Below are 57671 nucleotides of genomic sequence, written 5' to 3' on the forward strand. Positions count from 1 at the left end.
CTATCAAGCCAGCGACCGATGCAGCAGCGAATTCCCCTACACTACTTCCAAGAACACATTCTGGGATTATGCCATCCGCTATTAGTGACTGAGCCATAGCGAATTCGACCATAAATATGGCCGGATGCGAATACAGTAGTCGATCAAATGGTTCGTCCTTGCGGTTGCTCTTGTCAAACATTCGAGAAATCACAGATTCACCTATTTCCGCTTGTATCTGATCGTCGAGTACTTTCATCCAATAGCGGAAAGTTGAATTGTTCTCATACATGTCCTTGCCCATATGAAAGTATTGGGAACCTTGTCCGGAAAATAAAAATACTACACTTTTCCCCATAATCCACTATCCCTTTTCCATGTTTGATTTTTCCGCATACGGAACTGAACAAAATGCTCTTGGTGTTCCAAAGCAAAATAAATATTATTCGTGAGCAAATAGCCCAGCATACGACTGCCAGGCTCTTCGCCGTAGGAATGCCCTGAGTATATGCGAACCGATGGACGTACAATACGTTTAATTTTTTGAATACTTTCATACATCTGATGTGCAGATCCCCCAACTGTTTCACATGATCCACAGCCTTCGATAAATACCGTATCTCCACAGAACAAACTTTCAGTTAGTAAATAGCATGTGCCTCCTAGCGTATGACCGGGCGTCAGCAAACACATGATTTGCGTCCCCCCTAACTGAATATGGTCAAAGTCATTTAGAGCATTTAGATTTTTACTTGAGAACTTGTAAAATTCTATTTCAATGCGGGACATATAAACCTGAGCTCCATAATAATCAACCAATTCAGGTACCATATTGATATGGTCATTGTGGGAATGTGTTAACAAAATCATTGATGGAATAACGCCAAGCTCTTTACAAGCTGTTTTAATCATTTGAGCATCCCACGCCGGATCAACGATTGCCGTTTGCCTGGTCATTCGGTCAACAATAATGTAAATATAGTTTATAAGGTGTGGAGGTCCTGCTTTTAACGTCGTAATTTCGTACGTCTTATTCTCGCTTATGTCAAACATAACCTTAGCCTCTCATTTAGTGTATTTAGGAACTGCGTGAAATCGATACATAATTTTTTGGGATAGGTTATCGAACACACATACATTCCGAAGATAACGGATACTGTCTGATATTGAGGAAAATGGGTAAACAAACTTCGTACTATTCCAGCATCCACATCCACGGTTGTTGGTTTTTGAAGTTCATACAAAGAAAAACAGGTAGTCAGACCTGTTTTTAATACTTTAGATAAGGATTCCTTTGCAGTCCAGAACATAGTAAGCGTTGCTTCTGTGGAAAACGGTAAGTCCTCGATGAAACCCTTCTCCCAATCAGTCAATTGCGATAAGAACAAGTCTATTCTAGTTGGGTCGATTCGTTCGATATCGATTCCCATGGGTACCGCTTCAGGGAAGGCTAACGCTGCCCCGAGTTCGTCACAATGGGTGATGCTTACTTGCATATTTTGTTTATTTGGATGCACTACAATTGGGTGGTCCAATATTCCTCTATCGATCCAAATCTGATTTAAACGCCCCTCCCCAATCGCCCCGGAGAGCGAACATTTAGCAGCGTATCTTCCTGCTAAATAGCTTTGCTTCCTTCTATCGGCAAGACCCTGATTTAGATAATCCAGCTCGTATGGATGCAAAATATCTACCACTTGTAGACTTTGAGTATAATTTGAGGAATAACACAAGCTAAAGCGGAAATAGCGCTGCTCACCCCTCTCAGTATTGGACCATTCATGTTCGACCAGTACAGGCAGTCGGACCAATTCTCCCCCACCTCTATTCTTCTTGTTCAACTCGAAATATGTGCTTAAAATCGGACAATATTTCCTCTTTTTATTTTACGTATAGTACTTTTATAGAAACCAAAAATAAGCCATCAAGACACACCTTCCCCAGGTCGTCTGTAAGCTTATTACACACTACAACGTAGTAAATGACTATAAACGATTCATCCATTCAACGTGCCGAAACAACGATTGAATGAAACAGATAATTGTAACATTAAGGCAGATAGGTCAATATTGTCAATTTCTTTTGGAATTCATAGGTAATAATGATCATATAAAAAAATACATTGAAATGAACTTTTACACTTCCTTTTCTTTCCTCCTAAGTATATAATGATCCAGTGTTGGTTTACAATTATCATTTTTGTAAATTTATTTCAACATTTTTCGACATAGAATGATCTTTTTTTGAGAAGAATTATTTTTTTACAAAAAAACGTTATAACTTCATGTACAAATTTACATAGTCATGATTTAATTGGATAAAACATCTAATTAATGGATGAGTAAGGGTGTTGAGGTATGAAATGGTATGCACTCTCAGTACAAACAGGAGAAGAGAACAAAGCGAAGTTATTTTTACAAAACAAGTTTGACCAACATGTTTTACAATGTTTAGTGCCCAAACGTCTTGTTCCAGAGCGAAAAAATGGCGAGGTGTATCATGCAGTTAAATTGATATTCCCTGGATATTTATTTATTAGAACCCACATGACATTCAAACTCTATTATGAGATAAAAAAAACACCTAGAGTGTTAAGTCTTTTGAGTTATCTGAATCCTAAAGATCGGTGTTGTGATTGGAGCAAAAAGTCTATTTCGAACATGGGTGATTCCGTTGATGAAGATACTTTCTTCAAGAACGTGCCGGATGATGAAATGAGTCAGATTCTCAAGTTGTTGGATGACAAGGGTATGCTGAGTTACTCCCAAGTTGTCGTTCAAGAGTCTGAAGTATTTGTTCAGTCTGGGCCACTAACAGGGATGGAAAGCATGATCAAGAAAATTGATAAACGCAAAAAAAGAGCAAAGGTCTCCATCCATTTCTTGGATTCAGATAAAGTGATCGACGTCGGAATTGATGTGATTTCATCTCCGTCTATCACGGAACAATCACAAAATAATCGTTTAGGAGGAACAAGCATTGGCGGTTTTGAAAACAGCGGAAACTAAGCAATTAGGTCCAAAGAAAGCAGCTCTAAATTTTATATTCTTCACCATATTAATTGATTTTTTAGGTTATGGTATCATTGCTCCACTATATGCATTTTACGTATTGCAGTTCTCCACCTCAGCATTTATTATAGGTTTGCTAGCCACTTCATACGCTCTCATGCAGTTTATATTTTCACCCATTCTGGGGGCTTTATCAGATCGATTCGGCAGGCGTCCTATCCTCTTACTTTCACAGCTAGGTGCAGCTATCGGGTACATTCTCTTTGCAACATCAGATCAGCTCTGGTTATTATTTGTCTCCAGAATGATAGCCGGCTTAACAGCTGGGAACATTTCAACAGCCCAAGCTTATATCGCCGATGTCACCTCCATTGAGAATCGTTCTAAAGGATTTGCCATTTTTGGAGCCGCATCCGGGTTGGGTATTGTATTAGGTCCACTTATTGCTGTTGTCGCCGTAAAACATAGCCTTGCGTTACCCTCTTTGGTCGCAGCAGGATTCGCACTGTTGAATTTAATTTATGGACTGTTTGTTTTACCAGAATCACATGTAAAACGGACAGCACGCTCGTTAACCATCTTTAATCCAATCAAAACACTTGTAAAATATTTATCTATGCCACGTGTAAACATCATTACACTTGCCATATTTATGATGTACCTATGTTACCTTAGTATTCAGACCATTTTGGCACTATTTGCGGTCGACCGCTTCGGTTATGGGCCTTCACAAGTGGCATACATTTTAACTTATGTTGGCTTTCTATCAGTCGTCTTTCAAATTGGCTTACACAAAGTCATTAACAAATTCCCAGAATACAAGTTGGGGGTTTCAGCCTTTATAATCATCGTTATGGGATACTTAGGCACAAGCTTTTCTTATAATCTATGGATGTTGATTATATCACTGACCGTAACCTCTTTAGGTAATGCCATTGTACAAACCATTTTGTTGGGACGACTCTCTAGACTTGCTCCTGAAAGCGAGCAAGGTTCCATAATGGGGGCATCTCAATCTATGAATTCACTTGCTGCCATTATTGGTCCAATTCTCGGAGGGCTGCTGTACCAATATTTTGGTGCAGGAGCACCTTATCTGGGCGCAGTCGTCTTCGCACTTATTGCACTCAGCTGTTTCACGTTCTCATTTAATAAGGTTGGCCAGACAAGTACAAATCAAAAAATGATTTAAGGAGAGATCAAATGGATAAAACGAATAATCTTAGTACAGTTAAGGAACATGATCTTGTTATTACACATCTTACCGGAAATATCTCTGTAGACGATGTAAACCACTGGTATGACGATTTCATTTCTGTTTGCCAACCATTATTGGATAATGGACAAAAATTCAAACTACTGGTTAACAGACTACCTTATCAAGCGGAGCACTTTACTGTCCAAAAGACTTGGAGAGAAAAGTTCTTTAATGATTCTTTACTCAAACAATGTAATGCCATTGCTTTTGTGATTGAAAGCGGGGACGTTATGAGTCATTTAAAAGAGACTTATACTTCCGAGAAGGTTCAATTTTTCAATGATTATTCAGAAGCTCATCAATGGATCACTAACTTTACTGCATCTTAATATTAGAAACAAGGGAGATTGCCCAAGTCTCATCCCTAAGCTAAGGCCGTCGAGAAAGTATCGACGGCTTTTTTATACTCAAATCCCTCAGCAATTACGTACTAACACTCGCCGATACATGTCATAATCAACCACATTCGCAGGCGGATGATTCATGCTGATATCCTGCCGTGTAAATGCATTTTTCCCCATCGTCTCCCCCTTTCCTCTAGTAAAAATTAGCGCAGCTGAATTAACCATGGATTGTCAACATTAAATCAGACAACTTTTTTTAAGGGCTACTTGACGATACTGAGCAGGCGTCATGTACTCCAGTGATCCGTGAATTCGGTACTTGTTAAACCAGTTGACGTAGTCGTATAATTCCAATTTCGAAATTGCATCTGGTAGATAAATTCCCTTTTCTTTGGGTATTAGAGAAAAGAGTTCCTGACAGACCCTGAAATGCCTTAGATTGATATTGCCCAGTGCTTGCTCCACTTTCCCTTTCTGATTGCCAGCACCAATCCCTGTAAACTTCACGCCTATACCCAAAAAAGCGGGCTTTTCGTCATGCCGCCGATTAATCGAAATATTTAATCCGCAAGTTGCTAAATACTGCCGTCCCGCCTTCAGCATACAGCGTGATCCCGCGGTCACTCCATTTTGGAAAAATGACATTGGATAACACCAATGAACCATCATCAACGAAGACCTCGATACTGGTCTTGTCTACCAGAATCTTGAGATGAACCTTGTTCTTCTCGGGAGCAAATGCCGCCTGACTCTCCAAGTCTCGGCCACTCCTGTCAGGATTCCCGGTATAGGTCCGGTTCACATAGACATAGCCACCTTCTACATTGACGCCTGTATCCACATGTCGGCTCTGGTCGTTGGATTCACGAAGCCTTAAACCAATATTATTGATCTTGGTCCACGATATATCAGCCTCAAGCTGATATGAATCTCCCATCACATGAAGTGTATGAGATCCCTTGACTGTAATCGGTTTAAAGGCAGTCTCCGAGACCACTGCCTGTTCCAGAGACTCAATCGGCCTTGAGATCAGTCGATACTGACCCGTTTTTGATGTAATAAGTTTAATTTCCCGAACAATCGAATCCATGCCGTTGTAACCTTCCTGGAGTGTCGGCGTATTGTTGGCATAGCTCCAGTTATTCATCCAGGCGAATGCGTAGCGGTGATCGGTTTTGTCACTGCTAGCCCCATCTTCAAATGTAATTCCTCCATACCAGTCGAAACCATAGTCGAGCCATTGTGGTTTATGAAGGTCGGGGACAAATTCTCTGCCATTAAAGCTTCCGGTCCAGTAAGCGTAGGTGTTGGGTTGCCCTGATGATCTGCCGTTGCCGCTTACGCCAAGCACCCATTTATAGGTGTCGTTATCTGCCCGCATCACAAATAGATCAGGACATTCCACCAACCCTACGTTTTCCGTGAAGAAGCCGCCGGTATATCGCCAATTTTTCAGATTAACCGACTCATAGAACCCAATCTTCGTCCCTTCAGCCAGAGCCATAACCCATTTTTCGGATTGCTCATCCCAGATGATTTTAGGGTCTCTAAAATCCTTTTGTCCCGGATTCTTTATCACCGGTCGATCTCCATAAGGCTTAAATGTTTTCCCTTGATTGGTGCTGTACCATAAATATTGTTCCTGCTGTCCGCTGCTCGCAGAGGGCTGCGTCATAATCGCAACAATCGCTCCCTTGCCGAAGCCTGCTGTACCTGACTCATCTACAACCAATGAGCCAGACCATGGATCACCGTTCCGGTTCGTGTATTTGGGGATTGCCACTCCTTCATCCTTCCAATGAACCAGATCGACCGATGTGGCATGCCGCCATTCCGTACCATTGCCTGTGGGGTAATCACCATTATACAGATAATAATAGTGGTACTTTCCGTCCAGATATATCGGCCTTTGAGGATCATTCTTCCACTTGTCTGGCGTTGTAAAATGAAAGCTAGCTCGCAGGCTCGCGCCAGGAGAGGCTAATCCCGTATCCGCTGTAGGCCATGGGCTGTTGGTCAGGATCGGAATAACAGTGAAGGCAAGCGTGATCACACCACAGACAGCAGACCAAATGATTATTTTCCTTCTGATTTTGTTATTCATAACAGATACCTCGTTTGTAAAAAAAGAAAATGCCAATAGTTATCGACATTTTCTTTCTTTTAGATTCTCTGCGGAATTGGTTTATTCCACTGTCAATTGTCCTTGTGCCAGAATGCTGTCCTTCACTACGGATGTTTTGGATCCTTTGATATTCACCAGGAAACTTGGTGCGAAGGTAGAATGATGATCTTCAAACATTCCTCGGTTGGTCATATAACTAGTGATCACTACGTTGTTGCCTTGAACCTGCGGAATAGCAAAATGTGCGTAAGTCCAGGTAACATCCTTAGGGTCCAGATCTTGATGCAATACAAGTCCAGTACCATTCAATGGCTTATAAGGTCCGGTCAGAGAACCAGATACATATCCCAACATGTAGATATCTTCAGCATCAACACCATCCACAACCATTTTGGCTCCTCTTGTATCCGTGAACAAATACCATTTTCCATTCAATTTAAAGATATTTGCGCGTTCAATTTCATCTGTTACCGTATTGGATGCAATCAGCGGCTTCATCACTTGTTTTAAGGTATAGTCATCATTCAGTTCAATGATCCCCAAAGCGCCATTGGCTAAGGAAGCTAACTTTTTATTAGGGCTTTGCAGCAATTTCTCCCTCTCGGCCTGGAAGAACTTCTTGCTTCCTTCGTAGAAGGCTCTGTTATTGAATGCATCATCGCCCTGGTAGCCCGTCTCTGTTCCAGTATTGGCTTCGAAAACAAGGTATTTGTGACCCTTATCTTCAACGTAATGAGGATCTCTCAGCGTATGATTGTCGGAATAATCCCCACCGCTGAAAGCCTGCTCCACGGTTTGATACATTTTGCCGTCACCATCAAAGATCGACTTGAAATCTTCAACACCCTCCACTTTGAGCGTGTCCTCTGTAAGTTCGGAGACATTGATTTGAGCAGTCGTCAGGGTTTGCTTGCCATAAAATCCGTTGGCCGGGTCCCAGCCATGACGATTGGTATAGAAGAGACGAATATGGCCATCCGTAGTCAGCGTAGAAGAGCCGGACCATTCCTCTTCCTGGTGGTTCAGAATGGGGTCGTTCGGAACGTCCTTGTCGGTGTTTTTGAACACTCTCCCTGCATTTTTCCAGGCATCAATGGACGTGTCTCCTGCTTTTTTGTAGAACATATAGATGAATGTGTCTGATCCCCGATCCGGGTCACCCGCCAAACCAAAAACGATTTGATAACCATGATAGTCAGCTACAGTACCATCTGCATTTTGCAGTGGCCAGGTATCCCACACATCCATGTCGATGACATTACCCTTCTCATCATATCCTTTTGCGGAAGGTAGATTTTGGATAGTAGATGCGTCAAACTGAGGAACTTTGAATTGTTCTTTGATTTGTTCCGCAGGGATTTTCAGGGCGTCTGTGCGTGTAATATGGGAGAAACCATAACTCTCTTTGTAGTCTGAACTTTCTTTTGCAAAAGCCGAAACTCCCCCACTTGCCAATAGTGCTGTTGCAAACGTTACTGCTGTCGCTCTTCTCACAATCTTCTGGAAATTCATTAGATGTATCCCTCTCTCTTGTCATTTTTTCCGGAAAACAGAAAAAGACCTAAAAATCGTTAGGGTATGGTGGGTACACCGATCCCAACGGACTTTTAGGTCTTGCCTGCTTACCAGTAACAATCCCGACATATTCAACTGTCGATAACTATTCTATATGGTCGGATCAAAATTTGGCTATAGATCGAAACTCCCGATTCGGATCAAGGACCAGGGACTCAGTTTATCAAGCATCATAATCAATCTGAGGATGGATGAAGTCGATGATCTATCCGAATGATTTCCATGGCGATCACAACCAGTTGGCTTTCGGTAAAAGCATATCCATAATCCTCTTCAATCATTTCACCGATCTCGCGGGCCTGTGTATATGCTTCGGTAAAATTCATCTTTGCCATCGCTACAAGCTCCGGATTCAGTTCATTGCGAAGTCTGCCTGATTCATCCGTTTGCAGCATATTCTCAAGCTGGGTCAAAAGTCGCTCATAGTTCGCAGACCGTCGATCCAGTACACCGGCAACTTGTCCTACACCTTCCGCGATATCCCTGATCATGGCCGTCTTTTCCGGAGCCTTATGGCGCATGCCCGCATTCTTCCAGGCCGTATGGATATGCATGGCGATATAACCCACCTCATCTTCCGGGATGACCACCTGCAATTTCTCGTAGATCAAACGCTTGGCATGAAGCCCAAGCTGGAACTCTCTTGGATAGAGGATACGAATCTCCTCAAGCAGCGTATTCCGAATTTCGATTCCCTTGCCAATCCGCTCCAAGGCAAACGAGAGATGGTCTGCAAGAGCGATATGGATGTGCTCATGAAACGTAACACCAAGTGCTTTCTCGGCGAAAGTGATGATCTGCTGGGTGACTGCAATTTCTTCTTCGGGCAGGGTCCCCAGTATTTCCTGAAGGTGGTTGTACTGCTTCGGATCAGTCATCACAAACACTTTTTCAACAAGGCTTGAGTCTACAATATCATTTTTTCCTTTTTGGAAAACAACACCCGGCCCCATGACAATTTTCTCTTCTCCATGATCGTTAACCACAGCGGCGTTATTGTTAAGTATTTTTTTGATCTTCATGTTAGTCTCCTATGCCTGTTCGTTAAGTTTATCAGCTTCTGGTCGAACATCGCGATCCACACCGAGCAGCAAGGTAACGGCAAAAGCCGTGGCCAGAGCAAGCACAAAACCTATCAGATAATGAACAAGATTCATCAACCCGGGCTGTACGATAAAAGCGATCATCGGCAATCCGGTTAGCCCAAATGAACTGGCGATAACCTGATGAAAAGCGACATATGCCCCTCCGGTGGCTCCTCCGGCAGCGGCACCCAGAAAGGGGCGCCCAAGTTTAAGATTCACACCATAGGTGATTGGCTCGGTGATACCGAACAGTGCGGTGATCGAAGCAGGCAATGCTATTTTCCTTAATGCTTTGTCCCGGGTTCTGGCATACACCGCAAGACCGGCTCCTGCTTGCGCGATATTCGCCATGGACCAGATCGGAAGCAAGAAATTAAAGCCGATATCCGGATTGGAGATCAGTCCAACTTCGACAGCCTGAATCCCGTGATGAAGACCGGTGATCACAATGGAGCTATAGACCCCTCCAAGCAGAAGGCCAAAATACAAGCTCCCATAGTTGAAGACGTGTTCCAGAATACTTCCGAGCGAGCGGCCCAAACCAAGAGCAAGGGGTTCAATAACCAGTACTGCAAGAGTGCCCGCGATGCTAAAGCTTAAGAAGGGAACGAGAAGAACAGCTCCGGATGACGGTATCCATCGCCGTAGTCCTTTCTCAACTATCGTTAACATTAGCGTCGCAAGAACGGTTGGGATTATGGCTCCCTGATACCCGAATTGCGGTGACATGGGCAAAACTTGAGCAAAGACCGGATCTCCACCGATTTTGGTGAACGGAAGAATTCCCGGATGAGTCATGACAATCCCCACAGCGGCACCAAGCGCCGGGGTTCCCCCGAACCGCTTGGCCGTGTTGTATCCGAAGAGAACCGCCATCAGCTGGAACGCTGAGCCCGTCAGCAGTGACAGAATCCGGAACCACATTTGGCCTGGATCACCCCACCCGAATGCCCCCGCAAGTCCCAAGAGACCCAACAGCAGTCCAGCCCCGACGAAGAGCGGAATAATGGGTACAACGATATCAGAAAAAAATTGGAATGCGTCCATCAACCTGTGTAACAGAGATCGTGAATGAAGCCCCTTATCATTGGATGACCTGCTAGCGGTAGACACGGACGGCAGTGTACAGGAGTCAGTATGGTTTTCTTCGTGTAGCCCTGATGTGAGAGGTCCATTCGGGCCGTCTTCTTTGGATATGGACGAAGCAGTTGACTGAAGCATGCCATTCACCTGACGATTAACCTTTGAGACAAGAGCGGGACCAAGGATAATCTGCAATTGCCCAGCACGAATGTACACCCCTTGAATTTCCTGCATACCGTCAAGACGTTCTTGTTCCACCAGATCAGTGTTCTGCAATCGGAGTCGGAGTCGTGTCGTGCAATGGGTGCTTTCGATAATATTGTCCGTTCCACCAGACCATTCAATAAGTTGCATGGCTAATGCCCTAGCGGAACTACGCCCCGTTTTGACACTCCGGTCATCTTGCGGCATGAATGCTCCTCCCTGTTACTTAGCATTAAACGGACATCGAAGGACCGACGTCTATTATTGAAAGTTGATCTTCTTCAAAAATAACAATTCCGTCATTTATGGCAATATTACTATTGTGACCACTTCACTTTCCAAAATCAATGGTCAGTAAATACCACTACTCTGAGGACAATGACTCATCTTGGATCAATTATGAGGAACATCCGGTGGCTAGTGAGGAAAAGTGAAAACAAGGAGCTCGCATCAGACGGAGGTCACTGAGGAACTTATGCTTTTTGGGCAAGTTCAAGCAATAGACGAAAAAAATGCGTCACCTCATCCGAATTTTCCGGAAGGTGTCGCATTTTTTATGAGTTAACCTGATTAGCCCCGCCACTTCCGAAATGTTATTAGAGGAGCGGTATCATTTTCTATCCAGCTGGTAGATTACTTGAACAACACCGGAAGTAAACGTTCTTGTATGAACCGTTTTCAAATTTATTCTCTGTTTCACATCAATAAATAACGGCTTCCCTTCTCCCAAGATAACAGGGTGAATGGATAATCTGAATTCATCAACTAGCCCTAAATTAATAAAAGTAGTAATAAGATTTGCTCCACCATATAACCAAATATCTTTACCCGGCTTATTCTTTAATTTAATTACTTCTTCAGTAATATTGTCATTAATGTAGATCGCTTTATTATCAGTCTCTTTTTTAGTCTTGGAAAACACATATTTCTCTTTCGTGTGAACCGTATCCCAAAACTCTTTCTCAGCATCAGTATTTTCACTATCCGGTGTAAATTCTCCCCATAAATCATAGCTTTTTCTTCCGTACAAAATAGTATCAATTTGATTCAGAAACGTATTAAACTCCATATCAGGATCCATGATGCACCAATCAACTTCCCCATTCTTCCCTTCAATATAGCCATCTAAAGTAACCGCTAAATCTAAAATTATTCTTCGGTTCATAACTTACATCTCCTTTCGTTAATATACCCTCATTATAAATCCAAATCACGACAAATCCTGTCATAGTTAAGAATTGTTTTTTGTTAGCCTAAAGGGCCTTTGTGCTTTGGTTGGACGTTAGAAGGTCAAGCTCTCTTTTCGTTTCAGGATGAACCACTATGCTCTCCGTTAGGTTTAGAGTAGTATCTTTTACTCTTTTCCCCCATTTTCTTGAAAAAGAGCGCCAATCACATACCATTTCGATGACATACTTCTTAGGCATGGGTAACGCCTCTTTTGTATTGGGGTTAATAACCCAGTACTCCCAATGGTGCTTATTTTTATGCTGATGACGAAGCCATGCGTATTTCCATTTCAACTCGTCTTCTAAGGTTAACGGTATTCCAGAGTAAAACTTTTTAGCGTATGGAAAGAATTCAGCCGGTAAAAATTTCGACCAATCATGAATAATCCCCTGAATATAGAGGCCTTCTTTCCAACATTCAATCAGTACATTCAGTTTATGATTAAGGATATACAAGAAATAATTCCAGTAAGCTTTTAGCATGAATTAAACCTCCTCTCAAGATCAAACCTCATTCCTTTTGAAAAGAACCCATAATTCCGATGCTATTAGAATAGTACTGCTCTGAGAAAAAAAAAGAATCCCACCTCCAAGAACAATGTCTTGGGGACGAGATTCGTCGTGGTGCCACCCCAGTTTACTAATCTGTCATCAGATTAATCTTATCGAGTACGGCATGACAATCATGCTTATACTCTAGCTCTGTAACAGGAGCTCCTGTCACACCACCCCCTGAACAGCCTCAGGTTCCGATGTGATGCTCAGAGATTTGATTCAATAAGGTTCCCCTTACTCCTTTTCAGCTACCGGAGCTCTCTGTAAATGTACACCTTACCTACTCTTCTCATCACTGCATTTGCCCAATTTTACCAATCTGATATTGAGTTTGTAAAGACAGCCGACTAATTAGCCGGCTGTCTACTTGAGTTATCATTCAGAGTTCTATTGGGGACTCACGGCAATCTTATGCCTTTAATTTATTTGTAACGAAATCCCCATGAACGGGTCTTATATACGTAAGGTGGTGAACAAGTGGCCGATGTGGAACAAATCTACGAACAATATTTTCAGGAGGTATATTTATTTGCGTTGTCTTTAAGCAGAAATCAGCAGATTGCAGAAGAAATCACTCAAGAAACGTTTGTAAAAGCCGTGAAGAATATCGACCAGTTCAAAGGCAACTGTAAAATCAGCGTTTGGCTATGTCAAATCGCCAAAAATACTTATTTCACATACATGGACAAACAAAAACGTTTCGAACCGGGGCCCCCGCCTGACACCAGATCTGGCACCAGCCTCACGATGGAACAACAGCTGATCGACAAAACCGAAGCTTTGCGCATCCATAAGCTACTGCACAACCTTAAGGAGCCTTACAAGGAAGTGTTTACGCTGCGGGTTTTTGGCGAGCTGTCTTTTGACCATATCAGCCAGATCTTCGGAAGAACGGAAAGCTGGGCCAGAGTGACCTTTCACCGTGCAAGGAACATTATTCAAGACTTACTACTGGAGGAAAAGCCATGAACAAACTATCCTGCGAGGTCGTTCGGGATTTGCTACCGCTGTATTACGATGAGGTATGCAGCGCTAACACCAAAGAAGTCGTTGAAGCTCACCTGGCTACCTGTGAAGCGTGTAAAGCAGCCTTGCACAAGCTTCAACTGAGCAGCAGCCTGCCTTTTGAGCTGATAGCGAAAAATAAATTGGAGAGCACGGGTCTGGCCAACTTCAAGGCGTATTGGCGGCGCTCAAAAAAAGCCTCGTTTCTAAAAGGCCTGCTGCTCGCGACAGCCGTGAGCGGAGCCTTATATCTCGGCTATGTCGGATTATTCCAATGGAATATTAACGAGGTTCCGGCCAGTGTCATTGAAGTCACGCAAGTCAGCCGGCTCCGAGACGGCAAAATCGCGTATCATGTGAAGATGACCGACGGTTACCGGGTGAATCAGGTGAATTACACATTGGAGGATGACGGGAATTTCTATATGACACCGGTTCGGCCTGTGATCAAATCCAAAAAATTTGCTGAGATCAGTCTTGCCAATATCTATAACTTCGTGGATCTCAATCAATTAAATGCCAACCGGAAGAACCCTGAAATCACCATTAAGGCCATTTATTACGGGCCCAAGGACAATGCGACGCTGCTCTGGAAGGAAGGCATGGAGCTGCCATCTGCAAGCGAGGAGGTTGAAGCACAATATGCGAATTGGGATTAGAAGCTTGTATTACCCAGAAGACGGCGTCGGGTACCTGCCCCCGAATAACCGCAAACGCGATTCAGGTCATTTTTCTGTTCAAACCGACAGGTTTCCGGCTACATGCTGATACTTACAGATATAGCTGATATATTCTTTGCCACTTTGGTTAATTTCTTCATCAGTGGCTTGAAATGAGGCACCAAAGACCGCAAAATACGGTAACGCTACGGCGCCAACATGATTGATGCTGGCTTTGAATGGCGTGACTACCTCATCTACAGTAAAGGACACTGAACCATCCCGTTTGTAATTTTCCTTTTTATCACCAATGGACATGGCCAAGCCCAGCTTTTTCCCATGCAGTTTGTTACCTGCTGATCCGTACGCCCATCCGTAAGCAAAAACATCATCAAACCACTTTTTTAACAAAGGCGGATAGCTGTACCAATACAACGGAAACTGCAAGATGATATGATCATATGCTTCCAGCAACTTCTGCTCTCTGGACACATCGATGTTCCAATCCGGATACGCTTTATAAATCTCATGGATGGTAATACCGCTCGAGTGTTGCTCCAGTTCTTCTTTCCATCGCTGATTCACTCTCGAAACCTCCATATTTGGATGCGCCAAAATGACAAGTGTTTTCATGATTACCATTCCTTTCTCGGTTCAGCTATAGGCTTTTTTTCGAATATGGCCATTATCATATAAGCCTGTGCAAAAGAAAATACACACTCGAAAGTAAGATGGTTACTTCAAAGTGTGTATAGACTTCATCAGCCATGCTGTGAGAAAATGAATATTTATACCACATCATCAGGATGTAACTTGAACGAGGTGATATCTCATGAAACAATATAATCTGGGGATCGAAGCGACCCTCGAAATCATCGGCGGCAAATGGAAGGCGCTAATCATCTGTTTGCTAATGTCCGGCGTGAAAAGGACAGGCGAATTAGAGCGAAGTATTGACGGAATTTCTCAAAAGGTACTGATCCAGCAATTACGCGAGCTTGAAAGGGACGGCCTTGTCAGAAGACATGTCTACCAGCAAATGCCGCCCAAAGTCGAATACAGCCTTACGGAGTATGGCGTTACCGCCAATAAGATTGTCGATGTGATGTGTGCATGGGGAAGGGAAAATATAGCATTAAGGCAACAACAAGGAGAAGAAATTATATTATCAGAAAATAAAGAGCCTGCTTTTTGAGCGGGTACTCATAGACTGACATTTTGAGAAGAAGGAGCATTTCAATTTGAAGAACTATCTTGTATTCGGTGCCAGCAAAGGATTAGGAGATGCATTTGTCAGAGGTGTGCCTGAGCATGGCGATAAAGTCTGGGTAATATCTCGCACGAAACCTGATAACTTGAAGCTGAACGATGGCGTAGAACGAATATGGATACAGGCAGATTTGTCCGATCTCCATGCAGCCAAACTGATCAGCGATGCGCTTCAGAACGAAATACTGGATGTTCTCATTTACAATGTGGGCATTTGGGAAAAGGAGGGGTTCGAGGACCACTATACGTTCGATAACGATACCCCCGCCGACATCAGTAATCTGATTCATGTGAATATAACATCCGCTATTGTATGCATTCAGGCATTATTACCCCACCTCAGACAATCGACAGCTGGCAAAATCGTTCTGATCGGCTCGACTGCGGGTCTGAGCAATGCGAACAATACCCAGGTTTCCTTTGTGGCCTCCAAATTTGCCATTCGAGGGATTACAGAGGCCTTGAGAGAACATACAAGAAACGATGGAATTGCGGTTACGTGTATAAACCCGGGAGAGCTTGCAGCCGAAATTCCGTTTAAAGATGGCATTGACCGCGCTCTTTCCGAATATAATGGTACACGCATCCCTCTACAGGATATCGTTTCTATCGTAAAATGCATCGTCAATCTGTCCAAAGCAGCCTGTGTAAAAGAAATTAACATTCCGGCCATAACGGATTTGAACGCTTAATTGAAAACCCACCGGGATTATAAATAATTCTCATGCAGATCAGTAAAAATTATACGATCAAAATCGGCAAAAAGCCCGTACACTAGCGGGCTTTTTGCCTTTTTATTATAGAATATAAGGCTAAATTACTTCGAAGAATGAAAGGTTGGCAAGTATATACGACATCGGATCATTTGGAAGTTTCATTGTCCTGTTCACAGTCCATATCTGACAAGTCACTTTGAGGCTGTCATGTACTCCACCAGTGCTCGCAGGGAAAAATCGGAGGTTGAGCACAGCAGGATGCTTCCAGCTGACTGCGGCAGTGCTCCATCATCATAAGGGTTACGCAGCACCAGATTCAGCAGCGGCTTAACCGCAGCCAAGGCCTCAGCCAGCGCCAGCTGGCCTGTGAATAGATGGGCATTAAGGGTGCCCTGGATCACAACGTCTGCATCAGCAGCTTTCTGTACCATGGACACGATCTGCTCGGCATCGGGCTTCATTGCACAATACCGGACCTCCACAATCAAACCTTCATCCTTCAACAGCGATTCCAGCCTGATTTCGGCAGAACCACTATTATCGGCCTGGGTCAGCTGCTCCTGCTGCGGCAGTATCAGCAAATATTTCAGCGAATCCTTGAGTGGGAGCAGGCCCTGCGGGTCCCGGCTGACTTTCACGGTCATACGAGCCAGCTTCAGTGCCGTTTTCTCCCACTGCTCTCTGGGAATCGGCTGTGCCGCTGCTCGGTACTGCAGGAATTGGTCATACAGCTGCCGAATACGAAGAACCGACTCGTCGATTCGTGCCTCGCTGATGCGCCCATCCCTTACAGCGCCCAGAATACTCGCGATCACCCGATTCTGGAACTCCGGCGTATGGCACATCAGGATCATATCATTCCCCGCCTGAACGGCAAGCACACCTACCTCTTCCGGGCTGAAATGTTTGCGGATGGCCCCCATTTCAATATCATCGGTGCAGATTACCCCCGCAAAGCCCAGTTTTCCCCTTAGCAACTTCGAAGCAAAATAGGGGCTGAGTGATGCTGGAAGTCCCCCGGATTCTGGAATGTTGGGAAACACCAGATGCCCCATCATGATTGAATCCGCTCCAGCTTCAATCGCCTCAACAAAGGGAAGCAGCGGCCCCTCCATCAACTGTTCAAGCGTTAGTTCACATTCGGGCAGAACGATATGCGAGTCTCCGCTCACTTGCCCATGGCCGGGAAAATGCTTTGCCGTCACAGCAACACCCGCTTCATGCATTCCCTGAATATAAGCTCGGCCGAAACCGGCCACCAGCTGCGGGTCCTCTCCGAAGGATCGAACGCCGACGACCGGATTATCAATATTCGTGTTCACATCCAGCACAGGTGCCCAGTTCATCGGAATGCCAAGCGAATGCAGCTCACTGCCGATCACTCTACCTAGCAAACGGGCAGCTTCCGGGTCTTCACTTAATCCGACTGCCCGGTTCCCGGGGATATAGGGGAAGAAGGATTTGAACTTGGACAAGGTGCCTCCCTCTTCATCTACCGAAATATAATAGGGCAAAGGGCTGCCACTATCTTCGGCTATCCTCTGTACTTCTGCAAGCAATGCCAGCGTCTGCGGCTCACTCTCAATATTGTGTGGAAAGATGCCTATTCCGCCAAACGGGTGCTGCGACATTCTGCCGCGGAACTCCGGCTCGGCCCGAGTCGATGGCGTGCCAACTACGCACATCATCGCTATTTTGTCCTCCAGGCTCATTACCGTCCGATTGGCTGCTGGATGAATTACGTTCAGGCCCAATTCGTGATAAAGCGTTCGCTCCAGATAATCATGCAGATAGAACCTGGATTTCACAAAATGCTCTGCCATATCAGAGGACTGGTAACGCTCCAGCGCTGCCTTCATCCGAGGGAGGACACCATCACGCCCGCGGCGATTTCTCGTATAGTTGTTATGGAGTGAGCGCCACTCCGCATCGTCGCCGGGATACAGTTCCCAGCGGTAGGCATACTTATGGATCGCCCGCGAACGATCTGTCGCCACCTCAAAATCATGCATAATTGCAATCAGTTCCGCCTCTTCTTTATGCTCGCGCACTTCGTCCATCAGCTTCCAGATCACATCATAATAATCCTCCACCCTGTAATTGCCCAGACGATTGTGTCCGGTAACCGGATCAATGCCATGAAACCGTTCCAGAAAACGGTCGATGAAACTTGCGGCATCCGCCTTGCGGTTCCAGGCCAAATCCGCATGCAGCAGCATGGGGTACCAGGTGGTTTCGAAAATACCATACGGAACACCGAGACTGAAAGGCCCCGTCCAGTTGGTGGCAACCACGCAGTCCAGATCCAGCTTGTCGGCTGTCTCTGCCCATTGGAGTAGATTATCCGTCCGGTTCAAAAGCACCGGATAATTCTGATGCTCCGCCCAGTCAAAGCTGCGGACGGCTGGCGCTCCCATAATTTCAATGCCAAGCGACCTGAATTTGTTCGCATGCGAAGTGACCTCTGCTTCGATATTGCGACCGTTGTAGATCCAGATCATCGCTGCACTTCGTTGATCCAGCTTAGCCAGTTCATCTGGCGGGCACTTATCCAGCATGTCATGCCAGAAAATCGGCTGTTTCCCCCGCTCTGCCGTAAATGCGATCAGCCGGTTTAAAAAGGCAATAAATGCCCTTTCCCTTATGCCTCCAAACTCGACTTTGCAGCGTTCACATTCGCATAGGCTGTAGACCTCGTCACACCCGAGGTGGATATATCGCGAATCCGGGTGGGCGTCGATCATCTCCTCAAGTAAGGTGGTTATCAGCCCATAGGTCTCTGGATGTGATGGACAAATCTCCCCGGTAGACTGCTCTGTCTCGCGAAGATGCCGCCAACCTTCGTGGCGTAATACATATTCCAGATGTCCGAAGCTCTGCTGGAGTGGAATAATCTCTATAAAGTGCTCATGGGCGGTCCGCTTCAGTTCTTCCAGCTGTGAGAGGCTTAACGCATGCTTCGGGTGTGCGAATTCCGGATGCGTGCGGAATGGAAATTTATCCTCATATTCGACCAAAATCGCATTCGTCTTATAACGAGCGAATTCCGCCAAATACCCGATCAGCAGTTCCGGCTTCGAGAACGTCTGCCGCAGATCCAAATTCATTGCACGCACCGCTGTATCCGGCCAGTCTGTTATGGACAATGCCGGGATGTCTCCATCCGATCCACGCAGTTGTACCAGAGTCTGCAATCCGTAGAATAGACCCGCCGCATCCAGCGCGTAAACCTCTGCCCTTCGGGACGATACCTCCAACCGATATCCTTGTGCCCGCCCCGCAAGTCTGGCTGAATGTGTCTCGTCATTTCCGATGAATAAACTAACATCAGCGATGACCAGGCCCTTCTGTTGTACTCCCATAGCTTCAGGAGCTTCATGAACTGTTTGGACTTCTTGAGGTTTAGGAGCTTCTTGTGCTTCTTGTGCTTCGTGGGCTTCTTGAGCTGCATGGACCTCATCGACTATCTGCTGCATTTGCTTCCCTGGCAGACGTTCGATTACTAACAAATATCCTCTATCTATCCTGGAGCATGTATATTCCATCCCCGGAAATGCCCGTCGGCAATGAATTACCAATCTGGGTTCATCCTGCTCCATGAAAAGGCTCAGTCTTTCCTCGCCTTTCAGCCGCAAAGCGTCTCCCTCGGTCGCTGCAATCTGCTTCGGTTGTGGTATCAAGCTCTGCATCGCTCTCCCCCTATTCTCGGCTCTGTGGACTGATCCGACCATTCTTCCAACACTGTAAAACCCTCAACTTTCCCCCATCCAGATTGAAACTAACCACATCTGCAGGCGCTCCGACCTTAAGTCCAGCGGCCTGTTCAAGTCCAAGCAGCCGGGCTGGATGCACCGATGCACAATTCCAGACATCGGCAAGCCCAGACAGCCCCGCTTCCACGAGATAGCCCACCTGATCCGGCAGCATCATCGCCGAGCCAGCCAACAACTCCGGCTGGCCGGCAAGGTGCAGCCGACCTTCCGCCGTCAATACCACATCTCCGCCGATGTGAAGATGATAATAACCTGGCGGCATGCCGCTCAATGAGACTGCATCGCTGACCAGAATGGCGCGCCCCCCCTTCATCCGGAGAATCACGGCTAGTACGGACAGCGGAAGATGGTGACCATCCGCAATCATGCAGCCATACAACTCATCGGCCGCAAGCTGTTCCCACAGGTAGTTGGGATGGCGCGGAAGCGTCAGGTGCGTACCGTTACCAAGATGCGTGGACATGACAGCCCCTGCGGCGACCGCCTCCCGGATCTGCTCTGGCGTTGCTGCTGTATGTCCAATCGAGACCAAAATGCCGGATTCGCTGCAACGGTTTATAAATGCAGCCGCACCAGGCCACTCCGGGGAAAGCGTAATGATGCGAATCAACCCATCGGCAGCTTCCTGCCAACGACTGAGGGCCTCCCAATCAGGAGAAACAATATGCTGCTGCGGGTGTGCGCCGCGCGGGCCGTCCTCCCGCGAGAGGAACGGGCCTTCCAGATGAATGCCCGCAATTCCCTCGGCCGCATCCGGGTTCAGCCGAACGGCTTTCGCAATGGCGGAAGCCGCCTCAGCCAGCCGTACAGAACTGTTCGTAATTAACGTCGGACAATAGCTTGTAACACCTTGGCTTTGCAGCTTACGGGTTAGTTGCAATACCGTATCCGGACACAGCGGGGCTGTGTTCAGATCCAGCCCCCACCCGCCATTCACCTGTAAATCCACCAGTCCCGGTGCCAGCCAGGGCAGGCAATCTACGGAAAGAGCCCCTTCAAGCTCAGCAACCCCAGTGATACGTCCCTCTCCAACTGCCACCTCAATGGGCTTCCCGGTCCGATAGTGCCTCCCGATTATTGGCGCACTCACAGGCCGTAGGCTTCCCGGTCTGTGAACATCGTGATTCCAGGATGGGTACGCAGGATGGTAGCAGGACATGCCGTGCTGATCGGATCATGTAAAGCTGCTGCAAGTGCACGCCGCTTGGATGCTCCCGGCACAATTGCGAACAGCTCCCTTCCAGCCATTAACGTTGGCACAGTCAGGGTCAACGCCTCTGCAGGCACGTCATCCAGATGGGCAAAGCAACCATCATTCACTTGCTGGCAGCGGCAGGATTCGTCCAGCTCCACTGCTTTGACAACTCTTGGATCTTCAAAATCGGCAACTGGCGGATCATTGAAGGCAATATGCCCGTTTTCTCCGATCCCGAGGCAGACGATATCAATAGGAGCTTCACACAACAGGTTTCCATATCTTTGACTCTCCTGCTCCACATCTTGTAGCCCATCAAGCAGTTCCACCCGCCCAGGCTGCACGTGACTGAACAAACGTTCCGTTAAATATCGGCCAAAGCGCTGGGGAGCCGTATCCGCCAGACCGATATATTCATCCATATGAAAGGCGCAGACCCGTGACCAATCAATGCCTTGCTCCCGTATCAGACCTGCATACAATTCATTTTGCGAAGGCGCGGCAGCGAACACTATGCGAACCTGGCGCTCTGAATCCTGAAGCAGCTGTCTTAATCGGGCAGCTACCGCAGCGGCAGCCGCTGCCCCCATCTGATCCCGGTCGACATAAACCTGTACAGACATGCACTCAACGACGTGAGTTCCCATCGGTTTTATCAAGCCATTTCCGTTCATGCTTCGTTAACCTCCTTCAAGCTGTTTCTCTCCCGCTTTGTTCATTTGCCTGCATTTAGCATCAGCAGCGTTGCATGCGGCGAATCATGACCTGCTGCATAATAATAGCCGTTGTAACGGATTCTGCGTGGTTCAAAACCAACCTGCCTTCCCGGCCCAACTGCTTCCGAGCCAAGCGCTACACCTCCATCCACTCCGGTGATTCCGCTGATGTACCGTCCAGCAGCATAAGTGAATCTCCCCTCGACTCTCGCTCCAGCCAGTACTGCACCTGTATCGTAATCTCTAACTTTCAAGGTGACGGATGCCCCTGATCCGCCATAGACCAGATTCATGTCCGTTACAATCATGGGCTTCAGTATGGTGCTACCTGTGGTCGCCGAAACTTCATCAGTGAGTGGCCCAATATTACCACGCAAATCGCGGGCTGCAATACGGTAGTAATATGTCGTATCCGGCAGCAGTCCCTTGTCCTGGTAATTCAGGGTGCGGGCGAATCCAACGATATCCGCAGCGACAGGCGTGAACCCCTGCACTGTACTTCGGTAGATCACATAGCGTTCCACTTCCATGTTATCCGAAGCCATTCCATAATTCAGATGTACAGTCTGATAATCAGTGGCCTGAATAGACGGAACCCCTGGAAGGGCGGAAGGGGCCTCCTGGTCATCCGGCGCTGTCCACACTACACTACCTGGTCCCCAGTAAGAAGGAAGTGCCCGGTAGGAATCATAGTGATGGACAGCAATACCGCCGAAGCCGCTGCTCTGTCCGTAAGCTGCATACACTTTATCCAGTTCGGCTTCCATGTGGATGCGGCCTTCCTCCCAGAAAGTAATGCTCTCCGGGTCGCCGCTATTGGCAATATCCAGCGTTTCCACACCAATGACCACGGAGTGCGGCTTGCCGATCTGATCTGCGTATGCCAGTTCTCCAGCAGCTCCGGCAATAATGCCAGCTGAACCATCTGCTGTATCCCGGTAGTCCATAATGGAGATATAGTCGGAGATATCCTGAACATGCTCAGACAGCCATTTGCTGGAGCCATTCCACACGATATTAGCCCCTTGGTCCGATGTGTCATACCACTTGGGCACAGCAGGACCGAACGGAAGCCGAATACCTGCGGTATCCCGGCGACTAATCATCTTTTGCAGACCATCCAGGTATTCCTTCTGTAGAAAATGGCTTGGATCTTTGAAGTCGGGAGAGATATACGGCTCAATATCCACATTAATACCGTCAAATTTCTCCGTATCGCCTGCCGCAAGGTTGTAATTGATCACCTGCTCCATTTCCTGCACGGCATGATGGTGATATTTCTCGTAAGCGCCCATATAGGCCGGTGTAGTGCTGCCTGCAATTAACGCATGCACCTGCAGATTTTTGCTGTGCGCCCAACTCACGAAAGAACGCAACTCCATTTCCTGCGCTTCCAGTGCATCGTATCCGGCATAACCGCCCACTGCAAGATAAAGCGTCTGGACCGGTGTTTGGCCGAATGTCTGCGTATCCGTGATGAATGACTCCAGCACCTGGCGCGATTCAGGATTCAGCAGCAAGTTATAGCTCTCCGGCTCCCAGATCCACATGGCCCGCTCCTGTACAGGAAGAGGAACGGCAGTCTCATGCGTCCCGGTTCCAACCTGAGCATACACCGTCGGGCTATAACCATAACGCCCCGGGGCGCTGGCCGCTCTGGCCTCCAGACTGACCGTGCGATCGCCAAGTCCCGCCGTGTCCCAGGTGTATACATATGCAGGGCCCTGCTGAACAGCCTCTTCCCATGGCCCGCGGTTCACCCGAACCTCTACCCGCAGGATTGGAAGTGGCGAGCTGGTCTCGATCGACACCTCTACCTGGCCGCTAAGAGATACGCCCTCAGATGGTCCGGTAATGGTTACAACGGGGACAGCACCTGCCGGGTTATTAACGGTAAGGATGGCAGGCACCCCCCACACCCCGTAGCGGGTTGACGTATCCAATCCACGGACCACCAGCTCCACCGTCCCGTTATAGCCTGAGGTATCCAGCATATAAGACCAGGTGCCGCTGTCATCCCCATCTGGATCATTTAATACCACTTCGAATTGAGCCGTTCCGTCCACAAACAGTCGAATGTCATACAGGTCGGTATAACTGCCCCCAATTTCCACCAGCCCTCCATCCGACACGTAACCGCCCGCAGGCGCGTCCAGCGAGATTGAACCCGCTGCTTTTGCCTTGCCAGGTAAAGCTATTCCAATCGTCACCATACAGATCAACAGAAACAATCCCAGTCTGAATCCGGAGTACACACGCAGATGCTGCTTTTTCATAAGCGAAGCCTCCTTTTTCCATTCGTTAATGGTCTAGGATTTCCGTGCCGTACCTTACGTGCATTCGCTCATTTCGCGCTCAGCTGTACATTCTGAACACGGTCATACGCCTCCTTATAGGTGTTTAGCAGCTGATCTACCCCAAGATTGTTAATCTCCTCGACATACTTCTCCCAATCCGCCAGACTCCGGGAGCCGGTCACAAATTTGGCAAAGCTCTCGTCACGGTGCTTCTTGATCGCCTGCCCGGTAATGGATATGATTTCGTTCTCCCCCTCAGTAAAAGCAGGTCTTGGCTGCATTGCGGGAGGATCATACTTCACCGCTTCTTCATAGGCATGTTTCAGGTCATCCGAGAACAGCGACAAATGGGCGTTGAAATCAATCCAGGTATAGGTCCCACTGGTCTGAAGCCCTGTTTTCTTGCGCATTTCAATGACATCGTTATACTCCGGCTTGAACTTGATCGTATTGCCTTCCTTTACATAGGTCTCGCCCTCTACACCCCAGCTGCTGAGCGTACGACCTTCTTCGGAATAGAAAAAGTCCATGTACTTCATCACATCCTCAATATTCTTGGAGGTGGAAGCCACCGTCAATCCGCCTTCCATATAATGAAAATACGGATTCAGCTGTTTGCCGCCAGAGATGCCTGCCGGAGGGGCCAGGAATTGCATGTTGAATTCGGGATTCTCCTGCTGCATGGCATTGTTGAAGAAGTCAATTCGACTGATATAATCAATCGTTACGAATGATTTGCCGGTAGAGACCATATCCTGCCACTGCTTAGTTTGCAGTGATAAGAAGTCGGGTGGAACCAACCCTTCATCGTAAAAACGTTTCCACATTCCCACCATGGCCTTGTAGTTGTCTTCAGTCGGTCCATAGCGCCATTCCTTCTGGTCAAAATCATAGTAGGCACCCTCACCTGTTCCGTAGTTCACCGTCATATTGGCATTCATCTCATCCGGGATTTGGCCGTAGCGAATAGAGAGCGGATAGCTGTCCGGGTATTTCTCCTTCAGCGTCTTCAGCGCCGCATGCAATTCTTCATAAGTTGTTGGAACCTGGATGCCTTCCTTATCAAAAACATCCTTGCGGTACATCCAGATCATGCGGTTCGTCTCGCCAAAGCCCTGATTGGGAAACATATACATTTTGCCGTCGGCGGACAGGGCAGCCTTCGCCTCTTCGGGATATTCCTTCATCCATGCCTTCAGATTCGGCATACTGTCCATATACTCCATCAGATCAACCAGTGCGCCCTGCTGACCAAACTTGTTCGAATCCTTGCGATTGGGCATATACATCAGATCAGGCAGCGCTTTGGAGGCAATCGCCAGATTCAGGCTCTCATCCAGCTTGCCGGAAGGTGTCTGCACCTCCAGCGTGACGCCGGTCTTTTCCTTCAACCAGCCCCAAATGGGCCAGCTTTTGGAATAGGGGAACGTGGCATTATTGTCCAGCAGCGCCGTGAATGTCTTTTCTGCCCCGGCGGAGTTATCGCTTCCCCCGATGGAGTTCCCCTTGGTATTCGTTTGCGGGTCGGCACCACTGCCGCCACTACACCCTGCAACCATCGTTACTGCAATCAGCAGGGGAAGTATTACCGATTTCCATTTGCCCATAAGCTTCTCTCCCTTAATCTGAATTTGCGGTGCATTCCTTGTTTGCCTTTAAACTTTAGCCTTTGACCGCACCAACCATGGCTCCCTTGACGAAATACTTCTGTACAAACGGATAGATGACCAGAATCGGCAGCGTTGAAACCATGATGGTCGCATACTTGAGCGATTCCTCTACCACCAGGTTATCTCCTCCAATCGACGTTACGTCGCCTGAGCTTGCACTTCCGGCCAGTACCAGATTGCGCAGCAGTACCTGGAGTGGAAACAAATCCGGAGATCTTAGATAGAGCAGCGGAAAGATAAAGTTGTTCCACATCCCAACGGCATAGAAAAGGGCAATCGTGGCAAAGGAAGCCTTGGACAGCGGCACAATAATCCGTATGAAGATACCAATATCATTCAGGCCGTCCATGCGGCCCGATTCCTCCAGTTCTTTGGGAATGCCTGAGAAGAACGTGCGCATCAGAATCAGATTCCAGGTGCTGACTGCCCCCGGGAGAACCATGCCCCATATGGTATCCACCAGATTCAGGGAACGGACCACCAGGAAAGTCGGAATCATCCCGCCGCTGAAAAACATCGTAATGACAATCAGGATGGTGAAGGTATTGCGCAGCGCCATATCTTTTCTGGATAATGCGTAGGCTCCGGTCGAGGTGACCACCAGCGAGATCAGTGTGCCAAGCACGGTATAAATGATTGTATTTCGGTAAGCCGTCCAGATTTGCGGATCTCCCAGCACCAGTTTATACATGCTCAGGTTAAATCCCTTGGGCCAGAAGGAAATATTGTTTTGCATGACGTTCACGTTGCTGCTGAGGGAGACGGCCAGCATATGAAGGAACGGATAGAGTGTGACCACAACAACGAGCAGCAGAATCAGGGATGCCACAACGTTAAACCAGGAAAATCGGAGTGATTTCACGCCACACCTCTTTCTACCATAGACTGGTCTCACTTAATCGGCGGCTGAGCCAGTTGGCTGTATAGATGAAGATCAGACTGATGACTCCCATGAATAAATCAATGGATGCACCATAGCTGAAGTTCCCCTGTACCATGCCCACCCTGTAGACATATGTGCTGATAATATCTGCCGTATCGTAGATGGCCGGATTTTGCATCAGGAAGACCTTCTCGAAGCCGATCTCCAGCACTTTGCCGATATTCAGTATCAGCGTTATAACGATGGCGGGAGATATACCGGGCAGGGTGACATGCCAGATTTTGCGCAATCGGCTTGCTCCGTCCATATCCGCGGCTTCATACAATTGCGGGTCAATCGCCGTCAGCGCGGCCAGATAAATGATGGTCTCCCAGCCGATGTGCTGCCAGATTTCCGACAGGACATAGATGCCCCGGAACAGCCCTGGCTCATTCATAAAATTAATGGGTCCAATGCCGATCCCTGCCAGCAAATTGTTAATCAGCCCTCCGGTCGGGGACAGGAACATAATGACCATACTTGCCACAATGACATTCGAGATAAAATGCGGCAGATAACTGACCGTCTGCACAAAACGCTTAAATGCAGCCCTGCGTACCTCATTCAGCAGAATGGCCAGCAGGATCGGAGCCGGGAAGCCGAACACCAGCTTATACAGTCCCAGCAGAAACGTATTCTTCATCAGCGGCCAAAAATCGGGATTCTCCAGAAACATCCGGTAATATTTGAATCCCACCCAATCACTGGCCCAAATTCCCTTGAATAAATTGTAATCCTTAAACGTGATGACCAGACCAAACATCGGCGCATAGCGGAAGATCAAATAATACAGGAGGCATGGCAGGAATAGCAGCCATAGCGCCTTGTTCCTGTTCCAGGTTCGGACCAAACGCGACTTCCGCCGAGGCGGCCGGTGCGCTTCCTTTTGTGGTTTGATTTGCATTACATCAGCATTAGCCATCGGCATGCCCCCTCTTGCATAGATGATTGTACGTTGTTTTAATGATTGTACATGGACTTACATGTCAGCTTACTTCCCCCGGATTTCCGGGGTTGTTCTCCGAATTATAGTGATAAATCTTTAGAAAGCGCTATCTACATGTTATATAACTTTTCGCCTCTACTCCTTTTTTCCAGATATCCGCGTATAATTCAGTAAAAGTGTATATTGTTTGTGTCAGATTTATGCCGCTATGATAGGGTTAACCACTCGATCCGGGGCTGTACTTAAGGGGGAATATCATAATGAAGGGACTGCTTACAAGCAAATTCGCGCTGGATGGACTGTTTGTCAAGCTAATGCTGAGCTTTCTCAGCGTCATCCTGATTTTGGCTTCATTTAACCTGTTCTCCCATCTGTACCTAAGCAACAAGGTCTATCAGGAGATGGTCAGGCAAAATGAACTGGGCCTTGCACAGACCGTTGAAGGGTATGAGAATCACTTCCGACTGACCCAGAATATGATTCTCGCCCTCACTCAATCGGATACCTGGACAGCTAACCTGGGCATTTTGAGCCATATTAAGGAGAACCGCCGTTACGATATTCCCGCAGAGGTCAAGTCAGACCTTTCCACGCTGTACGCCAATCCTTTTTTGCATATCGACAATTTCATTCTCTATTTCAAGCAAGAAGACTATGTACTGGAGAAGGAAGGCCTCAGCAGTGCCAGCGATATGTTCGGGAAATATTATTATAGTAAAGAATATCCGCCGGATTACTGGAAAACTCAAACGATGAACAACCAGTTCCTGAAAGTGATGCCTGCCGCAGCTTTCACTGAAAATACTCTTCATTCTTCACGCTCTCTCGGACAACTGATGCCTGTCATGATGAAGGCCATTCCTTACGAGGATGTGTACGGGATTGTTATGCTGAACCCGCAGCGTATGCAGGATACGTATGGCGATGCCGGCAATAATCCGTTCTACATTCTGGACAATGAGGGGCACCCGCTCTTTACCACAGCGGAAGGGAATATGCAGAACCCTCAGCTTCCTGCAGATGGAAGCAAACATGAACGTATTGGAGATCAGTATTACTTCTATGAGAAAGGCAAGCAAACCGGGTTCATCTATGTCCGGGTCACCCAGGCGGCAGTAATTGCCGCAGAAATGCGCGGTATGCAGCTGCTGCTGGCTGTCCTGCTCGGCGCTGCTATTCTAATTAGCGTGCTCTCCTCCCTGTTTTTCAGTCTGCGATTGAATCAACCGCTTCAGCGCCTCATTGCCGCGTTTGACCGAAATTTGGACAGTGGGCCAGAAAAGTTGAGTGGTGTAAAGGAGTTCGCCATAATCGGTGAGCGCCTCAGTTCCATTCTGGAGAATAATCGCTACATTCAAAGTGACCTGGCGCAGAAAAACTCTCTGGTACGTCAGTATGCCTATACCCATAAAGTGAAGAACATTCCGCTCAGCTCCTATCTGGCGGATCTTGAGGATGTTCGGCAACCCGAGCAGCCCTACGTCTCCATTCTATTCAAGGTCGGCTTCAAGTCTCCGCCAGATGAATTCGATCAACATACCCTGTTATTGTGGAAACTGATTCAGAGCCTGTTCACCAGCAGCAAAAATAATAGCGTTGCACTTCAGCCCGAGCAGGATCAGCTGCTCCTGCTGCTGTTCGATCCTGGTCCACAGAGCGGTATACTGCAGGCGCTGGATACTCTGAAAGAATTGCTCGATACCGAAGAATCCCTCTACCTGACCATCGCGGTAAGTCCAGTGTATTCCGGGGAAATTCCATTTACCGATGCGTACAGCGATCTGTCCAAATTGTTGAAAGAGCGGAGACTGAATGGGGAAACACAGATTATTGTAGAGCCACGTGCTTCCTCCTCGAATGCCTTCCATGTGAAGGTGACTTATGGGGAGGAACTGCACAATCTGCTGCAATCTGGTAATGAGGAGGCTGTTTTCGCTTGGCTGGATCGCCAACTGGAGCAGTTGCAGCATAAGGATGCAGCCGCAGAGGACTTCCGCACGTTTGCAATCGGTATAGCAGAACAAATCGGCAAGACGGTTATGAAACTGAATTTGACGCACATCGAATTCGAACTTCGCTCTTCTCCTCCGGGAGAAGCATTTGCTGGTTTCCATTCCGTTCAGCAGTACAGGAAATGGCTTCAGACGCTCGTTACACCGGTACTAATGGCCGTACGCAATCAGTTGGAAACGCGTGATCCGGTCATCAGCTTTGTGCTGGACTATTTGGACCATCACTATGGGGAAGATATTAATCTGAATATTGTTGCGGATAAGTTGAATCTGACTTCGGGGTACCTTTCGAGTATTTTCAAGGAAAAGACCAACATCAACTTCAGCGAATATCTGAATAATCTGCGGACTGAGCGAGCCAAGGAGTTGCTTGTGAATGTCGATCTGCGAATTCAGGATATCGCCACACAAGTTGGCTATCAGAATGTCAACTCATTCATCCGCATGTTCAAGCGTCGGTACGGGATGACCCCCGGAGAATACCGCAAGCGTCATGCGGGTGATGAGCCATTCATCTCTTCCAGCCATGGATAACAGATACAGCAGCTTCTCCCCGCTCCTCCCTTCGGAAAATAAAATGAACCCCCGCATGGCTTCATGCGAGGGTTCAGCATTTCAAGAAGAAGGCGCTTAGCGCTTCATCTACTCTACATGAAAATAATCAAAATCGGCAAACCCTCCGGTGGACTTGGTTGCATAATTGAACAAAGCAAAGCGGTAGCCCATAAAGTGGGGCAACGTATAAGACATCTGTAGTGTGTTCCCAATCGATGTCCAATTGGTGCCGTTCAGACTATATGCAAAGTAGGCCTTGTCCGTTTGATTCGTAAAATCGCAGATCACTCGGAAATATACTTTGTTTTGGTTCAGCGGCACGGTTGCCACCTCGGTCATCGTCCCGGAGCCGACATTAGCCATGACGATGGATTTGGCATTCCCTGACATCTTCACGCCGACGAAGCCGTACCTGGCTTGAAAAGCAGCAAGACCGGCATAGTCGCCGTCCTTCATACCTGCCGTTTCCATGGCTGTAATGCCTGTACTTTTGGGCCCAAAGGTTCTTTGGGTCAGCGTATTGCGGGCCTCCAAAATACTTGAACTTGTTTTGCCTGTAGTTAGCCTCATGAAACCTGGGCGTTGGGTCAGCGACCAATTTACCGGGTCTGGATTGTGATTCCACTGCCAGAATTTCGCAAGGCTCGCGCTTGCCCCTCCAGGCGCAGCAGTCGTAGAGAAGGAAACATCATCCACGTAAAAATTCATGAGATCATTGCTTGCATCCGGGTTCGCGCTGTAAGGCGTCTCAAGGAATACAAAGGTCTGCGACAGGTCCGCACTAGCAGGGACGGTGTATGTTCCCTGAATGGTGCCCCATTGTCCCTTGGTCAGCGTTGCACTGCCCATAATGGATATACCCGTGTAGCTTGGACCATTTTGAATGCTGAGATTAAACGTTTTGCTTGCGGGTCCCGCTGTATATTTCACTTTTGCCGAAAAGGTATATACGCTGCCCGCCGTCACCTTGCCGGTAATTACTTGTTTCACACCGGCAGCCGTCTGTTGTCGGCCACTGACAAGCAGGCTTTTAGAACCTCCAGCATACTCTGAGGAGGTCGCTGCAATCGATGCCGTATTGTTGCTCGTCCATGGACTCAGGGTAGCATCTTCGAAACCCCCATTGACTATTAACTGTTGAACTGCGCCCGTGTCTGTACCTGATCCGGCATTAAATTCGTCAGAGCCATAAATCTTTTTCGCCGGATACCCCTCCACCGGAACATTCATCGTCAGCGGAACCTTGCCATTCACCCCAAACACAGGCCAGTTATCCGACCATGTTACCGGAACGAGATAAGGAATACGTCCGACTGCCCCGTTGTCTCTGAACAACAATCCGTACCATGAACCTGAAGCGGTGTCTACAATACCTCCCTGAGCAATGCCTGCATTCCTTAAAACAACACGGCCTGTATAATTACCTGTCAAACTGTCTGCGCGATAGGCAATCTGGACACGTCCTTCTCCTGTAGGCCAGGCAATCAGGAAAATATAATACTTTCCGTTGATCTTCTGAATGTGGGCGCCTTCAGCCTTTACAATGAAATTCGAACCAGCCACACTGCTGGCATTCGGAATAAGGACCTGATTCAGGCCGCCCGCCTTGACAGCCGACGCCTCTGCATTAAGCTCAACAATACTGATATTGTCAGTACCATGCACCAGAAATGCCCGTCCGTTGTCAAAAAGCAGTGAAGCATCGTGATAATAACTGCCCAGTGTAGATATGGTCCAAGGCCCTGTCTCAATATTGGTCGTTTTGTAGATATAGGTTTTGCCCGTAGAGAGCGAGCCAAAGGCTACGTAATAGATACCATTGTTGTATCTCAGACTGCTTGCCCAGGAGCCTCTCCCATATTCATTCTGACCGTTGTTCAGGAGATGAGAGTCGGTATTTGCGTACGTATCATATACATAATTCACAATTTCCCAATTTACGAGATCGTATGATTTCATGATGGGCACCCCTGGACTCATATGCATCGTGGTGCTCGTCATATAATACGCGTTGCCTACCCGAATGACGTCACTATCCGGAACATCGGCATGGATCACCGGATTACTGAACGTTGTAGCCGCCGAAGCGGGAGCAACTGGAGTCGCTATCACAAGCAGCGGGACAACCAGTAACAACATGCCTAGCCTTTTCCACATTCACATGGCCTCCTGATCATTTCATGGATTCATTGCATACATGCCGCGCTACCTTTCGGATCTAACCATGGATCACAAGGAATACTCCATATAATCCACATACGCATCCCATGTCCCATTATCAGTGGTAACAACCAGTTTGACCTCCTGGGGTCCAGTTGCATGGGTGATGTTGGACAAGGTTTGAACGGTAGGCTGAGTTCCGGTGAAATAAAAGGAACCATGTGTTACGCCGCCAATCACCAGATCCACTCTTGCTGTACTACTGTTGTTGGAGGCTCCACGGACCGAGAATTGATGCGTCGGATTGCCAAAATATTGATTATACGCCACAGCATCCTCATTGGCATATAACGCTACCCCGTTGAAGGGGGAACTGATCGCTCCCGCATATGGACCACTAATCGTCATGCTCTCAGCCTCAACCTTGGTTACCGGATTGCTGGATGTGTTGTTGCCGAACTGCCAGTAATCCAGATTGAACAGGTTAGCGCCGCCCGTACCCGTGAATACCAGATACAATCGGTGTACACCTGTGGCATTATTTACGGTGGTTTGAACTTCCTTCCATGTTTGTGCACCGCCCGTTGGAGTTACATTAAGCGTGCCAACAAGCGGACCTGTCGCGCTGTCAAGACGAATTTCAATTTTGCCGCCTACGGTTGAAGCGACATTGGCTTTGAAGGTACTAGCGCCAGCAGAACCAAAGTCTACGTTACCCAAAGCGATCCAGTCGCCATTATGAATATTCGTGACATTCTGGTTGCTGAACGGTCCACCACTAGCCTGAGTCGCCTCGGTTGTAATTCCCGCCTGCCATCCAATCGTCTCAGCCTCCACCCGGTTATATGGGTTCAGATTGGTGATCTGCGAAATACCCGCCAGGTTGCCCTGCACCTCCTGAATTGTTCCATCGGCACTATGCACCAGCCTGTTGATATTCGGCGAACGGTATCCCTTTCCATCACCATGCTGAGCTTTACTCACCGTTTGGGCATGGTACACGGTGTACCACTGGTTGTTGAAATTAAATACAGCATGGTGATTGTTCCCCCCAACACCGAAAAAGGCATACGGATTTTTCAAAAAATGACCTTTGTACGTAAACGGACCCATCGGATTGTCACTTACCATGTAACCAATCTCTCCAGCCGGATAGGCAGGCGGGTGTGTACCGGAAAAGTTAATACAGTACGAGTAATAATATTTGCCATTATACTTATGAATGCCCGAGTCCTCGAACAAATACGGCGCATCAATCATGGTGGCACTTCCGACAACACTCGTCATGTTGTCTCCCAGTTTGAGAACACGGGCCGTTTGGGGATTTGCGATGGACGCCGGATCGGAATTATTTGGAATGCCTCCACCGACATACAGGTATCCCGTTCCGTTGTCATCAACCAGCACAGCCGGGTCAAAAAGCCATGTTACACCTGACATGCCAGGTGTACTGTGTGTTACCAGCGCCTTGCCAAGCGGGTCGCTCCACGGTCCAATGGGTGAATCCGCCGTAAGCACACCAATGCCTGATGCACTATTTGCAAAATAAAGGAAGAACTTATCCTTTCCTGCTATATTTTTTTTGGTAGCTGCTGGAGCCCATGAGCCCCATGCCCATTTGGCAATGCCTTGACCATTATTGGCATTATTGCTGCCTGCCACCGGAATGGCTCCATGGTCTGTCCAGTTCACCATGTCGGCAGAGGATATGACATGAACTTTGTTCAGCATGCTAAAGTCATTCTCTTTAACCGTACCATTACTGTTGTAGATATAGGCGTCACTTGACATGTAAATGTAAACTCGGCCATTGTGTACCAGCACACTGGGGTCAGCTCCCAGTTTATGATCCATGAGCGGGTTCGCGTTTCCAGGAAGTTTCGCGAGAGGCTGATTCGCAGCATGGGCGAACCCCATAGGCAAACCACTGAATAACAAAACCAATGCCAACAAAAATACCAATCGTTTTCGCATCATTTACTTTTCCTCCCAATTTAGGTTGAATTCGTGTTAACGATATGAATCTTAATCACTCACCTCTTTTCTGTGCAGATTGCCTCCTGGAAAAGCGCTAGCATATATGGTTTAAGCCGAGCCGATCGCAACCTGTTTTGCAAGGTTTACCATGACTCAGACACCAACCCTTGATTAAACAGAAGATAGTAATCAGTCCAAATCATATAATTACTCCGGTTGTTTATTGGAAACGCTTTCAATATGATAGAACAAGAAACATTCACCTCGAAGCGCAGAGTGTTTTATGTAATTAATTTCTATATATGTCATTTTATGTGATTATTTAAAGACATCATATCATACTTTATTCAAAATACAACCAATTCTCTTGCTTTATCCTCAAATTCTGATGTGATGTCGATGAAGATCCTCTCGTTCACTTCTCATTTGTCCTTTCTCCATTTATGATAGAAAGAGACTACTGGAGAATCAGTTACGGAGGCTGTGATGATGAAATCTGCTAAACGCATGAATTATTTTAAAGAGGGAATTTTCACCCGTTTGCTTGAGATGAAACGGCAACGACTGGAGAATGGCGAACCTGTCATCGATCTTAGTGTGGGCACACCCAATATTCCTCCGGCACAACATATTATTGACGCTTTGGTTGAAGCAGCAGCAGACACGCAGAACTATATATACGCCATCAATGATCAGAATGAGCTGCTGCGGGCTGTTAGCGAATGGTATCAAACAAGATACCAGGTACAGCTGAACCCCACGACCGAAATCTGCTCATTGCTTGGTTCCCAGGAGGGATTGGCGCATATATCCCTGTCCATTGTTGATGAAGGGGATCTCGTGCTTGTTCCCGATCCCTGTTATCCAATTTTCGCGGATGGACCCTTACTGGCTGGAGCTGAATTGTACTACATTTCGCAAAAGGAAGCGCACGGATATGTCATTCAACTTCAGGACATCCCGGAGGATATCGCACACCGGGCCAAATTCATGCTGGTTTCCTATCCCAACAATCCCACTACCGCGATGGCACCGGAGCAGTTCTACCTCGATTTGATTGCATTTGCCAAGAAATATGATATTATCGTTCTCCATGACAATGCCTATAGTGAGCTTGTGTTTGATGGACGAGCGTGTGGAAGCTTCCTTTCGTTTCCCGGAGCGATCGATGTGGGCGTGGAATTCAACTCCTTGTCCAAAACCTATGGGTTGGCCGGAGCGCGGATCGGCTTCTGTGTGGGTAACCCGGATATGGTATCCATGCTGAAAAAATTAAAGTCCAATATGGACTATGGCATGTTCCTGCCACTCCAAAAGGCTGCCATTGCTGCAATTACTGGAGATCAGACGGAAGTTGGACGGGTAAGAGCCATCTACGAGGAGCGCAGAGACGTCCTGTGTGAGGGCTTAAGCCGGTTGGGATGGAAGATCGCGAAACCTGAAGCTACGATGTTCATCTGGACACGAATTCCTGCTCACTATGACACGTCAGAACAATTTGCCATGGACTTGGTCACCCGAGCAGGGGTCATCGTAACCCCCGGAAGTGCCTTTGGACCTTCAGGCGAAGGATACGTTCGTTTGGCATTGGTTCAGGATGTTGAGATGCTCCACCAGGCTATAAAGTTTGTGGAAGAATCCGGTATCCTAAACTAGTAATTTATACAAACAAAACAACCGTATAATTGCAATTTATTTTACCGTTATAAAGCGAGCCATTAGGCTCTCTTTTCTTTTTTTGTGCCTTTATGCACCAAATTCGAATTGTTCATTATATCCTTCCCTCTCCATCTATCGAAAAGCAGCCCAAATTCCGACATATTACATAAGAGCTCATCAGCTCATTCATTACAGATTTCGGGGGGAGATGGCAACATGTCACAGCTTGCAAAAAAGAGGGGCTTCAGATTATCAAGCATCGCTAACACTTTGTCCATGGTGTTATTAGTCATTATCGTTGTCGTCTTTTCTATTCTGGGAACGTTTATGTTCTCCAGTACCCGAAGCATCCTGATTAAGCAGCAGGAATCTATGCTTCAAACCAAGACACAAGCCATCGTCAGTGAATTCGATGCACTATTTAAGGAAAAAGGTTCACTTGTTAAACAGATGTCTACAAATAATCTATTTAAACAATACATTGAAACGACGGAGCCCGGAACGGTAAAAACATCAGAATATGCCGCAGAGACGCAAGCCACATTGGCAGCCATTGTTGCGGCCGAACCTTCCTTTGCAGATGCGTGGGTAGCAGGGGTATCCGGCAAAGGATTCTGGTTCCAGAATGACGGAGTATCATCCGATTCCGCATTTGTTATCCAGGATCGTCCGTATTACAAACCGGCAGTTGCAGCAAACGGCTTGTATTACTCCGATCCGTATGCAGATATTGCTTCGGGAAATGTACTCATGGGTATCTTCTACCCGGTTAAGAATGACAGCGGGGAATTAATCGGGTTTGTCGTGGCTGATATCGCCTTTAAAGACATTCCTGCCATTATGAAAAGCTACACGCTCGGAAGTACAGGGTATTCCATCCTAGCCTCCAAAACCGGAGATATTCTGTATCACCCTGATCAGAATAAGGTGCTGAAGGAAAAAATTACGGATAGCCCGGGTGATCTCGGAGAAATCGGACAGAAAATGGTTGCTGGCGAATCCGGGGTACAGCTGATTAATGATAATGGGGAAAATCGTTATATCGGATATGCCACCAGCAAAGATACGGGATGGTCGGTAGGCTTAACCATTTCCGAGAAAGAAGTCATGGATGAATTACAAACCTTTACCACGATTACACTTGGCGGCTTCATTATTGCGGCGATTGTGCTCGTTGTCATGGCGTATATCACCCTTCGTTACCTGCTGAGATCCATACCGAAGCTGCTGGAGAAAATCAAGTTGATTGAAAACGGGGATTTAACGGTTCCGTTTGATAGCAAATCCAATAATGAAATCGGGCAAATTTCTCAGGGAATTCACCATATGGTGCAAAATATTCAGCGAATGCTGCAGATGGTTGGCAGCTCCGCCCAGGTCTTGAATCAGTCTTCTGACGACCTGCAATCCATTTCTTCCAGAACGGCTATAACGATGAATGATACAGCAACCGCCGTTAATGAAATCGCTAATGCAACCAATTATCAATCCATCGAAACCGAGAACATTTTACGCAAAACCGGAAACTTGTCTGGACAAATTGATGAAATTGCCAGCGATGCCCAAGCCATCGAGACGATGGTGCAGACTTCTGCCAAACAAAGCGAAATGGGGCTTCATGTCGTGGAACAGTTGTCCAAATGGGCCGCAGAAAATCATCACTCCACACAGACCATGTCATCCATTATTCAGGATATTGATCTGAGCCGTAATGAAATATCCAGTTTTGTAGACACGGTTAAACAAATTGCTTCACAGACCAATCTGCTGGCGCTAAATGCTTCCATTGAAGCTGCACGTGCTGGTGAACATGGCAGAGGTTTTGCTGTCGTCGCCGAGGAGGTACGCAAGCTTGCTGAGCAGACTGCACAGGCGACTGAAGAAATTAACAAAAAGGTACATGTGATAGAAGAGAAAACAAACGTATCCGTAGAGCATACTGCCCGAAGTTTGAACATTGCTGAAGAAAATGCCAAATCCGTAGAGAACACCAAACAAGTCTTCTTTAACATTAACAAGGATTTGGAACATTTGAAATTGCGCATGATTCAGATCAGCAGCAACACTGCCAATATTCATAAGCATAAAGATGAGATTTTGCAAGCATTGGAGATCATTTCTTCCACAACTGAGCAGAACTCCGCTTCAACCGAAGAGGTTAGCGCGAGTACACAGGAACAACTGGATAGCATCGAACAGGTTGCGGATCTCTCCAAACAATTGAATCAGTTGTCTACGAAGCTACAGGAGGAATTAACCGAATTCAAGGTCGAATAATACCGTTTGGTAGAGGATAAGGAGTCACTCTATTAAGCGTTACTCCTCAGCAATATCCCCCAGGTCTACAGGTGCACATGAGCTTCACGTTTGTTAATGTGAGCTTTACACACTGTAGACCTGTTTTTTATTAGGTAAAGACTACATATGAGCAGGTGCAACCTCGCATAGTTGGACATGCAAACTGGCTTAACCATAAACAAAAAGGGTAACCGATAGGTCATGAGCATGACATGACTTATCGGTTACCCCTTTGAAGCGAGAGTGGAATCAATCCCTTTCGAGACAGCCCCCTGAATTAACATCGTTATACGGACTTGCGCCAGTTGGAACGATACATCAGATACAGGAAGTACGGCGTTCCAATGATTGCAATGAGTATGCCAGATGGGATCTCTGTTGGCGCCATGACCGTTCTGCCGATCGTATCGGCCAATACCAGCATGACTGCCCCCGCCAATGCGGATAAAAACATGGATCGTCTTAATTTATGTCCTGTCAACAGCCGAACCATATGTGGTGCAATCAGACCGATAAAACCAACGGTCCCTACACAAGCGACAGCACCTGCTGCCAGCAGCACCCCTGTCGTCATGGCCAATAATCGTGTACGGCGCACACTCAATCCAAGTCCTGATGCACTATTGTCGTCAAATACCAACAGTTCGAATCTGCGAGCGAGCCACCAAGCCACCGGAACCAGGATAACTAAAAATATACCGATCGTCCTCACCTGATCCCAGGTACGGGCATAGGTACTTCCGGTCAGCCAGATATATCCGCTGCTGCCATATACCGCACCACGTACAATCAGAATCTGAATACCTGCTCCAGCAATGGCAGACATCGCGATCCCCAGCAATACAACCGCAGACGGGTTCAGCCCTTTCCTCCAAGAGAGGGAGAACACAACCACTGCGGCGATGGCTGCACCGATGATTGCCGCTATGGGCAGCAAATATATCGGAAGACCGGGCAACAAAATGAGGACCATCATTGCTCCAAGCCCAGCACCAGAGGACACACCCACGATTGAAGCATCTGCCAGCGGATTACGCACCGCCATCTGGATTAACACACCGCTGATCGCCAGTGCAGCACCCGCACCTGCGGCAACAAGCGTACGCGGAATTCGAAGCTGAATCAGCGCGGAGAACAGTCCATCCGATTGGAACAGACTCGGCAACAGATCGGCGAACGGAATGCGCATGCCGCCAAACATCGTACTGAGCAAGATCAGCAGCACAGTTATAACCGAAAATAATACGGCCATCGGGCCGAATGCAAAACGACGTGAAGGCGCTCCTGTACTCATTGAAGCGGACATGCCCGACCCGTTAGCTGTCTTCATGCGTGTAAGTACAAGCCAGATCAGCCACGGCGCACCAATGATCGCCATTACAGCCCCTGTCGGCAGCTCCATGCTGGAGTTATGCACCATCTTGGCGAGTACGTCTGCACCAATCAGGAGCGCCGCTCCCCATATAAAAACACCGGGTAACAGTAATCGATTGGAACGTACACCACTCAATCGAACCAGATGCGGTGCCACGAGTCCCACGAAGCCAATTGGCCCGATTACACTGACGATCACCGCTGCCAGCAATACCGCGATAATCAAACCACCGGCACGAGCGAGTCCAACCTTTTGACCCAAAGAGGAGGCCGTGGATTCATCCAGCTCCAGCATATCCCACTGTCTGGACAAGATTAGCGCGAGAATGGTAATACCAATTACCCAAGGCCAAGCATAAGTTACGCCACTCCAATCATTCTGAACGAGTGTTCCCGAACCCCAAAGAAAAAGTCCCTGCGTTTCCATGGAGAAAAAAATATGCAGTGCGCTTGTAAATGAACCAAGCACCATCGACACGATCATACCGGATAACGCCAGTCGAACGGGGCTGGATCTTCGTCCTCCGCCCATGAAATAAGCTGCGAATGCCGCAAGCAACCCCCCAAGAGCTGCGAATAGAAAAGGCGACTGACTCAATACGCCCGGAAAGAGAATGGCTCCCAGCACCACGATAAAATATGCTCCTGCATTAATACCCAGTGTGTCTGACGCAGCGAGCGGATTTCGAGTGATCGTCTGCAACAGCGCTCCCGCAACAGCTAGCGCCCCTCCCGAGATAATACCAATTACCGTACGTGGCATGCGCAAATCCCAGATCATATTGTGCTCCAATGTATTCTGTCTGCCCGTAAGTGCGTCCCAAACGGTGTGCAATGAAATGGCTGCCTCTCCATAACAAAGGCTTACAAAAAAAAGCACGATGAGAGCGGATAGACCGCCCCCATATATGCTTATTGTGCGCCAGTTCATAGCTGGCTTTGCTCCCTGAACCGAACTCATTTGGTGATCGCCTCAACAACCCCGTCAACTAATACTTTGGAGGAGATCGGTCCACCAAATGTCCAAGTTGTACTATCGAGTTGATAAATACGTTTATCCTTCACAAAGTTCAGTCCATTCCAAACCGAGTTATCTTTCATCGCTGTGCCAAAAACATCATCGTCTGGCTGTGTAATATAAATGAAGTTACTGTCCTGTACGGTCGACAGTGATTCAATTCCTACAGTGGAGAATCCATACCCTTCAACCTTGTCCGGCTGCCAATCGTTAACCATGCCGATTTTGTCCAATGTGCCGATGACGACCGAGTTATCGGTAAACATACGCAGACTGGCCGCATTTTGATATGTGAATGCCTGTGTCAGGGCAAAGTGGAAATTATCTTTACCGGCAGCAGCCAATTTTTCTTTGGCTTCTACATAATGCTGATCCAGTTCATCCAGCACTTGTTTCGCTTTGTCCTCTTTGCCAAGAGCAATTGCGATGTTATTAAATATATCTGTCATTTTGTCATAATTATAGCCATCGCCATCATAAGGGTCGAATTCAATCGTTGGTGCAATTGCATTAAGCTGATCGTAAACAGCATTATTATTATCTGCATTAGCAATGATGAGATCCGGCTTCAATGCAGCAATCGCTTCCAGATTCGGCTCACTCCGTGTTCCAATATCTGTTACACTGTCATCCAGCGCTGCTTCGGGTGTTACATAGACTTTATAATTGGCGTTATCTGCATTACCTACTGGCTGAACGCCCAGTGCAACCACATCTTCGGTATATGTCCATTCCAGCGTAACCACACGCTCTGCCGGTTTGTCCAGCTTAAGCTCCCCGCGTTTATGCTTAACCGTTACCGGACCTGCTGTCTCTTCGGCCGGAGCACTACCGGAATCGGCATCCTGACTTGGTTCAGTAGTACTATTGGTTTTACCGCAACCCGCCAGAACCAGCACAAACGCCAGCATGATTAGAAGTCCGTTCAAGCTTTTTTTCATATCTCTTTCTCCCCTGTTTATATGTATTTATATGATAACAATTATCATTATCACTTATGGATTATCCTGTAGAATTGCGATTTTGTCAATTCAAAAGAGTTATTATTATCATTTATAATCGCTTCCCGTCACAATATGAGGAGTGAAAAATGAAAGAACCCGCGATCTAGGCGGGCTCTCCAGCGTACAAGAAACATCCTGCTCTCCGATGGGAAAGATGGACTGGGTCCCATTATGGAATACAGGGATCATTCGAAGATATTCCGTATCTTCCCTTTCCGATAACTAACTCAACTGCATCGTTGTAATGCATGTATTATCTTCTTCATATGTAGACAGCTGTGTCTCTGCGACCTTACCATCATGCACCACACGAATGAGGTATGACTTATCCCTGGCTAACCAGAAATCCATAAAACCATTGGAACCGGCTTTTATCTCAGCATCTTTCATCAGCGTATTGCCTTCGGAGTCATGGATCGTCACCATGAATTTCTTATTTTTCATTTCGCCCTGGCATCCGGTCAGGCTATGAATTGCACAAGGGTGAGTTTGCTCCACGTAAGGCGCAATGGAAAGAAAAAACTCATTTTCAGGCAAATCATAGGTTTTCGTTTCGTTATCCTTATCGGTAACCGTTAATTGAGTTGCGTTGATCGAGGCAGATTCCGGTGTCTCTTTGCCTGTGCTGATATCTTCTACCAATTTTCTAATATTGGGTGCTTCGGCGTTACCTGCCTCCTCCCTTCCCACATTACCAGTAATCAGATAGGCTCCCAGCACAATGACAACTACTAAACTGGCAATGATCCACATTTGTTTTTTCATCTGACGTTCATCTCCTCGTCCGTTTAGGTTTATTATAAGGGAGAACGTACCATCATGGACTTAATCGACATGGAGTTCACCAGATATTCACATATCTGTATGTTCCATTCGCATCATGCTAGATGGTCATTGAGGCTCTATAAAAACTGCCAAAAACCGGCGATCGGGTCACGCCATTGTCCTACGTCAAATTTGGCATATAAGTACAGTGCTCCATAAGCTTGCACGCATAAGGGTATGGTCTCTTCCTGACAAATGTTGTACATATGGGCTACCGCTCGCACGATGGTGACATGGTAAGCCTACCATGGCATGTTCCTATCCAATCCTATATAATAATATAAATTCTGGAAATCAATTTGAACAAGTTGAATCAATTATACGTGTCTAACCCATTCTAACTTGAGGAGCAGGAGGAATTTCCATTGAAATGGCACCGTGTACATAAACAAAAACCTAATGCTATACATTCCGTCGACTGGACCGGGCTGGTCCCGAAACATATCGCGATCATGATGGATGGAAATGGGAGATGGGCGACGAGAAGAGGGTTGCCCAGAAGTGCCGGACACTATGCAGGAATGCAGACGATGCGGGAAGTGATAAGCATGTGCCACAAAAACGGGATCACCTCTCTAACCCTATATGCGTTCTCTACTGAAAACTGGAAAAGACCCAAGGAAGAGGTCGACTACATCATTAGTCTGGTGGTCGAATTTGTACAGGATACAACGGTCCAGGAATTGAATCAGAATAATATTAAAGTTAATTTTATTGGCGATATCTCGAAATTCCCGGAAGAAACACAGGAAGCAATGCGCAACGTGGTGGAACTAACCCGGGCTAACAGCGGAATGGCTGTTTACTTTGCAATGAATTATGGAGGGAAAAACGATATTGTGCAAGCCATCAAAACGTACATCCAAGAAAACGTCGATGAACACAAAGAAACCTCGGAAATCTCCGAGGCAGAATTCGAAAAATTTTTGTATACAGGCGAAAATCCTGCCCCGGATCTGCTGATCCGGACAAGTGGAGAGAAACGGCTAAGCAATTTTCTATTATGGCAAGCCGCCTATTCCGAACTATGGTTTACGGATGTGATGTGGCCGGATTTCAATGAACAATTGTTATATGAATCCATTCTGTCTTATCAGCAGCGCAAGCAAAGAGCATTAGACGATGTAACAAAATAATTCATCTTTGTTCCTGCCGATCCTCAGCTCAGATAAGATTTTAACCAGGGTTGGATAACAGGGAGAACGGTACTGGGTTGCATCGCTTTGGTGTGATCCATATCCTCCCCCTTGATGATTTCGACGGTCCAGCCGAAGTTTTCTAGAATTTTTTTATTCTTTTGCAGCCGTTCCGCGATATTCACTGTCACATTCCCAAACTTTTCACCATATACAATTGTATCTTTCTCACCTGCAAAAGTTAATCTCGGGATACTCAGCTGATCTTGAATGAGTTGGTCATCAAAATCCAATAAACTTTGGTACATGGTGACAAATTGTTTTGTTTGAGCCGGATCAATTTGGATCTGAATGTTGTCCCAGTCGACCTCATCCGGGTATATCTGCTCCGAGTTCATCGATGCTTGTCCTTCTTGTTCATGTTCCAATTTCCCATGTTGCTTCAATGCTTCTTCATATGTCCTTGCCGTAACTACTCGCATTTCCTCATAAGGTCCTTTATATGGCGGGAATCCTCCCATAATAAGACTTTCGATCCGGTCGGTCCGAAGTGCGAGTTGCAACCCGACAAGGGCCAGCCAAGAGTATCCGTAATAACTGAATTGATTCACATTCATTTGATCTGCAATTCGTAATAAATCCTGGGTTATATGTTCGGGTGTGAAATGATCCGGATAAGGATGTGCCATATAGTGTCCTTCATAATCAAAATGCAGAATCTGATATTCATCCGAAAGTCCAGCAATAAACTTTGCACCCAATTCAGGATCAACACCCCATAACTTTAAGGTTTCGGCTTCTTGTCCGGTTACGGACTTTTTAGCGATGGGCAGCATAATGACTTTGCGATCGGCATTTCCGGTTAGACCCACTTCCAGCTCTGAACCGTTTTTCATCTTAATTATTCTCTTCAATTGAACCACTCCTTTGCTGTTATCCCTCAGAGTAAAACATTATATGCGTTTTTTAGGTCTGTCCAAATTCTAACCAGAGCTTCCTCTTTCTTAAGTATCTTGTCCAGCTTGAACGTGACGTAGGCGTAATCTCAGTGACCTTCATCCCTTCAGTAGATACCAGCATTGTGAACCTCTTACCAGACTTTGGGGGCTTGGCTTCGGAAACGAAAGAGAGCGGCGGCGATGTCTCTTAGCTTCATCGTCCCGCCGCTTTCCAGTCCCCGATAATTCAGACTATCTTTTAGAATAAATAGACTTATTGACTGGATAAAAGACATAAACTTTTATTTTTATGCTCACATAAACTATATTGAGAATCGGAATTAAGGAGTCAATTTCAGAATGGTCAAAGTGGTATTTAGATTGTTATGCAACTGTGCAGGAGTTGCATTCGCATTTACCAGTTGGATCGTCGTCGGAACTGTTGTGACCGTAATAATAACTTCAGCAGATATGGGCCCTCCTCCATTACCCGTAAAAGGTACTGGTGTTATGGGTGTTCCATTAACCGTAAGGTTGAAATCGGCATTACCCTGATTATGAATGGTGAAGGAGATAAAGTAACTTCCTGTTTCATTAATTGTTATCGTCGAAGATGGCGGCACGAAGGTGAATGCTCCGCCTACATTAGCCAAAACTCCGGTTAAAGTGATTGGTGAGTTTCCTGGAACGGTGTCAGTACCTGTACCGGGATCTGCTCGAAAAACACTCAAGAAATCGGATATTCCAGCCCCGGCTGGGCCCGTGGCTCCAGCAGGGCCAGTTGCACCTACTGCACCTACGGGGCCGGCAGGGCCGACAGGACCCACTGGGCCCACTGGGCCAGCAGGACCAGCAGGGCCAACTGCTCCGATCGCGCCAGCCGGACCCGCTGGGCCTTGTATACCAGGAACTCCTTGCAGTCCGGCTGGCCCCGGTACCCCCGGAGCACCAGTCGGGCCTACCGGTCCAATTGGGCCAGGAATCCCTGGAGAGCCTTGCGGTGCATTAATCACAATTTTAGGTTTAACCCTTAAAAAAATCTTACCCTTAACACCACAATGCAATTGTTTTTTAAATTTACGTCTACAAATACGTTTCCCATGACGATTTATCAATTAACTCACCTCCGTGATATTTCTCCACATACTATGTGTAACAATCACGGGGGGCATAGACAGTTAACCATAATTAGGAAAATTATAGTGCCTATTATTAGATAAGTTGTCTATTAAAACTATTAATTTTCATTTCATCCTTCTGCAATTCAATGTCCAACTCCCCACCATTGCATTTTTTTGCATTTTAATTATTTTCTTTTTAGTGACTACTCCTTTGCTGTCTATACATTCAGTCTATAACATTGATGCAATATTCCGGTTTTCATAATTAAAGTGCTGATCAAATATACCCATTGCCTCTTTTTATGTTAGTGTAGCACTTGAAGGTTTTACTTGAAGCATGAGGAGTAGAAGCAAATGAACTTTACATATACACCTGGACAGATTGCAACTGAACTAGCCATTAGTACAACCACGCTGAGACGTTATGAAAAAGAAGACCTGATTCCCGACGTTCCACGGACCGCCAGCAATCACAGGTACTACACGTCCTTTCACTTTCAAGCGTTCATCGCCATTCGTTCGTTATTAAAGGGTTATGAGATTCCCGTTGTATATGAAGTCATGAGGAAAGTTAAACGCGGGGAAATCAACGACGCACTTTGGCTTTTGAACCAGCAGTTGTATAACACTCAACTGGAGAAACAACGGGTTGATGAGATATGGATCATGATCCAACAGACCGATTTTTCAGAATATAAGAATGTTAAAATCACGAATGCAATGACGATTGGGAAAGTCGCTGAAGTAGCTGGGGTCAACACTTCTGCCATCAGACATTGGGAAAAAGAAGGGTTAATTCGTTCGGAACGGGACAAGCAGAATGGTTATCGAATGTACACTAGAGCTGAGCTGAGAAAGATATTGGTCATTAGCAGCTTAAGAAAATCCGTTTACTACATTGAACATATGAAAGAGCTTCTAAATTCGCTGGATACTCAGAATTACACACAAATCCAAAACGCCTTCCAGCTTGCATTGCAAAAGCTAAACAAGCAACTGACGCTTCAATTTGAAGGAATAAAGGAACTTATGAGATATATTGCTTTACATCAGGAACCACAGGGGTAACCCCCTTATCAAGCTTCTTCCAATTTATTTTCCAATCCAGCACCAAACACTTTGGCTTGTTTGGCAGAGCAAGAAATTAGCTTCCAGAAGAGACTATACAAACAAAGCACACCAGAATTAGACGGTGCGCCTGTTTGTATTTTGTTTGAACCATGTCGAAATTGTTGTTATCTATACGTTACGTCAACTTCTATTTTGCATCATTACATCAAACAAATAAGTGCTCATATTTTCGAATCTGAAATCTTAAAATTTGCGATACTCTCCCAAGCTCATGGTCATGTTCTTTTATAAATTGCGTAACTGAAGAACGATTAAATTGAAGATTTGTTTCCAATGCACGTGCTTGTTTTGAAAAATCACTGCTAAATGGCTTCGCTTTGATTTTACGCAATGCAACACTCGTTGGCATACTCATGGGATAGTCCGTTGTATCAGATAAGAGGCTTAAACCATGATCAAACAGTGGACAAAGTCTATATCCGTTAGAACCATGTATAAAAGCAATATTATTCAGATGTCGGTCTTCATTTAGCAAAATAGCATCCAAAGGTAACATCAGTGAGAAGTACTCTAGCGTATCTAATTTCAAAACATCCTTGAGAAACTCAACAACGGATAACACTAAATCTCGTGTGCTCTGTCCCTGCTGTAAATCATCAAATTTAACACCATAGCTCTCCAAAATGCGATGCAAAGTAATGATACTCTCTCCTGGATGAAGAAAATCTTCGGAGTAGCAACCCTCATACTTGATGTTGTCCTCTATCAGAACACATTGTTTGTAAGGAACTTTAAGTTGTGTAGGGATGTTGGAACGATGAATCAACTCGAACGCTACCCATTCTGCCAATCCCTCATACCCAAACTTATTAGCTTTCGCCCACTTATCATCAATTTTCCATTTTAGTTGGTCACCCTTGCTACTACTCACAAAAGTTTGACGAATATTCTTGTTCACCTGCAAAACGGGGATGGACATCGGCACAGGTCAACTCCTCATTAGAAAATCGAATCCATACATAATCATCATATAACACGCCATGTGTTTGTTTTACGATTTCCGAAGCTACATAATCATTCAGACCCAATGATTGCAAAATTTTATCCGCATGGTGTCTGGTGCGAGGGAAACATCTTGATTCAAAATAATCCAGTACATCCCCTACGGTCACCTTGGACTTGTTTGGAAAGGGAAGAAAAACAGGCAATACATTGTGGTCTTGCCATACTTCAACCGTTTGATTTCTATAATCCAGCTTCACTTTAGCAATGACTCGATCATGCTCCAAAACCTCAAACTCAAGAGGAGGAGCCATGAATAGACTTGATTTTTTCATCTTCTGCCTCCCATGTAACACTTGTCATGCTTGTTGAATATAATTATATCATTTCTTTAACTTGTTTATCATTTCCCCCCTCTCCCATTCTTTAAAAAAAAGCCCGACACATGTTCTTCAAACGCAATGAGCTGACCATAAAAAAACTTCGACTTGATGCCCATTTAGTTTGCAAATGGCTTTTCCATCCGTAAGTAGTACTTTCTTTCATTGTACTGTTTTGCATCCTTCCATAAGATCGGGACTATGGAAAGCAAAAAAAGAAGCAAGCTCATCACACACGGATGATCGGCTTGCTTCATCTCATTGACTGTTTTGTTCCTCAGCAGGACTTACACACTTTTGTGGTTGGCTGTTCTTCCCGCCATCCAGTATGCAAGTGCACCTGATCCACCAAAGGCAATACATACACCAATACAAGTATGCAACATATTGAAAGTTCCCTCTTCTATGTAGAATGGAATGTCCAACAGGCTGACGGAACCGCCTATAACCAATGCCTTGACAGACAGGAGACCAAAATACAGGCCTCCAACCATACCACCCAGCATGGCTGCATAAAAAAACGCTCTCCTTCTCATGTTGACTGCAAACATTGCAGGCTCTGTCACTCCAAATAATGCCGTTCCGCTTGCCCAGAATGCCAGTTTCCTGAATTCCGACTGCTCGCTTCGCAGACCTGCAGCGAGTGCGGCACCCGCCTGAGCAACAAAGGCAGCAAGCATAGCCGGAAGCACAATGGTGAAGCCATTCGTCATAAGCTCATTAATCAGGATGGGGAACAGCCAGTAATGTAATCCCGTGATCATAAGTAGCGACATAATCGCTCCCAGCAGCATGATCAAGACGACTGGAGCATGATTCAGCAGCGATTCAATGACGCCAGACAGGTGCTCGTCAACCCAAGTACCCACTGGGCCAAGTGCCAGCAGTACAATTGGAACAACAATCATTAATATTAACGCCGGAGCAAGGATTCCTTTCAGCGCTGAGGGGCTGATTCGCTCAACCCGCTTTTCCAGCCAAGATGCCGCGCCTATGGTTACAATTATCCACAGGGGGGCTGAAAAAAAGAGCGTCTGTGATCCGAGGGGTACACCCATAAAATGTACTTCTTCTCCACTGGAGATGACAGTGGTCATTTGTGGATATAACATCAGTCCGCCAATGGCGGTGGCCACATACAGATTGCTTTTTAAGCGATAAGCCGTGCTGATGGCGATCAGGATGGGCAGTAGATAAAATGCACTGTCACCGATGGAATTCCAGATCATCCAGGTCTGACTGCCGATCAACGAAGCATCTTCCGTGCTGAGCGAGTTAATCACTGTAATCATACCGAGTATGATTTTGAGTATTGCTGCTCCCAGAAGGACTGGCATCAACGGCCTGAATACATCGGAAATAAAATACAGGGCGGAGTATGTCTTTTTACCTTTAATGGTTGTTTCCTGCATCGAATTACGGTTCTGTTGCTCCACACCCATACCAAGTAACGTATTGTAAATATAGGCGTCTTCGTCTCTAAACTTCACGCAATACTTGCCATCGGTGATGCTAATATCCGTGTCCAGATCCGGCGCCGTCGGAACGGACAGATCCATGCGTGTATAGTCGTGCAATGTCAGCGTTGTTATACTCATGTCACGCTGCACATAACCAATATTGTCCTTTCCACCTGCGAGCTTTAATCGTTGTTCGATGAATCTGTCTTTCATATGTACCTTCTCCTTATGCTGCGGTAAACCCGAGTTTTGTGATGTGCCCTTATCTATATAGCCATTTCCATGAAAAAACTTCAATAGGATAAAAAAACGAATTCTCCTTATATTTCTTGATTTTTGCGCAAGGTATAATGACCTAGTAAAAGAAAAAAGCAAAGAGCCTACTGCTGATGTAGGCTCTCTTTCATCTTATTTTGTGAATCATGTGCCCCGCACTCCAATGTGCCTATCTTACGACAACGCCAGCATGGCGTTCATATCTTCCTCTGCCGTTGTGATCAGCTTCAGGCCGAACATATCCACGAGTACATCCAGCACACCAGCCGATATAAACTCCGGCGGTTTTGGTCCAATACGAATGTCCTGAATGCCGAGACTAAACAAGCCGAGCAGGATGGCAACTGCTTTTTGCTCAAACCAGGACAGGACAATGCTGACCGGCAATTCGTTCACCGTACAGCCAAAAGCATCCGCTAAGGCCATTGCAATTTTCACCGTGGAACCGGAGTTGTTGCATTGCCCCAGATCGATATAACGCGGAATGCCCGTATCCCCAACTGTACCGTAATCCACATCATTGAAGCGGAATTTGCCGCAGGATGTGGTCAGAATTACCGTATCATTCGGCAACGATGTAGCCAACTCACGATAGTAATTGCCGCCTTTGCCCGGTGCATCGCAGCCTGCAATAACGAAGAAACGACGGATATGTCTATCCTTTACCGCCTGAATAATCTCGGGGGCAAGTCCGATCACCGTCTCATGATGGTATCCGGTGGTTAACACTTGCTCGGACTGGATATCAGCCGCAGGCAATGATAACGCACGTTCAATCAGGGGGGAGAAGTCATCATCCATAATCTTGGCAACCCCCTCCAAACCAGCCACTTCGTACGAGAAAAAGCGATCTGCATACGTTCCCTTAATCGGCATGACACAGTTGGTCGTTGCAAGAATGGCACCTGGAAACTGCTCGAACAGTCTGCGTTGATCGTACCAGGCTTTACCGATATTGCCTTTCAAATGAGCATATTTCTTCAGGGCCGGATATCCATGGGCGGGTAACATTTCCGAATGAGTATAAACGTTGATGCCCTTTCCTTCCGTTTGGCGTAACAGTTCTTCCAGTGCATAGAGATTATGTCCTGTTACCACAATGCACTGTCCTTCGATCCGGTTCTGGCTAACCGTTATCGGCTGAGGAATACCAAAACGGTCTGTATGCGCACGATCCAGTACATCCATAATACGAATCGCTGCATTCCCTACTTTCATAGCCATATCCAGATGTTCCTGCACATTAAAATTGGAATTGGTTAACGTCATATACAAAGCCTCATGTGTAATGCGATCGACCTCAGGATCGTGATAGCCGAGCTGCCGCGCATGTGTTGCATAGGCAGCGATTCCTTTTAGCGCAAAAATCATCGTATCCTGCAAGCTGGCGATCGTTTCATTTTTGCCGCATACGCCAACCACGGTACACCCGCCGCTAGGCGTCTGTTCACACTGGTAACAAAACATATGATTTCCCTCCTATTTGGATTAAACGATGCTCGTTATCAAATAGCGTAGCAGACCCATAAGTGACCAAGTGTGATGACGCACACAGTTTTCAATATCCTTTCAATATCTATTTCCATTCCTAAAAAGTGCAACCCACAGAAGATACAACTCGTAATCATAGCAAACGAATGAGATTCACCAGACACGGAGATTCTACCTATGAAGTTCATCAAAATGATGAAAATCCACTGATTCTTATACGTCTGCAAGGTTATATACACAAAGAAATCTAATATCCGAAATCTATTATCCAAGGAGCTGTTCAACCATTGCAACATTACAGACACAGTGCAGAGGAAACACTTCAGGACGTACAGAGTTCCAATAACGGACTCACAACCTCCGAAGCTGAGAAGAGACTGGAGACAGAAGGATATAACGAGTTAAAAGGAAAAGCGGCAACACCCATCTGGAAGCTGTTTCTTGAAAATTTTAAAGATCCCATGGTCATCGTGCTGCTTATCGCAGCCGCTGTTCAAATTGTGCTTGGGCACCTGATTGAATCGCTAATCATTATTCTCGTCATACTGTTAAATGCGGTAATCAGTGTTGTACAGACCAAAAAGGCCGAAAGTTCTCTGGATGCACTCCGGCAAATGTCTGCTCCTGAAGCTAAAGTCATTCGAGACGGACAGAAAAAAACAATTCCCGCGCGGGAACTCGTTCCCGGCGATATCGTCCTGCTGGACGCTGGTGATTATGTCCCGGCAGATGGCCGCATTTTGGAATCAGGCAGCTTGCGAATCAACGAGGGCATGCTGACAGGAGAATCCGAAGCAGCAGAGAAACACGCAGATGCCATCCCGGAAGAAGCTCCAATCGGGGATCGCCGCAATATGGCATTCAGTGGATCACTGGTGGTGTATGGTCGGGGTACGCTCGTCATTACGGGTACAGCGCTGAAAACGGAAATCGGCAAGATTGCCGAATTGATTGAAAATGCAGAAGCGAAGGAAACCCCGCTGCAACGGAAATTGGAATCGTTTAGTAAGAAGCTGGGCTTTTTCATTCTGGGCTTGTCCATTCTCATTTTTGCCATCGAAGCAGGACGAGTCTGGTTAACCGAAGGAACGGAAAATATTGGCCCATCCATCGTCAATGCGTTGATGTTCGCTGTGGCCGTCGCTGTCGCCGCCATCCCTGAAGCCCTTTCCTCCATAGTGACGATTGTATTGTCCCTGGGAACGAATAAAATGGCCAAGCAGCACGCCATCATCAGACGTCTTCCTGCCGTGGAAGCCTTGGGTTCTGCCAGCATTATCTGTACCGACAAAACAGGAACGCTTACTCAAAACAAGATGACTGTGGTTGACTATTATATTCCCCAGGGCACCAAAGACAAATTCCCGGATGATCCCAAACAGTGGTCTGAAGAGGAGCGCCGATTGTTACATATTGCAGTACTCTGCAATGATTCGAATATTAACCAGGAAGGCAAGGAACTCGGTGATCCCACCGAGGTGGCGCTCATTGCCTTCAGTAACCGGGTGAACAAGGATTACAATGAAATTCGTGACCAGTTTCCGCGTGAAGCCGAGCTTCCTTTTGACTCGGATCGGAAATTGATGAGTACCGTGCATACATTTGAAGGACAGACGGCTTTGCTGACCAAAGGTGGCCCGGATGTCCTGTTCAGTCGCTGCAGTCATGTGTTTATGAACGGAGAAGTTCAGCCATTGACACCTGAGATTCGCACGCAGTTTGAAGAAAAGAACGAAGCGTTCTCCAAACGTGCCTTCCGTGTGCTGGCTTACGCCTACAAAAAATTTGATGACAAAAATCAGGTCACGCTAGAGGACGAACATGATCTGACACTCGTTGGTCTGACAGCCATGATTGATCCACCGCGTGAAGCGGTATATGGTTCCATCGAAGAATCCAAGAAGGCGGGCATTCGCACGATCATGATCACCGGCGATCATAAAACAACAGCCCAGGCCATCGGTATTGATATCGGGCTTGCCGGCCCGGATGATCTGGCTCTTACCGGAGCAGAGCTGGACAAACTGTCGGATGAAGAGCTCGATCAGCAGCTCGAACATATCTCGGTGTATGCACGCGTCTCTCCTGAAAATAAAATCCGCATTGTGCGCGCATGGCAGCGCAAAGGTAAAGTTGCAGCCATGACCGGTGATGGTGTCAACGACGCCCCTGCACTGAAACAGGCCGATATCGGTGTAGCGATGGGCAGCGGGACAGATGTCGCAAAAGATGCGGCAGCCATGATTTTGACGGATGATAACTTTGTATCCATTGTGAATGCCGTCAGTGTGGGGCGCATGGTGTTTGATAATATCAAAAAAGCCATTGCTTACCTGTTTGCAGGAAATCTGGGTGCGATTATTGCCATATTATTTGCACTTGTGGTCGGTTGGGTGAACCCCTTTACAGCCCTGCAGCTGCTCTTCATCAATCTGGTGAATGACTCCCTGCCTGCCATTGCACTGGGTACCGAAAAAGCTGAACCGGATGTCATGCGGCGCAAACCGCGGGATATTAACGAAGGCATCTTTGCCGGCGGAACGTTGCAGGCTGTTATCACACGTGGTGTTCTAATCGGGGTGGCTGTCATCGTGTCCCAATATATTGGACTTGGGATCTCGGAAGAAATGAGTGTGGCGATGGCCTTTACGACCCTGATTCTGGCACGGAGTCTGCAAACATTTGCAGCGCGCTCCAATACACAGACAATATTCCAGGTGGGATTCACCACCAATAAATATGTTCTTGGCTCCATCCTGGTTTGTCTCTGCCTATATGGAATCACACTGATCCCTGGGGTTCGCAGCATCTTCGCCATCCCTTCTGCGTTTGGCTGGAACGAATTTCTCATCGCAGGAGGACTCGCTCTCGCCGCGGTCATTCTGATGGACATCATCAAATGGATTCGCAATCGTGGCAAACAAACCAGTGCAGCTTAACAGTAACAGGCGTTCCTAATCAATAAAGGGCGCCTGTTTTTGATTACATCAATTTTCCATCCTGCCGCCAGCATGTGCTAGAATCCAGACAAATCCGTATGACATTATTGCCATATATAAAGATTAGGCGTAAAATGGTTTATTGATTTTGGGTGCCTGTTGACCCCATTGAATTTATAGACAGGAATGGTTATGTGAAAGATAAAATTGTAATGCCTCTCTGGACGTGCTGCCTGTTCATCGTTGTGATGAACACCACCATGTTTAACGTCTCTTTACCCGTTATTATTCACGATCTTCAGATTACATCTGACCTGGGGTCCTGGGTCATTTCTAGCTACTCCATTGGTTATGCCTTGTCGACGGTGATTTACAGTCGATTGTCTGACCGTATTCCGGTGCGCAAGCTGCTGACGGTGGGCCTGCTGATTCTGGGTCTATCTTCATTGCTCGGATTATTTGCACACCGTTTTGCCATCCTGCTGATGACACGCATTCTGCAATCTGCGGGTGCAGGAGTTATGGCCGGTTTGGGGCTTGTTATCGCGAGCCGTTACATCCCGGTGGAGCGACGTGGAGCTGCTATCGCATTAATCTCGTCAGGCAGTGCCATGGCGTTTGGGCTTGGCCCCATTGTGGGTGGACTCATTAGTGAGTACTGGGGCTGGAATGGACTTTTTGCCATAACGGTGCTTGTCCTGCTTGCACTACCAGTACTGCTCTATTTTCTACCACGTGAAACGGCCAAGCCGGAGAATCCTTTTGATATGATCGGTGCAGCATTAACCGTCATTAATGCAACCACCCTGTTGGTTGCCATCACCCAGCAATCATGGCTGTGGTTGGCCATTGGTGTCATTTCACTTGTTGTGCACATCGTTTATATTCGCAAGGCGAGCCTTCCCTTTGTAAATCCACATGTATTCCGAACACCAGGATTTACCCGGCTAATGACCATCGGTTTCTGTGTTCTGGTCGTAAATCTGGGCAATCTGTTCCTGATGCCGCTAGTACTTGCTGATCTGTTTGGACGCTCGTCACTCGCTATTGGTTTGCTGATTGCTCCTGGAGCCATCGTCTCGGCATTCTGTACCCGTTTTGTAGGTCGCTGGATCGACCGTTACGGCAATATGCGTTTTCTGATGATCGGGCACATTTTACTTGCCGCAGTGCTTGCTCTGTTTATGCTGGGACTGAATCAGTCTGCTCTAATTATCACCGGAGGTTATCTCTTCTTCTCCCCGGCTCTCTCCGCCTCGATCGCTTCGCTGAATAACGAGGCATCTCGGGTGCTGCCCAAAGCGCACATCGGTTCCGGCATGGGCTTGTTACAGTTGATCCAGTTTTTTGGCGGTTCGGTATCCGTAGCTGTCTGCGGGTTGCTGCTTCACGGCATTCCGGGCGTTCCGGTAGAGGATGCCTATCATGTTGTATATGGATGCCTATTCTTGGTCTGTCTGGTCTCGTTAGTGATCGTGATCTGGCATAACAAAGCTGCACAATCGACTTCCACGGTTACGATGACCGGGACTAGATAGGTTGCAAGATAGGTTGCTAGTTAGAATGCATGTTATGTTGTTCCAATAGTCGCTTATTCATCTGTTTGAAGTGAAAGGCCCGCGCATGGCGCGAGCCTTTTGTTGTTCACTTCGTTGTTCGAACGTGAATCATTCTGTTTGATCACTCGATCTGGCTTTCAAACAAGCTATGAATGCATTGAAATTGGCAGCGATCTCTCGTACATTTTCCTCCAGCAGTTGCTGGGCTTCCTCCGGCGTCTCCGATTCACTCTCGGCATCTTCGCGCACCATCGCTTCTTCATGAACCATAACCAGGACAGCAGGAGATTCCGAGTTCTTTCGGTAATCCAGTAAATAGTTGTTGCCGCTGCTGACACTCCAAGCAAATGGAATGATTCGGCGTGGATCGGGATTCACATTGTCTACCAGATTGATGTTATTCACAATGAACTGCTCATCGAGTGCAGAGAAACGAATCTCCCAATCGATGACCTCTCCATTTTCAATCACATCAAATGCTTGACCATCGGCCTCCCGTTGAAACTCCACATATTCGTGCGGAAACACAATGCCGTAATGATTCTGAATGTTATCGATTTGCATATTATTCACGCGCTCCCTCCGTACAGTCCTGTCATAGCCCATCATTTCCCAGCCAATGCTGCCTTCCAGGCTTCCTCCACCGCTACAGGAGCTTTGCTGCTGCTCTCTCCGCCGCCCTCCTCCGTCCACAGCGGTGGAAAATACGCAAATACTTGTCCTGTCTGAAGCTGTCCCATGTCATTCTGCCAGCCTTTCCAGCGAAAGGTCTGATAATACTGCTCCAGATCACCATTGGCCAACCAGTTGATGAAGCCCGAATAAGCCAGTTCTGTCGATTCCCATTCCAGTGTATCGGGGGCAAAATAGTATACATGTCCTGTACGGCCATACTTGCCCATATCCATTCCGAAAAATCCACCCGCCGCATCGTAGGCGACAATCATCATGCCTTCCAGTGCTGGTACACTAGGTTTGTCAGCCACACCATTCCAACCGGTCAGACTCCCGAATATATTGGCACCGCCCGATCCAAGCAATGTAATCCAGCCATCATCCAGCAGGATGCCCGCTGTCTCATAGGCTACGGCTCCCAAATAGGATTTGGTGCTGATCTGAAGACGATAGAGCGCATCCTCTCCGGCCTCTCGCTGTGCAGGAACATAAGTGTATTTATTTTGTCCTTGGTCCAGCAGTTCCTTGAGTTCCTCCCAGGCGTGATTCTCCCGATCCACTAATTCATTTGCAGATAATGTATGCATGATTACTCGCCCCTCTCGAATTACTTTAAATTAAAACCCCGTAGTTGACCCAAAAGTTCATGCCCTTTCCTTTTATGTTTCAAGCTTCAACCAGATATGTTTGTAATCAATTTTCCCCCATGCATTCAAGGCAATGCCTTCAAACATCGGATGATGCTGGGCTCGCTGAAGGCTGTGATAGAGAAACATGACATTCGATGAACTTTTAAGCTTTTCCTGAATACCCAAAAGCAGCTTCATTCGCTCACTTGAGCTTGGTTCTCCCATGCATACCTTTAACTTGCCATCCACATATGCGGTCATTTCCGAACTGAAGTGATTGCGCAGGAAACTAAAAGGGGATTGATACAGCTCGAGCAGGGTCAGGTCTGCCTGCTCTCCAAGCACTTCACCAGCCATGACCAGATCGGCTTGTGCCAATACTTTGGGGTCAGCCAGGTGCTCAATCGGGAGCTTCACCACATTAAGTTGAACCCCTATTTCCTTGCATCGCCGACTAATCCATGCGGCTGTTTTTTCATTCTCCAACCATTCATAC

46 protein-coding genes and 1 other annotated feature (2 of these 47 cut by a window edge) are annotated in these 57671 nt (G+C 46.8%); of the genes, 14 read left to right on the forward strand and 32 right to left on the reverse strand.

Going from position 1 to position 57671, the window contains the following annotated elements; all coding sequences use genetic code 11:
• The 3 genes in view from fabD to JNUCC31_RS05855 are tightly spaced (each overlapping or abutting the next) and all read right to left on the reverse strand, a layout consistent with a single transcriptional unit that may run on beyond the window.
• Positions 1 to 337, reverse strand: partial view of an ACP S-malonyltransferase gene (gene fabD / locus JNUCC31_RS05845; RefSeq protein ID WP_192269390.1) — the 5' portion only. It extends 2945 nt beyond the left edge of the window; the window shows 337 of its 3282 coding nt (coding positions 1–337); its start codon is at positions 335 to 337; its stop codon lies beyond the left edge, outside the window.
• Positions 322 to 1032, reverse strand: coding sequence for an MBL fold metallo-hydrolase (locus tag JNUCC31_RS05850; protein ID WP_192269393.1), 711 nt, complete (start codon positions 1030 to 1032; stop codon positions 322 to 324). The genes fabD and JNUCC31_RS05850 overlap by 16 nt, the downstream gene beginning before the upstream one ends.
• Positions 1020 to 1820, reverse strand: a complete 801-nt coding sequence (locus JNUCC31_RS05855) for a 4'-phosphopantetheinyl transferase superfamily protein (RefSeq protein WP_228469535.1) — start codon at positions 1818 to 1820, stop codon at positions 1020 to 1022. Before JNUCC31_RS05855 ends, JNUCC31_RS05850 begins: the two co-directional genes overlap by 13 nt.
• Positions 1821 to 2336: 516 nt before the next feature.
• Here JNUCC31_RS05855 and loaP point away from each other — a divergent pair.
• From loaP to JNUCC31_RS05870, 3 genes are read left to right on the forward strand one after another with little or no spacing between them, the layout of a single operon-like run.
• Positions 2337 to 2987 (forward strand): antiterminator LoaP, encoded by a 651-nt coding sequence (loaP, locus tag JNUCC31_RS05860; protein ID WP_192269399.1) that lies wholly within the window; start codon positions 2337 to 2339, stop codon positions 2985 to 2987.
• Entirely contained in the window at positions 2959 to 4182 is a 1224-nt protein-coding gene (locus JNUCC31_RS05865) for an MFS transporter (RefSeq protein ID WP_192269403.1), read from the forward strand. The genes loaP and JNUCC31_RS05865 overlap by 29 nt, the downstream gene beginning before the upstream one ends.
• Before the next feature lie 11 nt (positions 4183 to 4193).
• Positions 4194 to 4577: an STAS/SEC14 domain-containing protein gene (locus JNUCC31_RS05870; RefSeq protein WP_192269406.1), complete on the forward strand. Its 384-nt coding sequence runs from the start codon at positions 4194 to 4196 to the stop codon at positions 4575 to 4577.
• A gap of 252 nt (positions 4578 to 4829) precedes the next feature.
• Here the strand turns inward: JNUCC31_RS05870 and JNUCC31_RS34045 are convergent, their stop codons facing one another.
• From JNUCC31_RS34045 to JNUCC31_RS05905, 7 genes are all read right to left on the reverse strand, one after another.
• Positions 4830 to 5099 carry an IS3 family transposase gene (locus tag JNUCC31_RS34045; RefSeq protein WP_192269409.1) on the reverse strand — a complete coding sequence of 90 codons (270 nt, stop codon included), beginning with the start codon at positions 5097 to 5099 and terminating at the stop codon, positions 4830 to 4832.
• Between the two features lie 40 nt (positions 5100 to 5139).
• Complete coding sequence (locus tag JNUCC31_RS05880) at positions 5140 to 6696, reverse strand: glycoside hydrolase family 32 protein (protein WP_192269413.1); 1557 nt, start codon at positions 6694 to 6696, stop codon at positions 5140 to 5142.
• A gap of 81 nt (positions 6697 to 6777) precedes the next feature.
• On the reverse strand, positions 6778 to 8229 hold the full coding sequence (locus JNUCC31_RS05885) for a glycoside hydrolase family 68 protein (protein ID WP_192269416.1): 1452 nt from the start codon (positions 8227 to 8229) through the stop codon (positions 6778 to 6780).
• A gap of 239 nt (positions 8230 to 8468) precedes the next feature.
• On the reverse strand, positions 8469 to 9314 hold the full coding sequence (locus tag JNUCC31_RS05890) for a PRD domain-containing protein (RefSeq protein ID WP_192269419.1): 846 nt from the start codon (positions 9312 to 9314) through the stop codon (positions 8469 to 8471).
• A 9-nt stretch (positions 9315 to 9323) separates the two neighbouring features.
• Positions 9324 to 10871, reverse strand: a complete 1548-nt coding sequence (locus tag JNUCC31_RS05895; RefSeq protein WP_192269422.1) for a PTS transporter subunit EIIC — start codon at positions 10869 to 10871, stop codon at positions 9324 to 9326.
• A 403-nt stretch (positions 10872 to 11274) separates the two neighbouring features.
• The gene (locus JNUCC31_RS05900; protein WP_192269425.1) at positions 11275 to 11829 is read right to left on the reverse strand and encodes a dihydrofolate reductase family protein; all 555 of its coding nucleotides are present in this window, start codon (positions 11827 to 11829) and stop codon (positions 11275 to 11277) included.
• Between the two features lie 88 nt (positions 11830 to 11917).
• Positions 11918 to 12376 (reverse strand): DUF5662 family protein, encoded by a 459-nt coding sequence (locus tag JNUCC31_RS05905; protein WP_192269428.1) that lies wholly within the window; start codon positions 12374 to 12376, stop codon positions 11918 to 11920.
• A 119-nt stretch (positions 12377 to 12495) separates the two neighbouring features.
• Positions 12496 to 12753: a binding site (T-box leader), on the reverse strand.
• A 172-nt stretch (positions 12754 to 12925) separates the two neighbouring features.
• On the opposite strand from JNUCC31_RS05905, the gene JNUCC31_RS05910 reads away from it, so the two are divergent.
• Both JNUCC31_RS05910 and JNUCC31_RS05915 read left to right on the forward strand, forming a co-directional pair.
• Entirely contained in the window at positions 12926 to 13417 is a 492-nt protein-coding gene (locus tag JNUCC31_RS05910) for an RNA polymerase sigma factor (protein ID WP_192269431.1), read from the forward strand.
• Complete coding sequence (locus JNUCC31_RS05915; RefSeq protein WP_192269434.1) at positions 13414 to 14112, forward strand: zf-HC2 domain-containing protein; 699 nt, start codon at positions 13414 to 13416, stop codon at positions 14110 to 14112. Before JNUCC31_RS05910 ends, JNUCC31_RS05915 begins: the two co-directional genes overlap by 4 nt.
• Positions 14113 to 14190: 78 nt before the next feature.
• Here JNUCC31_RS05915 and JNUCC31_RS05920 read toward each other — a convergent pair whose 3' ends face one another.
• Complete coding sequence (locus tag JNUCC31_RS05920; protein ID WP_192269437.1) at positions 14191 to 14745, reverse strand: NAD(P)H-dependent oxidoreductase; 555 nt, start codon at positions 14743 to 14745, stop codon at positions 14191 to 14193.
• 199 nt (positions 14746 to 14944) lie between these two features.
• Between JNUCC31_RS05920 and JNUCC31_RS05925 the strand changes: the two genes are divergently transcribed.
• Positions 14945 to 15307: a winged helix-turn-helix transcriptional regulator gene (locus JNUCC31_RS05925; RefSeq protein ID WP_192269439.1), complete on the forward strand. Its 363-nt coding sequence runs from the start codon at positions 14945 to 14947 to the stop codon at positions 15305 to 15307.
• A 46-nt stretch (positions 15308 to 15353) separates the two neighbouring features.
• Entirely contained in the window at positions 15354 to 16073 is a 720-nt protein-coding gene (locus JNUCC31_RS05930; protein ID WP_192269444.1) for an SDR family NAD(P)-dependent oxidoreductase, read from the forward strand.
• A 215-nt stretch (positions 16074 to 16288) separates the two neighbouring features.
• Here the strand turns inward: JNUCC31_RS05930 and JNUCC31_RS05935 are convergent, their stop codons facing one another.
• The 7 genes from JNUCC31_RS05935 to JNUCC31_RS05965 form a co-directional block, all read right to left on the reverse strand.
• Positions 16289 to 19786 carry a glycoside hydrolase family 3 N-terminal domain-containing protein gene (locus tag JNUCC31_RS05935; protein ID WP_192269448.1) on the reverse strand — a complete coding sequence of 1166 codons (3498 nt, stop codon included), beginning with the start codon at positions 19784 to 19786 and terminating at the stop codon, positions 16289 to 16291.
• Positions 19787 to 19796: 10 nt separating this feature from the next.
• Entirely contained in the window at positions 19797 to 20960 is a 1164-nt protein-coding gene (locus JNUCC31_RS05940) for an N-acetylglucosamine-6-phosphate deacetylase (RefSeq protein WP_228469536.1), read from the reverse strand.
• Complete coding sequence (locus JNUCC31_RS05945; RefSeq protein ID WP_192269455.1) at positions 20957 to 21739, reverse strand: glucosamine-6-phosphate deaminase; 783 nt, start codon at positions 21737 to 21739, stop codon at positions 20957 to 20959. The genes JNUCC31_RS05940 and JNUCC31_RS05945 overlap by 4 nt, the downstream gene beginning before the upstream one ends.
• Positions 21740 to 21780: 41 nt before the next feature.
• A complete protein-coding gene (locus JNUCC31_RS05950) occupies positions 21781 to 24057 on the reverse strand; it encodes an Ig-like domain-containing protein (RefSeq protein ID WP_192269458.1) in 2277 nt (758 codons plus the stop codon).
• A 68-nt stretch (positions 24058 to 24125) separates the two neighbouring features.
• A complete protein-coding gene (locus JNUCC31_RS05955; protein ID WP_192269460.1) occupies positions 24126 to 25685 on the reverse strand; it encodes an extracellular solute-binding protein in 1560 nt (519 codons plus the stop codon).
• A gap of 55 nt (positions 25686 to 25740) precedes the next feature.
• A complete protein-coding gene (locus JNUCC31_RS05960; protein WP_228469537.1) occupies positions 25741 to 26610 on the reverse strand; it encodes a carbohydrate ABC transporter permease in 870 nt (289 codons plus the stop codon).
• A 13-nt stretch (positions 26611 to 26623) separates the two neighbouring features.
• Complete coding sequence (locus JNUCC31_RS05965) at positions 26624 to 27592, reverse strand: ABC transporter permease (protein WP_192269462.1); 969 nt, start codon at positions 27590 to 27592, stop codon at positions 26624 to 26626.
• Positions 27593 to 27876: 284 nt separating this feature from the next.
• On the opposite strand from JNUCC31_RS05965, the gene JNUCC31_RS05970 reads away from it, so the two are divergent.
• Complete coding sequence (locus tag JNUCC31_RS05970) at positions 27877 to 30162, forward strand: helix-turn-helix domain-containing protein (protein ID WP_192269465.1); 2286 nt, start codon at positions 27877 to 27879, stop codon at positions 30160 to 30162.
• A 108-nt stretch (positions 30163 to 30270) separates the two neighbouring features.
• Here the strand turns inward: JNUCC31_RS05970 and JNUCC31_RS05975 are convergent, their stop codons facing one another.
• Together JNUCC31_RS05975 and JNUCC31_RS05980 are read right to left on the reverse strand one after the other, a co-directional pair.
• The gene (locus JNUCC31_RS05975) at positions 30271 to 32340 is read right to left on the reverse strand and encodes a beta-xylosidase family glycoside hydrolase (RefSeq protein WP_192269468.1); all 2070 of its coding nucleotides are present in this window, start codon (positions 32338 to 32340) and stop codon (positions 30271 to 30273) included.
• A 72-nt stretch (positions 32341 to 32412) separates the two neighbouring features.
• The gene (locus JNUCC31_RS05980; RefSeq protein ID WP_192269471.1) at positions 32413 to 34320 is read right to left on the reverse strand and encodes a carbohydrate-binding protein; all 1908 of its coding nucleotides are present in this window, start codon (positions 34318 to 34320) and stop codon (positions 32413 to 32415) included.
• A 486-nt stretch (positions 34321 to 34806) separates the two neighbouring features.
• Between JNUCC31_RS05980 and JNUCC31_RS05985 the strand changes: the two genes are divergently transcribed.
• The gene (locus JNUCC31_RS05985; RefSeq protein WP_228469538.1) at positions 34807 to 35976 is read left to right on the forward strand and encodes an aminotransferase class I/II-fold pyridoxal phosphate-dependent enzyme; all 1170 of its coding nucleotides are present in this window, start codon (positions 34807 to 34809) and stop codon (positions 35974 to 35976) included.
• Between the two features lie 219 nt (positions 35977 to 36195).
• On the forward strand, positions 36196 to 38256 hold the full coding sequence (locus JNUCC31_RS05990) for a methyl-accepting chemotaxis protein (RefSeq protein WP_192269476.1): 2061 nt from the start codon (positions 36196 to 36198) through the stop codon (positions 38254 to 38256).
• Between the two features lie 307 nt (positions 38257 to 38563).
• Here the strand turns inward: JNUCC31_RS05990 and JNUCC31_RS05995 are convergent, their stop codons facing one another.
• The 3 genes from JNUCC31_RS05995 to JNUCC31_RS06005 all read right to left on the reverse strand — a co-directional run bounded on the left by JNUCC31_RS05995 (position 38564) and on the right by JNUCC31_RS06005 (position 42438).
• On the reverse strand, positions 38564 to 40612 hold the full coding sequence (locus JNUCC31_RS05995) for an iron ABC transporter permease (RefSeq protein ID WP_192269479.1): 2049 nt from the start codon (positions 40610 to 40612) through the stop codon (positions 38564 to 38566).
• Entirely contained in the window at positions 40609 to 41610 is a 1002-nt protein-coding gene (locus tag JNUCC31_RS06000; protein WP_192269483.1) for an ABC transporter substrate-binding protein, read from the reverse strand. The genes JNUCC31_RS05995 and JNUCC31_RS06000 overlap by 4 nt, the downstream gene beginning before the upstream one ends.
• A gap of 285 nt (positions 41611 to 41895) precedes the next feature.
• Positions 41896 to 42438 (reverse strand): CueP family metal-binding protein, encoded by a 543-nt coding sequence (locus JNUCC31_RS06005; RefSeq protein WP_192269486.1) that lies wholly within the window; start codon positions 42436 to 42438, stop codon positions 41896 to 41898.
• A gap of 425 nt (positions 42439 to 42863) precedes the next feature.
• Between JNUCC31_RS06005 and uppS the strand changes: the two genes are divergently transcribed.
• A complete protein-coding gene (gene uppS, locus JNUCC31_RS06010; protein WP_192269489.1) occupies positions 42864 to 43634 on the forward strand; it encodes an undecaprenyl pyrophosphate synthase in 771 nt (256 codons plus the stop codon).
• 23 nt (positions 43635 to 43657) lie between these two features.
• On the opposite strand, the gene JNUCC31_RS06015 is transcribed toward uppS, so the two are convergent.
• Positions 43658 to 44548, reverse strand: coding sequence for an alpha/beta fold hydrolase (locus tag JNUCC31_RS06015; RefSeq protein ID WP_192269492.1), 891 nt, complete (start codon positions 44546 to 44548; stop codon positions 43658 to 43660).
• Between the two features lie 365 nt (positions 44549 to 44913).
• Complete coding sequence (locus JNUCC31_RS06020) at positions 44914 to 45585, reverse strand: collagen-like triple helix repeat-containing protein (RefSeq protein WP_323374363.1); 672 nt, start codon at positions 45583 to 45585, stop codon at positions 44914 to 44916.
• Between the two features lie 462 nt (positions 45586 to 46047).
• On the opposite strand from JNUCC31_RS06020, the gene JNUCC31_RS06025 reads away from it, so the two are divergent.
• Entirely contained in the window at positions 46048 to 46761 is a 714-nt protein-coding gene (locus tag JNUCC31_RS06025) for a MerR family DNA-binding transcriptional regulator (RefSeq protein WP_192269498.1), read from the forward strand.
• Between the two features lie 208 nt (positions 46762 to 46969).
• Here JNUCC31_RS06025 and JNUCC31_RS06030 read toward each other — a convergent pair whose 3' ends face one another.
• The 4 genes from JNUCC31_RS06030 to hcp all read right to left on the reverse strand — a co-directional run bounded on the left by JNUCC31_RS06030 (position 46970) and on the right by hcp (position 51349).
• Positions 46970 to 47743, reverse strand: a complete 774-nt coding sequence (locus tag JNUCC31_RS06030; protein WP_192269502.1) for a hypothetical protein — start codon at positions 47741 to 47743, stop codon at positions 46970 to 46972.
• Positions 47688 to 48101, reverse strand: coding sequence for a hypothetical protein (locus JNUCC31_RS06035; protein WP_192269505.1), 414 nt, complete (start codon positions 48099 to 48101; stop codon positions 47688 to 47690). Before JNUCC31_RS06035 ends, JNUCC31_RS06030 begins: the two co-directional genes overlap by 56 nt.
• A gap of 332 nt (positions 48102 to 48433) precedes the next feature.
• A complete protein-coding gene (locus JNUCC31_RS06040) occupies positions 48434 to 49819 on the reverse strand; it encodes a PTS sugar transporter subunit IIC (RefSeq protein ID WP_192269508.1) in 1386 nt (461 codons plus the stop codon).
• Between the two features lie 237 nt (positions 49820 to 50056).
• Entirely contained in the window at positions 50057 to 51349 is a 1293-nt protein-coding gene (gene hcp / locus JNUCC31_RS06045) for a hydroxylamine reductase (protein ID WP_192269513.1), read from the reverse strand.
• Positions 51350 to 51660: 311 nt separating this feature from the next.
• On the opposite strand from hcp, the gene JNUCC31_RS06050 reads away from it, so the two are divergent.
• Both JNUCC31_RS06050 and JNUCC31_RS06055 read left to right on the forward strand, forming a co-directional pair.
• A complete protein-coding gene (locus JNUCC31_RS06050) occupies positions 51661 to 54312 on the forward strand; it encodes a cation-translocating P-type ATPase (RefSeq protein WP_192269517.1) in 2652 nt (883 codons plus the stop codon).
• A gap of 212 nt (positions 54313 to 54524) precedes the next feature.
• On the forward strand, positions 54525 to 55850 hold the full coding sequence (locus JNUCC31_RS06055) for an MFS transporter (RefSeq protein WP_228469690.1): 1326 nt from the start codon (positions 54525 to 54527) through the stop codon (positions 55848 to 55850).
• A gap of 129 nt (positions 55851 to 55979) precedes the next feature.
• Here JNUCC31_RS06055 and JNUCC31_RS06060 read toward each other — a convergent pair whose 3' ends face one another.
• The 3 genes from JNUCC31_RS06060 to JNUCC31_RS06070 form a co-directional block, all read right to left on the reverse strand.
• Positions 55980 to 56435 (reverse strand): SMI1/KNR4 family protein, encoded by a 456-nt coding sequence (locus JNUCC31_RS06060; protein WP_192272799.1) that lies wholly within the window; start codon positions 56433 to 56435, stop codon positions 55980 to 55982.
• Between the two features lie 41 nt (positions 56436 to 56476).
• Complete coding sequence (locus JNUCC31_RS06065) at positions 56477 to 57133, reverse strand: DUF2625 family protein (protein ID WP_192269523.1); 657 nt, start codon at positions 57131 to 57133, stop codon at positions 56477 to 56479.
• A 72-nt stretch (positions 57134 to 57205) separates the two neighbouring features.
• On the reverse strand, positions 57206 to 57671 hold the 3' portion of the coding sequence (locus JNUCC31_RS06070; protein WP_192269526.1) for an SgrR family transcriptional regulator. Its footprint extends 1328 nt past the window's final position; only the last 466 of its 1794 coding nucleotides appear in the window; the start codon falls outside the window, past its right edge — the gene reads right to left on this strand; its stop codon occupies positions 57206 to 57208.

The organism is Paenibacillus sp. JNUCC-31, assembly GCF_014844075.1.
Taxonomy (GTDB): domain Bacteria; phylum Bacillota; class Bacilli; order Paenibacillales; family Paenibacillaceae; genus Paenibacillus.

What these genes read in the sequence shown, in the direction of transcription:
- loaP (WP_192269399.1), top strand. Translation starts at nt 2,337, where the DNA reads ATGAAATGGTATGCACTCTCAGTACAAACAGGAGAAGAGAACAAAGCG.
- JNUCC31_RS05975 (WP_192269468.1), bottom strand. Translation starts at nt 32,340, where the DNA reads ATGTGGAAAAGGCTAGGCATGTTGTTACTGGTTGTCCCGCTGCTTGTG.
- JNUCC31_RS06000 (WP_192269483.1), bottom strand. Translation starts at nt 41,610, where the DNA reads ATGAAAAAAAGCTTGAACGGACTTCTAATCATGCTGGCGTTTGTGCTG.
- JNUCC31_RS06005 (WP_192269486.1), bottom strand. Translation starts at nt 42,438, where the DNA reads ATGAAAAAACAAATGTGGATCATTGCCAGTTTAGTAGTTGTCATTGTG.
- JNUCC31_RS05900 (WP_192269425.1), bottom strand. Translation starts at nt 11,829, where the DNA reads ATGAACCGAAGAATAATTTTAGATTTAGCGGTTACTTTAGATGGCTAT.
- JNUCC31_RS05995 (WP_192269479.1), bottom strand. Translation starts at nt 40,612, where the DNA reads ATGAGTTCGGTTCAGGGAGCAAAGCCAGCTATGAACTGGCGCACAATA.
- JNUCC31_RS06035 (WP_192269505.1), bottom strand. Translation starts at nt 48,101, where the DNA reads ATGAAAAAATCAAGTCTATTCATGGCTCCTCCTCTTGAGTTTGAGGTT.
- JNUCC31_RS06025 (WP_192269498.1), top strand. Translation starts at nt 46,048, where the DNA reads ATGAACTTTACATATACACCTGGACAGATTGCAACTGAACTAGCCATT.
- JNUCC31_RS05920 (WP_192269437.1), bottom strand. Translation starts at nt 14,745, where the DNA reads ATGAAAACACTTGTCATTTTGGCGCATCCAAATATGGAGGTTTCGAGA.
- JNUCC31_RS05850 (WP_192269393.1), bottom strand. Translation starts at nt 1,032, where the DNA reads ATGTTTGACATAAGCGAGAATAAGACGTACGAAATTACGACGTTAAAA.
- JNUCC31_RS05965 (WP_192269462.1), bottom strand. Translation starts at nt 27,592, where the DNA reads ATGGCTAATGCTGATGTAATGCAAATCAAACCACAAAAGGAAGCGCAC.
- JNUCC31_RS05985 (WP_228469538.1), top strand. Translation starts at nt 34,807, where the DNA reads ATGATGAAATCTGCTAAACGCATGAATTATTTTAAAGAGGGAATTTTC.
- JNUCC31_RS05955 (WP_192269460.1), bottom strand. Translation starts at nt 25,685, where the DNA reads ATGGGCAAATGGAAATCGGTAATACTTCCCCTGCTGATTGCAGTAACG.
- JNUCC31_RS05880 (WP_192269413.1), bottom strand. Translation starts at nt 6,696, where the DNA reads ATGAATAACAAAATCAGAAGGAAAATAATCATTTGGTCTGCTGTCTGT.
- JNUCC31_RS05925 (WP_192269439.1), top strand. Translation starts at nt 14,945, where the DNA reads ATGAAACAATATAATCTGGGGATCGAAGCGACCCTCGAAATCATCGGC.
- JNUCC31_RS05890 (WP_192269419.1), bottom strand. Translation starts at nt 9,314, where the DNA reads ATGAAGATCAAAAAAATACTTAACAATAACGCCGCTGTGGTTAACGAT.
- JNUCC31_RS06065 (WP_192269523.1), bottom strand. Translation starts at nt 57,133, where the DNA reads ATGCATACATTATCTGCAAATGAATTAGTGGATCGGGAGAATCACGCC.
- JNUCC31_RS05970 (WP_192269465.1), top strand. Translation starts at nt 27,877, where the DNA reads ATGAAGGGACTGCTTACAAGCAAATTCGCGCTGGATGGACTGTTTGTC.
- JNUCC31_RS05885 (WP_192269416.1), bottom strand. Translation starts at nt 8,229, where the DNA reads ATGAATTTCCAGAAGATTGTGAGAAGAGCGACAGCAGTAACGTTTGCA.
- hcp (WP_192269513.1), bottom strand. Translation starts at nt 51,349, where the DNA reads ATGTTTTGTTACCAGTGTGAACAGACGCCTAGCGGCGGGTGTACCGTG.
- JNUCC31_RS05915 (WP_192269434.1), top strand. Translation starts at nt 13,414, where the DNA reads ATGAACAAACTATCCTGCGAGGTCGTTCGGGATTTGCTACCGCTGTAT.
- JNUCC31_RS05935 (WP_192269448.1), bottom strand. Translation starts at nt 19,786, where the DNA reads ATGCAGAGCTTGATACCACAACCGAAGCAGATTGCAGCGACCGAGGGA.
- JNUCC31_RS05990 (WP_192269476.1), top strand. Translation starts at nt 36,196, where the DNA reads ATGTCACAGCTTGCAAAAAAGAGGGGCTTCAGATTATCAAGCATCGCT.
- JNUCC31_RS06055 (WP_228469690.1), top strand. Translation starts at nt 54,525, where the DNA reads ATGCCTCTCTGGACGTGCTGCCTGTTCATCGTTGTGATGAACACCACC.
- JNUCC31_RS05945 (WP_192269455.1), bottom strand. Translation starts at nt 21,739, where the DNA reads ATGAACGGAAATGGCTTGATAAAACCGATGGGAACTCACGTCGTTGAG.
- JNUCC31_RS05980 (WP_192269471.1), bottom strand. Translation starts at nt 34,320, where the DNA reads ATGATGCGAAAACGATTGGTATTTTTGTTGGCATTGGTTTTGTTATTC.
- JNUCC31_RS06040 (WP_192269508.1), bottom strand. Translation starts at nt 49,819, where the DNA reads ATGAAAGACAGATTCATCGAACAACGATTAAAGCTCGCAGGTGGAAAG.
- JNUCC31_RS05895 (WP_192269422.1), bottom strand. Translation starts at nt 10,871, where the DNA reads ATGCCGCAAGATGACCGGAGTGTCAAAACGGGGCGTAGTTCCGCTAGG.
- JNUCC31_RS05950 (WP_192269458.1), bottom strand. Translation starts at nt 24,057, where the DNA reads ATGAAAAAGCAGCATCTGCGTGTGTACTCCGGATTCAGACTGGGATTG.
- JNUCC31_RS05870 (WP_192269406.1), top strand. Translation starts at nt 4,194, where the DNA reads ATGGATAAAACGAATAATCTTAGTACAGTTAAGGAACATGATCTTGTT.
- JNUCC31_RS05905 (WP_192269428.1), bottom strand. Translation starts at nt 12,376, where the DNA reads ATGCTAAAAGCTTACTGGAATTATTTCTTGTATATCCTTAATCATAAA.
- JNUCC31_RS06030 (WP_192269502.1), bottom strand. Translation starts at nt 47,743, where the DNA reads ATGTCCATCCCCGTTTTGCAGGTGAACAAGAATATTCGTCAAACTTTT.
- JNUCC31_RS06060 (WP_192272799.1), bottom strand. Translation starts at nt 56,435, where the DNA reads ATGCAAATCGATAACATTCAGAATCATTACGGCATTGTGTTTCCGCAC.